This is a genomic window from Mycobacterium sp. 1165196.3, from assembly GCF_001673415.1.
Taxonomy (GTDB): domain Bacteria; phylum Actinomycetota; class Actinomycetes; order Mycobacteriales; family Mycobacteriaceae; genus Mycobacterium; species Mycobacterium europaeum_A.
In genome coordinates this window covers 1-57,671 of sequence record NZ_LZLU01000137.1, presented here as the reverse complement: position 1 = coordinate 57,671, position 57,671 = coordinate 1, and the positions used below count along the sequence as shown (strand labels likewise).

Sequence of the window (57,671 nt, the reverse complement as noted above, 5' to 3'; positions counted from 1 at the left end):
CGCTCAAGGCCGCCGAGATCGCCATCAACTCGCCGCTGCTGGAAGCCTCGATGGAGGGCGCGCACGGCGTGCTGATGTCGATTGCCGGCGGCAGCGACCTGGGCCTGTTCGAGATCAACGAGGCGGCCTCGCTGGTGCAGGACGCCGCCCACCAGGACGCCAACATCATCTTCGGCACCGTGATCGACGACTCGCTGGGCGACGAGGTGCGCGTCACCGTCATCGCCGCGGGCTTCGATGCCGCCGGCGCCGGCCGCAAACCCGTCATCGGCGGCAGCGCCGACAAGGAGGAAAAGGGCGGTGCGCACCGGATCGAGTCGGCAAAGGCGGGCAAGCTCACCTCGACGTTGTTCGAACCGGTCGACGCGGTCAGCGTGCCGGTTCACACCAACGGCTCGACCTTGAATATCGGCGGCGATGACGACGACGTCGACGTGCCGCCCTTCATGCGTCGCTGAGATATGCCGGTGACCCTGGATCCCCGGCCGCGACGGTCGGGGCCGCCTGTTAGACAGGGCATCTCCGATACTGGTCACGTGAGCGTTCGCATTCGACGGGTGACCACCACCCGCGCCGGTGGTGTCTCGAAGCCGCCCTTCGACAGCTTCAACCTCGGCGACCACGTCGGGGACGACCCCGCGGCGGTGGCCGACAACCGCGCCCGGCTGGCCGCGGCCATCGGGCTGCGCGGCGCTCGGGTGGTGTGGATGAACCAGGTCCACGGCGATCGGGTCGAGGTGGTCGACGGGGCGCGCGACACCGCGGTCGACGACACGGACGCGTTGGTGACCCGCACCGCGCGTCTCGCGCTGGCGGTGGTGACCGCCGATTGCGTTCCGGTGTTGCTGGCCGACGCGCGTGCCGGTGTGGCCGCGGCGGTGCACGCCGGTCGGGTCGGCGCACAGCGCGGGGTGGTGGCCCGCACGCTGGAGACGATGGTGGAGCTCGGCGCGCGGCCCGAAGACATTTCGGCGCTCCTGGGTCCGGCGGTCAGCGGCCGCAATTACGAAGTGCCCGCGGCGATGGCCGACGAGGTCGAGGCGGCGTTGCCGGGCAGCCGGACCACCACCGGGGCGGGCACGCCCGGGCTGGATCTGCGTGCCGGAATCGCTTGGCAGCTAAGGAATTTAGGCGTGACGGCCATCGACATCGATCCGCGCTGCACGGTGGACGACCCGGCCTTGTTCAGTCACCGCCGGGACGCGCCGACCGGGCGGCTGGCCTCACTGGTCTGGATGGAGTGATTGCGATGGCGGCCCCGAACAGTCGAAGCGACCGCGAATCGGAATTGACCCACGCGTTGGCGTCGGTGCGCTCGCGCCTGGCCGCCGCAGCGGAAGCGGCGGGCCGCAACGTCGGCGAAATCGAAGTTCTGCCGATTACCAAATACTTTCCAGCAACCGACGTTGTGACTTTGTCCCGATTGGGTTGTCGCGCCGTCGGCGAATCGCGGGACCAGGAGGCGACGGCGAAAGTGGCCGAAGTCACCCGGCTGCTGGCGGCGTCCGCGCGGGCGGGCGTGGGAAATCCAAGCTGGCACATGGTCGGTCACATCCAGCGGAACAAGGCACGGTCGGTGGCGCGCTGGGCGCACACCGCTCACTCCGTCGACAGCGCTCATCTGGTGACCGCGCTGGACAAGGGGGTGGCCGCGGCGCTTTCCGACGGCCGTCGCACCTTCCCGATGCGGATCTATGTCCAAGTCAGCCTCGACGGCGACGAGTCTCGCGGTGGCGTCGACATATCCCGGCCGGGAGCCGTCGATCAGGTGTGCGACCAGGTCGAGGAGTCCAAGAACCTGGACCTGGTGGGGCTGATGGGGATTCCGCCGCTGGACTCGGACCCCGAAGAGGCCTTTGACCGGCTCCGATCCGAGCATCGACGGGTTCTCGAATCCCACCGCAACGCCGTCGGGCTGTCCGCCGGCATGTCGAACGACTTCGAAATCGCCGTCAAACACGGTTCGACGTGTGTGCGTGTCGGTACCGCGCTAATGGGCCCGCGGCGGTTACCGTCACCGTAAGTAGTCACTGCAGTAACAGCTTTATCACTAACACCAGTACTCCCAGGGGCTAGAAGGGTCAACGCAATGAGCACACTGCACAAAGTCAAGGCCTATTTCGGTATGGCCCCAATGGACGACTACGAGGACGAGTATTACGACGACCACGCGCCGTCCCGTGGTTTCCCGCGCCCGCGATTTGACGACGGATACGGTCGCTACGAGCAAGACGACTACGACGATCCGCGCCGCGAACCCGCCGACTACCCGCCGCCCGCCGGCTACCGCGGCGGCTACGGGGACGAGCCGCGCTACGGCGCCGTCCACCCCCGCGAGTTCGACCGCGCCGAGCGCGGCGGCGGCCCGCGCTTCGGGTCGTGGTTGCGCAACTCCACCCGCGGCGCGCTGGCGATGGACCCGCGCCGGATGGCGATGATGTTCGAAGAGGGCCACCCGCTATCGAAGATCACCACGCTGCGGCCCAAGGACTACAGCGAGGCCCGCACCATCGGCGAGCGTTTCCGCGACGGCACCCCGGTGATCATGGACCTGGTGTCGATGGACAACGCCGACGCCAAGCGGCTCGTCGACTTCGCGGCCGGCTTGGCCTTCGCCTTGCGCGGCTCGTTCGACAAAGTCGCCACCAAGGTGTTCCTGCTGTCGCCCGCCGACGTCGACGTGTCCCCGGAGGAGCGCCGCCGGATCGCCGAAACCGGTTTCTACGCTTACCAATAGGCGCATCCGCCGCCCCGATCCGCAGCGGCGGCTCGGTCACCCGAGCCACCGCAAGGGTGACGTGAGATAGGGGCTCTTACTCGGAGTCGGTAGGCTGGCAGGCGCCGCGCTGGTCCGCGGCGCTTGGCCATCGCTGAGCATCGCTTGTCATCTCATGGGTAAGGTCGGGGCACTTCAGTTGGTGTTGTTCTTTCAGATCCTCGGGTTTGCGCTGTTCATCTTCTGGCTGCTGCTCATCGCTCGGGTCGTCGTCGAGTTCATCCGCTCGTTCAGCCGGGATTGGCATCCCACCGGCATCACCGTCGTGGTGCTCGAGATCATCCTGTCGATCACCGATCCGCCGGTGAAATTGCTGCGCCGGCTCATCCCGCAACTCACCATCGGAGCGGTCCGCTTCGACCTGTCGATCATGGTGCTGTTGCTCGTCGCGTTCATCGGCATGCAACTGGCCTTCGGCGCCGCCGCATAGGGCGCCCGGAGGCCCGCCGGGCGGACCGTCGGAGCTAACGCATTCCGCCCCGGAGACGGTTCGGACACGTTTTAGCGTCGGTTTGGTTCCCCCGATTTAAAATTTCTAAGGTTTCGGATTTTATTGCCCTCAATGTTTGAAATTGGTCCTTATTTATTGGGCTAATCAGCAACGGTCGCGCCTGGTGTGACAGGATGGACGGCAGTTGCACTACGGCTACCACTGCGTTCTACACTTTCCAGAACGTTCGAGAAGGAACTTGAGGGGACGAAACAATGCCGCTTACACCAGCCGACGTCCACAATGTGGCGTTCAGTAAGCCACCGATCGGCAAGCGGGGCTACAACGAAGACGAGGTGGATGCCTTCCTCGATCTGGTGGAAGCCGAGCTGACGCGGCTCATCGAAGAGAACAGCGATCTGCGCCAACGAATCGAGGAGCTGGACCACGAGCTGGCCTCCGGCGGTGGCTCGGCCACTCCGGCCGCGGCCGCCGCCCCCACCCAGGCCATTCCTGTGCGCGAGCCGGTCCCCGAACCGGAACCGGTCAAGCCGGCGCCGGCCGCAGCCCCGACCGCCGCGGCCAACAACGAGGAACAGGCCATGAAGGCCGCTCGGGTGCTGACGCTGGCGCAAGACACCGCCGACCGCCTGACCACGACCGCCAAGGCCGAGTCTGAGAAGATGCTGGCCGACGCCCGCGCCAATGCCGACCAGATTCTCAGCGAGGCGCGCAGCACCGCCGAGACCACCGTCACCGAGGCCCGGCAGCGCGCCGACGCGATGCTCGCCGACGCGCAGACCCGTTCGGAGACCCAGTTGCGGCAGGCCCAGGAGAAGGCCGACGCCCTGCAGGCCGACGCCGAGCGCAAGCATTCCGAGATCATGGGCACCATCAACCAGCAGCGCACCGTCCTGGAAGGCCGCCTCGAGCAGCTGCGCACGTTCGAACGCGAGTACCGGACCCGGCTCAAGACCTACCTGGAGTCCCAACTGGAAGAACTCGGCCAGCGCGGATCCGCGGCACCCGTGGACTCCAGCGCCGACGCGGGCAGCTTCGACCAGTTCAACCGGGGCAACAACTAGCCGTTCGGGCGTGCCGGTCGCTCGCCGAGCTTCGGGGTTGGCACACTAGGTCATGAACCCGCGGTCCCGCTCGTCGCTTGGAGGATGACTGATGCTCATCATTGCGCTGGTATTGGCCCTGATCGGGCTCGTCGCGTTGGTGTTCGCGGTCGTCACCAGCAACGAGCTGGTGGCCTGGGTCTGCATCGCCGCCAGCGTGGTGGGCGTGGTGTTGTTGATCCTCGACGCGCTGCGGGAACGCCAGCGGCGCGACCTGGGCGGCGACGAAGCCCAGGACGCCGACGAGGCGCAGGTCGACGAGGAGGGCTACGTCGACTACCCCGAGGAGGTCCCGGGCGAGGGCGAACCGGCGACGGGGGAGACCGCGCCGACCGAGGAGTCCAGGGTCCCGGCCGAGGGCCACGGCGACGAGCCCGCCAAGTAATTCTTTGCCTCGACGGCTCGGCGCTCAGCCGGTAGCCGTGCCCAGCAGCTCGCGCACCTCGTCGTCGCTGATCTGGTGGAAGTCGTCGTAGACCTGTCCGACCGCTTCGAATCCGGGCGGCATCGTCAGGCACACCACGTCATCGGCCTCCCGCGCGAGGTCGCGGCAGGTCGACTCCGGACCCACCGGCACGGCGATCACGATCGATTTCGGCCCGGCGGCCCGGATGGCGCGCACGGCGGCGAGCATGCTTGCGCCCGTTGCGATTCCGTCGTCGACCAGGACGACGATCCTGTCGCGCAGGTCGGCCATCGGGCGACCGCCCCGGTAGGCGTGTTCGCGCCGCAGCAGCTCGGCGGCCTCGCTGTCGATCACCTCGCGGACCTGCTCGTCGGTGATGTGCAGGCTGGCCACCACATCGTCGTTCATCACCACACCGCCACCGCTGGCCAAGGCGCCCATCGCCAGCTCCGACCACTGCGGCACCCCGAGCTTGCGGACCAGAAAGACGTCGAGCGGAGCACCGAGGGCCGCGGCGATCTCCCAGGCCACCGGCACGCCGCCACGCGCCAGACCGAATACCAGCACGTCACCGCGGCCGCGATAGGCCGCCAGCTGCAGTCCCAGCGCGCGTCCGGCCTCGCGTCGGTCGACGAACGTCTTCGGCGATGTCCGCCGGACAAAGCCACTCGATCGGTTCATGCGTTCACACTCCCGGCTACTGGGCCTGCTTCCAGGCTACGTGCGGTCGCAATGGGGAGGATGCGCGAGATGAGACCGCGCCACCCAGGCGGCGTGACCAGGTACGGGCGTGATCGCCGCTTCGCGGCTCAACACACTCCATCGCCTCAGGAATGAATGCGAGCATCCATTTCACTCGGCTCAGTCGCGTGTGCGCGCCGCTGCGCGGCTCAACACACTCCATCGGCTCGGAACTGAACGCAAGCGTCCATTTCGCTCGCCTCAGTCGCGTGTCCGAGGGGGGACTTGAACCCCCACGCCCATTAGTAGGGCACTAGCACCTCAAGCTAGCGCGTCTGCCATTCCGCCACTCGGACAAGGCCAAACCAGCATGGGTTGGCAGCTAAGGCTATCGGATCGCGGGCCGCGAACCCAATCCAGCTCCTCGAGACGTGTCGACGATCGGCATCGAGCCGTCCGGCCTCGGCAATGGTAGGAAAGGTGGTTGTGACCATTCAGAGCGGGGCGACCGAGGGGCCAACCAACCCGAGCGACGACGTGGTCGAGGTTGTCAGCAAGTTGATCCGGTTCGACACCACCAACACCGGCGAACCGGAGACGACCAAGGGAGAGGCCGACTGCGCGCAGTGGGTGGCCGAGCAGCTCGCCGAGGTCGGCTACGCGCCGCACTACGTCGAATCCGGCGCCCCGGGCCGCGGCAACGTGTTCGCCCGGCTGCCGGGAGCGGACTCCTCGCGTGGCGCCCTGCTGATTCACGGGCATCTGGACGTGGTGCCGGCCGAGCCGACCGAATGGAGCGTGCACCCGTTCTCCGGCGCGGTCAAAGACGGCTTCGTCTGGGGTCGCGGCGCGGTCGACATGAAGGACATGGTCGGCATGATGATCGTGGTGGCCCGCCACTTGAAGCGGGCGGGCATCGTGCCGCCGCGCGACCTGGTCTTCGCGTTCATCGCCGACGAAGAACACGGCGGGACCTTCGGCGCGCAGTGGCTGGTCGACAATCGCCCCGAGCTCTTCACCGGCATCACCGAGGCGATCGGTGAGGTGGGCGGCTTCTCGCTGACGGTGCCGCGCAAGGACGGGGGCGAACGTCGGCTCTATCTGATCGAGACGGCCGAAAAGGGGCTGTCCTGGATGAAGCTGACCGCCCGGGGGCCGGCCGGACACGGGTCGATGGTGCACGACCAGAACGCCGTCACCGCCGTCGCCGAGGCCGTTGCCCGCCTGGGCCGCCACCAGTTTCCGCTCGTGCTGAACGACGCCGTCGCGCAGTTCCTCGCCGCGGTCAGCGAGGAGACCGGCCTCACCTTCGACACCGAATCGGGGGACCTGCGCGGGGCGATCGACAAGCTGGGCCCGATGGCCCGCATGCTCAAGGCCGTGCTGCACGACACCGTGAACCCCACCATGCTCAAGGCGGGGTACAAGGCCAACGTCGTACCGGCCGTCGCGGAGGCGGTGGTGGACTGCCGGATATTGCCGGGCCGCAGGGAGGCGTTCTTGGCCGAGGTCGACGAGCTGCTGGGACCGGACGTGACGCGCGAGTGGATCCAGGATCTGTCGTCCTATGAGACCAGCTTCGACGGCGACCTCGTCGATGCCATGAACGCCGCCGTGCTGGCGTTCGACCCGGGCGCCCGTACCGTGCCGTATATGCTTTCCGGCGGCACCGATGCAAAGTCGTTTGCGCGCTTGGGTATTCGTTGTTTCGGCTTCAGCCCGCTGCGGTTGCCGCCGGACTTGGATTTCACGGCATTGTTCCACGGCGTGGATGAGCGGGTACCCATCGATGCGCTGCGGTTCGGCACCGACGTGCTGGCCCACTTCCTGACCCACTGCTAGATCAGACGCAAGCCGATCACACGAGAGGACCGCCATGAGCACTGCTCCCGACCCGTACGCATCGTTGCCCAAGCTGCCGACCTTCACGCTGACCTCCCAGTCGGTCACCGACGGCCAACCGCTGGCCAAGCCGCAAGTCAGCGGAATCATGGGCGCGGGAGGCGAAGACGTCAGCCCCCAGCTGAGCTGGTCGGGCTTCCCGGACGAGACCCGCAGCTTCGCTGTCACGGTCTACGACCCCGACGCCCCGACGGCCTCCGGGTTCTGGCACTGGGCGGTGGCCAACCTGCCGGCCGACGTCACCGAGCTGCCCGCGGGCGCCGGCGACGGCAGCAACCTGCCCGGCGACGCGCTGACGCTGGTGAACGACGCCGGGCAGCGCCGCTACATCGGGGCCGCGCCGCCGGCGGGCCATGGCCCGCACCGGTACTACATCGCCGTGCACGCCGTGGACACCGACAAGCTGGATCTGCCCGAGGACGCCAGCCCCGCCTTCCTCGGGTTCAATCTGTTCCAGCACGCCATCGCGCGAGCGGTCATCCACGCCACCTACGAACAGAAGTAGGGGCGGGCCTTACGGCCAACGGCGTTCCGCGCGGGAAGGTTCCCGGCGCTGGTAGGGCTCCGGCGCGAGGCACGCTCCGGCCGCCCGGCATCCCAAATCACGTCGCCAGTTTCGTCCCGGTGGTTTCGGCGGCGCGTTTTGTCGGTGGGCTGTCGTAGCATTCGAACATGTGTTCGAGTGCATGGGAAAAGATTCAGGCTGACGTTGACGCGCTGAGCGCGGCTGTCTCGCGCTTCCAGGCGCTTTCCTGGGAGGCTCTGACGCCTGCCGAGCTGGTTGACGCGCTGGAGAGATACGCGTTTTTCATCGGCCGGCTGGATGCCCTCATATATGAGCTGCGAAGCCCTTTCGCACGGCTGGGTGGGACGCGCCCATGACTTTGACCAACCGCGAGCAGATTCAGGACGACGTTGAGGCATTGTGCGCTGCGGCCGCTCGCTTTCAGGAGCATTCCTACGAGGCTTTGACCAACCCGGAACGCCTCGGAATCTTGGACACACTCGAACGCGTAGCACGCAAGCTTCAAACGCCAAGTCATCAGCTCATCAATCAGCTTGGTGAGCAAGGGGATTCAACGGAGTTTGGCGGCAAGCTGTCCTGGGTGTTGGCCGATCGGCTGCACATCACCCGCGCCGAGGCCGGCCACCGGATCGCTGAGGCCGCCGATCTGGGCCCCCGCCGGGCGCTGACGGGTGAGCCGTTGGCTCCGTTGTTGCCGGCCACTGCGGCGGCCCAGCGCGACGGGGCGATCGGGCAAGACCACGTGGCGATGATCCGTCGGCTTTTCCACCAGCTGCCCGAGTCCGTCGACATCGAAACGCGTGAGCACGCCGAGCGGCAGCTGGCAGCCAAGGCGCGCGAATTCCGGCCCGATCAGCTCGCCAAGCTCGCCCGCCGCCTGATGGACTGCCTCAATCCCGACGGCAACTACACCGACGAGGATCGAGCGCGGATGCGCGGGCTGGTGCTCGGCAATCAGCAAGCCGACGGCATGTCGCGCCTGAGTGGATGGCTGACGCCCGAAGCGCGAGCCAGCTGGGAGGCGGTGCTGGCCAAGCTGGCCGCGCCCGGCATGTGCAATCCCGACGACGACACGCCGATTGTGGACGGCGCCCCGCCGGAAGAGGCTGTGCAACATGACACCCGCACCCCCGGTCAACGCAACCACGACGGGCTCAACGCGGCGTTGCGAGCTGCGCTGGCCAGCGGAGAGTTGGGTCAGCACAACGGATTACCCGCCAGCATCGTCGTGACCACCACGCTCAGGGAACTCGAAGCCGCCGCCGGAACGGGCTTGACGGGCGGCGGCACCCTGCTGCCGATGTCGGATGTCATCCGCCTGGCCCGCCACGCCCACCATTACCTGGCGATCTTCGACAAGGGCAAGGCGCTGGCGCTGTATCACACCAAGCGTCTGGCATCACCGGGTCAGCGGATTGTGCTGTACGCCAAGGATCGTGGGTGTTCCCATCCCGGCTGCGACGTGCCCGGTTATTACTGCGAAGTGCACCACGTCGAAGATTGGGCCACGACTTACCGCACCGACATCGACCAACTCACCTTGGCCTGCGGACCGCACCACCGGCTTCTCGAGAAGGGCTGGACCACCCGAAAACGGGCGAACGGCTACACCGAATGGATACCGCCGCCGCATCTCGATCGCGGGCAACCGCGGACCAACACATTCCATCACCCAGAGGAATTGCTGTGCGAGGGAGAAGACGGCGAGAACGACAACTCAGTGGGGGCGGCTTAACGCGGCGACTTACATGCGTCCGTACGCGACGGCCATGATTAGACCCAAACCTGCCAGCAACAGAAACATGATTGCGACCGGGTCGATCACTTCGAAGATCATGTGATCATCCCTGGATGGGCGAGATGACAGGAATTGGTGTAACCGGCCGTAGTTCAACACATCCGGGCATCATGCGATCGCGACGCCTAGCGGGATACGTTGCGTGCTAATCATATTCGTCGTTCTCCTTATGCCGTAGTGCGAGTCTGGGCCGCTGCCCTTTGTGATGCGAACGTCGTTGATGCGGTTGGTTTTCCGCGGCTACCTTCCGCCAGATACATGTCATAGGGCACGGCCTTGAGTAGCGTCACCAGTCGTCCCGTCTCATCGGGGATTGAGTAGATGCGCTGGTCGCCGGGACGCGCGCCGGCTATCGCGCGGCCCAAGGGCGACGCCATCGAGTAGACCTTGATATTGGCGCCCTCGCTGCCGCGTCTGCCGAGCAGAAAAGTCTCGGTCTCGCCGGTGACGTCGTAACGGATGGTCAGAACCATGCCCGGTTCGGCCATGGAGTCACTGGCGGGACTCTCGTCAACGACCGCCTTAGACAACAGCTTTTGAATCTCGCGGATGCGTCGTTGTCGCGCTACGCGATTCGCGTCGAAGTCCATTATGTCGTCGGGAGTTTCAACGATGAGCCCCGAGCGCAACGCGTTGAGTCTGTTCCGCAGACGGGTGTATTGCTGTCGTGTCATCCAGATGGGTTCGGAGCTGGTCATTTCAGCGGTGTCCCTTCGTTTGTAGGGGAGCGTCGTCGGGGGGGGCAGAAGTGGGCAGCCGCCACTGACGACTCGGAGGCCCGTGGTGGGCGAGATTTTGATGCGGTTCAAAGTTTTTCGTGTAGCGCTCTAATTCCATGGTGCCTGCATCGGTACGAGGGTGCTTGCCGGACAACGACAACCGCGGTGCGCGGCATTGTCACGCCCCGACAACGCTGTGGCTGGTAGCGTCCCAACCCACCACAGGGGAGCGCGCTGCTAAATACCAAAACTCAACCCCCGCGGGGCTGGGTCGGAATAGAGTGGGGCGCGCTGCTTATCGTCGTTCGACCAGGCGGTCGAAGCTCTGCTGCCATCGGGCGTAGCGGAGTCGGTCAAGAGTGATGCGCGCGCGGGCGAACAGGGCGACTGCCAAGAGGCTCACCCCCCACCAGGTCGCTACTGCAAAGACCAGCGCGTCGTTGCGGGCGGTGTTTACCGGTCTTGCCACCGGAAGGCCCCGGTCGTCGACCCAGATCTCGATCTCGTCCCCGATTTTGGCTTTTAGCGGCGCGGTAACGTCGCCGGTGCGTTCGGTCCCGGCGGCGAACCATCGAGCGGGAACCGTCACGGTCGGGCTGTCAAGGTTGCGACGCTGACTCTCACCGGTGACAGTCGCGGTCACCGGGCGGCGAGTTTGGACCTGCTCGGCATAGAGACGGCTTCGAGAATCATGGACCACCGTGCCCACGGCGGCACCGATGGGTACGGCGACCAACGACACCGCAACGGCTAGTACCAGAATCAGTGCCTCCACTCGGTCTGTCTTGCGTATCAGCGGGTTACGACCAAACAGTCGCGCCAACAGCCTTCGGGGCACAGGCAGGGTGAATGTTTCCATCGCGGCGTCATCGTCTGGTCGGCGGTTGGCCATCCGTTGATGATCGGGCTCTGGGGTGGACATCGCATTTCCTATCGGAGGGTTCGACCCAGGCTTGAGGTCGCGCAATGCGGGCGGAAACCAATCGTGAGTCAAGCCTGGCCACTGACTGGGCAACCTTCATGATGGTGCGGATGTTCGCCGCAAGCTTTGCCGCAGCCGGACAATGTCGCCGACCCGCTTTGTCGGGTTCCGACAGCGCGTGGTCAATCGGTGTCGATAGCCGCGAGTTCGATCATCATCGCCAGCCGCTTTCTGGCATCGTCTAACGGCAAAGTGGTGATCTCGGCCATCTTGCGCAGCCGGTAACGCACGGTGTTTTCGTGCACTCCGAGCCGTTCTCCGGCCTCGGCCGGGTCGCCCTGGGCCTCCAGCCATGCTCGCAGCGTGGCGACGTAGTCGGTCCCGTGGGCACGGTCATGACGGCCCAGCTCGGCCACCGGCCCACGGGATGGGGAACGGCCTTTGCGCGCCGCGGCGCGCAACCGCTGCAGCAGGATGTCAGCCCATGACTCGTCATAGACCGGAGGCGCGGCCCCGGGTGATATCTCATGCAGCGCAAGACATTCCTCGGCTTCCTGGCGTGCAGCGGCAAGGTCTGTCACCTCAGCCGCGCCACTTACACCGGCCAACACCGTCACCTGTTCGGGCAGGGCCGCCCGCAGACCGGTTACCCAGCGCCGCGCCGTCGCCGCTTGCTCGGCGGGCAGCAGCGTGTACACGATTTTGCCCGCCAAAGCGCTGCGCCCCGGCCGTGACCAGCCGAATCCGGTGGTAGCACGCTCGAACGACAACAACAAAGCGGCATCGCGTTCATCGCCGATGAACGCCTGCAGCGCAATGACTCTCAGGCCATCGTGCGGCAGACCCAGCCTGCTCGCCACCATGGCTGCATCAGCAGTGCCCTCCAGCAGCCGAAGCACGAGTTCGGATTCGACTTGACGTTCCAAATCCGCGCTCGCGCGGGACCGGAGAAGATGCAGGGCTACGGTGTGCGCACCCGCGGCCAAGGCGGTGCGCGCCGCTTCGTCGAGAGGCGCCAAACACGCCACCCATACCGACCCGATCAGCTCTCCCGCGGAGCGCACCGCCACCACTTCACGCCCGATCAAACCGTGTTCGGGATCCTCGGGGACGAACAGCGGTTCGTCGGAGACCCCCAGGTGTGCGAATACGCCCCGCGCATCGAACAATTCGCGCAGCTGCTCGGGCGTCTGTCGTTCCAGGATGGTCTGCACCCGCGCCGGGTCAGCATGCTGCTGTTGTTTCGAATACGCCAACACCCGCAACAGCGCGTCGTGAATGACGACTGAACTGCCGACAGCATCCGCCAGGCTATCGGCCAGCGCGAACAAATCCGTTGGGCCACGACCGGATTCGGTCTCGCGGCCCTCCAACACGAGACCGTAGACGACCGCACTCACCTCGCTCCAGGTGACCGCCTCGTCAACCACCAGGACGGCGCCGACCTCGGCCTCGCTGTCGAACGCCTCTCTGTCGAGCGCGATCGGCTCACCGTCGCGTACCAACACCACGACGGCGCGCGCCGAAGCCGCCCACCGCACCGCTTCGCGAACGGAGCCGGCGCCGATGGCCAGCAATACATCGCCTACCACCACACGATCCGGCGCGGCTTCGTGGATCACCACGCTGCGCAGTTCGGTCGACCTGGGCACCGACGACCACCGCAAGCGGACCCTATAACCACCCAGCACGTTCACCAAGCGGTCCAACGTGATCACCAGCCGCTCCTTATGCCGAACTGGTAGTCAGCCTAGCCAGGCGTCAAGCGGGTCCGATTGAAAATGCAATTGCTAGGCCGATGAGCTTCTGCTCGACCGCGCGGCCCGACTCAATCCGGCGGGTGGGCCGCCGAGCCGACGGCATCGCTGAGCGACGCGAAGCCACCGTCGCGCAGCCGCTGCGCGATGCCATCGTGAATCTGCTTGGCCCACAAGCCTCCTCCGTAGATGAAGCCGGTGTAACCCTGCAGCAGCGATGCGCCCGCGGTGATCCGCTCCCAGGCGTCGTCCGCGGTCTCGATGCCCCCCACACTGATCAGCACCAGGCGGTCACCGACCCGGCCGTAAAGCCGGCGCAGCACCTCGACCGCGCGGCGTGCCACCGGCGGCCCGGAGATGCCACCCGGACCCAGCTCGTCGACCCCGGGCGTCCGCAGACCCTGCCGTGACACCGTGGTGTTGGTGGCCACGATGCCGGCCAGGCCCAGTTCCACTGCCAGGTCCGCGATTTCGTCCACGTCGGCATCGGAAAGGTCCGGCGCGATCTTCACCAGCACCGGTTTGGACGTCTCGGCGAGCACCGCCGAAAGGATGGGCCGCAGCGTGTCGACGGCCTGTAGATCACGCAGCCCGGGGGTGTTCGGCGAGCTGACGTTGACCACCAGGTAGGACGCCAGGGGGCCGACCAGCCGGGCGCTCGCCCGGTAATCGTCGACGGCCGCGGCGGCCGGCGTCAGCTTCGTCTTGCCGATGTTGACCCCGATCGGCACCTCGGGCCGCTGCCGCGCGAGGCGCATCGCCAGCGCGCCGGCACCGAGGTTGTTGAAGCCCATCCGATTGAGCAGAGCCCGGTCGGCCGGCAGCCGAAACATCCGGGGGGCCGGGTTGCCCGGCTGTGGGCGGGCCGTGACCGTCCCGACCTCCGCGTGCCCGAATCCGAGCGCCCCCCACGTGAGCAGCCCCAGGCCGTCCTTGTCGAAGCCGGCGGCCAGTCCCAGTGGCCCGGCGAAGCGCACCCCGAACACCGTGCTCGCCAGTGCCGGATCCGTCGGGGCCAGCAGCCGGTGCAGCAACCGCCGTGTCCAGCCGACCGAGGTGACACCACGCAGCAAGGCGAACACCAGCGTGTGAATCCGCTCGGGCGGGATCACGAAAAGCAGCCGTCGCGCCACGCCGTACATCCGGTGTCCGCCCTCGCGTGACCGGGCGGCCGTCACAGTTCCGGCTGGTCGGGCCGTCGCCCCTCGGAAGCCGCGCCCTCGATGCGAGACTTCTTGCGGCGCAACAACACTCGTCTGCTACCGTCGGTGTAAAGCCGCACCCTGGTCAACTCCCAGCCGCGGTATTCGGCCTCGATGGACAATCGGGTGGACGCACTGACCCGGGTCACGTCCGGCGGCAAACGCAGCGGCGCCCATTCGTATTCGTCGGACATCTCGGTGTCCCATCCCGCGGGCAGGCGGCTGCGCCGCGCCGCGGTCAACGCGTACCCGCCGCGTGCTCGATGACCTGAACTCCCGCACCGGAACCCGACACCACGTACAGGGTGCCTGACGCTTCGTCGATGGCCAGCGAGTTCGGTTGCTGCACGGTCGGGTAACGCACCTTTTCGACGGGAATTCCGGTGGACAGATCGTAACCAATGACGATATTGGAAACGGTCTGCGAAACCCAGGCTAACGCGCGGGAGCCGGCCAGGCCGTACGGCGCCTGCGCAACCGGGTAGGCCTGCCGCAGAATCAACGGGTCCACGCCGTACACCAGCAGCTGGCCACCGCGGGTGTCGGCGACCAGCACCCGGCCCGCCGGATCGGCGGCCATGGTGGTGGCGCCCCGGCCCGCGCGCAGCGCCTGCTCGGCATGACCGTCGGCGCCCATCGTCGTCACCGACGTCTGGCCGCGGTCCAGCACCACCGTCGTATTGCCTTGTGTGGCAAGGGCATCGACGCGCGCAAAGATCTTGTTGCGGTTAACGACGGTCGCGCTGGTGACCGCGCCCGGCGTCGGGGAGGCAAGGGTGTAGACGGCGCCGTCGGCGCTGCCCAGCACCAGCTTGCCGTCGGCGCGCTGGGCCACCGCGGTGAAATCGGTCTGGGAAGCGTCGGCGACGGCCACCTGAGTCGCCCGGACGGTGGACAGCTCGACCGTGAAGTAGCCGCCGCGGGCGGCGAGGTAGGCGGTTCCGTGGCCGTCGTCGGCCAAGGCGGTGGCCGGTCCCGGCAACTCGACGACACGGGGCGTGACCTGCGCATCACCGAAGACGGTGACGCTGGCGGGGGAGGCCGCGTCGGCCCCCGGGGTCAGGACCACCAGCTGATGCGTGCCGTCGTCGAAGACCGCCGCCGCGGCGTGACCGGGCAGCGGCCGCACGGCGCCGGCGGGCTGCTGTGACGCGGGCGGCGACACGGCGGCGCGTGCCGGTTCGATGGTGCGCGGAGCGCCACCGAGCGAATTGGACGAACATCCGGCTATCGCCAGCAGCAAAACCGCGAGACTCGTCAAACCGCCCCGAACTGCCCGTTTCCGGCGCGACGGTAGTGGCAGCAATTCATTTCCCTCGTGGTCTGGCGGCGAGAAGCACGCGGAACACAGATTCTATGAAACGCTTTCGCCTCCACCGGGCCATGCCGCCTGCATTCGACCCTATCGGCGAGGTATGGTCAGCTCATGGCCGTCACCGCTGACCGTCATTTGACGCAGAAAGAGTTTGCTGTCGAGGACATGTCGACGGGCATTGCCGCTAGCGGATACGGACAAGTCGGTGATGGACGGAGCTTTTCGTTCCACATCGAGAACCGATCCCTGGTCGTCGAGGTTTACCGGCCGCGGCTGGCGGGGCCCGTGCCGCAGGCCGATGAGGTGGTCGCCACGGCGGTCCGCGACGTGGTCGATATCGACCTGACCGACGAGCGCAGCCTGAGCGCTGCGGTGCGCGACTCCATCGCGCATGCGGTGCCCGTTTCGCGCTAGCGGTGACCCGGCCAGCGGGTACCGTCGTGGTCGATATGACCGTCATCCTCTTACGGCACGGCCGCTCGAGTTCGAACACGGCGGGCGTTCTCGCCGGTCGCTCCGAGGGCGTCGACCTCGATGACAAGGGCCGTGAACAGGCCGAGGGGCTCATCGACCGGATCGGCGAGCTGCCGATCCGGGCGCTGGTCAGCTCGCCGCTGCTGCGCTGCCGGCGCACCCTCGAACCGTTGGCCGACGCGCTGTGCCTGACGCCGCTCGTCGACGACCGGCTTGCCGAGGTGGACTACGGCGAATGGACGGGCCGCAAGATCGGCGACCTGGTCAGCGAGCCGCTGTGGAAGGTCGTGCAGGCTCACCCCAGCGCGGCGGTGTTCCCCGGCGGCGAGGGCCTGGCGCAGGTGCAGGCCCGGGCGGTGGCCGCCGTGCGTGAGCACGACCGCCGCCTGGCCGCCGAAGCCGGTGCAGACAGCGGCGGCGACGTGCTGTGGGTCGCTTGCACTCACGGTGATGTCATCAAGGCCGTCATCGCCGACGCGTACGGCATCCACCTGGACGGCTTCCAACGCGTCACCGCCGACCCGGCGTCGGTGAGTGTGATCCGGTACACCGAGCTGCGTCCGTTTGTGTTGCATGTCAACCACACCGGTGCGCGGCTGGCGGCATCCTTGCGCGCCGGCCCTCCGGCGAAGGAAGAGGCTAAGGAAGGCTCGAAGCACGACACGACGCCCGACACCGACCCCAAATCCAACGGAGAAGCACAGCGGCCGGGTGCGGGAGTGCCGTCCAGCGACGCGGTGGTCGGCGGTTCCGCGGATTAATTCGGCGGGTGGGTCCATCGGATCGCACGGCGACGGCAACTGCCGGTATTTTGGGAAGTGCCATGGCCCGCGCAATTCATGTTTTCCGCACACCCGACCGCTTCGTGGCCGGGACCGTTGGCCAGCCCGGAAATCGCACGTTTTACATCCAGGCTGTGCACGACGCCCGAGTGGTGTCGGTGATATTGGAGAAACAGCAGGTGGCGGTGCTCTCCGAACGCATCGGTGCGCTGCTGCTGGAGGTGAACCGCAGGTTCGGCACGCCGGTTCCCCCCGAGCCCGCCGAGATCGAGGACCTCGATCCGTTGGTCACCCCCGTCGACGCCGAGTTCCGGGTCGGAACCATGGGCCTGGGCTGGGATTCGGAGGCCCAGACGGTGGTGGTCGAGCTGCTGGCGGTCACCGACGCCGAGTTCGACGCGTCGGTGGTGCTCGACGACACCGAGGAGGGTCCCGACGCGGTCCGGGTGTTCTTGACGCCGGAGTCGGCGCGCCAGTTCGCCACCCGCTCCAATCGCGTCATCTCCGCGGGACGGCCGCCGTGTCCGCTGTGCGACGAACCACTGGACCCGGAGGGCCATATCTGCGCGCGCGCCAACGGATATCGGCGCAGTGCGCTGCTCGGGCCTGACGATGACCCCGAGGTCTGACGACCGTGAGGTGTTGCGCGACGGCGAGCTGACGGTCATCGGACGGATCCGCTCGGCCAGCAACGGCACCTTTCTCTGCGAATCGACGCTTGGCGAGTCCAGCGTGCACTGCGTCTACAAACCCGTCGCGGGGGAGGCGCCGCTGTGGGATTTTCCCGACGGGACGCTGGCCGGCCGCGAACGGGCGGCGTATCTGGTGTCGGCGAAGCTCGGCTGGAATATCGTGCCCTACACCATCATTCGGCACGGACCGGCGGGCCCGGGCATGCTGCAGCAATGGGTGCAGCAACCCGGCGACGCGGTGGACACCGAGCCGCGGCCGGGGCCGGACCTGGTCGACCTGTTTCCCGCCGGCAGCAAGCAGCCCGGTTACCTGCCGGTGCTGCGCGCCCTCGATTATGCGGGCGACGAGGTCGTCCTGATGCACGCTGACGACATTCGCCTGTGGCGGATGGCGGTGTTCGACGTGCTGGTCAACAACGCCGACCGCAAGGGCGGCCATGTGCTGCGCGACCTCGACGGCCACATCTTCGGGGTCGACCACGGCGTGTGCCTGCACGTCGAGGACAAGCTGCGCACGGTGCTGTGGGGATGGGCCGGCAAGCCGATCGACGATCACACCTTGGAAGCCGTGGCCGGCCTGGCGGACGCGCTCGAGGATCAGTTCGGTGACGAACTGGCCGAGCACATCACCCGGGCCGAAGTCGCAGCGCTGGGCAGGCGCGCCCACGCGCTGCTGGACCGTCCGGTGATGCCCGGGCCGAACCGGCATCGCCCCATTCCCTGGCCGGCTTTCTAGTGGTGATCGCAAGCGCGGCGCCGCCATCGGTGAAGGCCGCGGTACGCCGTCGGTGATACTGAAGCGGTGAGCCCCGCCGACGAGATAACCGCCGACGAGATAACCGATGCCGCGCTGGCCGCCGATCTCGCCGCCGAAGCCGGGGAGTTGTTGCTGAAGGTCCGCGACGAAGTCGGCTTCGGGTATCCCTGGGCGCTGGGTGATGCCGGTGACAGCCTGGCGAACGCCTTGATCCTGCGGCGGCTGCACGCGGAGCGGCCCGACGACGCGGTGCTCAGCGAGGAGGCCTACGACGACCTGTCCCGCCTCAACCATGACCGCGTGTGGATCATCGACCCACTGGACGGCACCCGGGAGTTCTCCACGCCGGGCCGCGACGACTGGGCGGTACACATCGCGCTGTGGCAGCGCCCCAGTAACGGCCAGCGCGAAATCGCCGACGCGGCGGTGTCGTTGCCGGCCCGCGGCAACATCGTCTACCGCAGCGACACCGTGACCGCCGACGCCGCGCGCGTCGGCGTCAGCGACACCATCCGCATCGCCGTCAGCGCCACCCGGCCCCCCGCGGTCCTGCACCGGATGCGCCAGACGTTGCCCATTCAGCCCGTCGCGATCGGTTCGGCCGGTGCCAAGGCGATGGCCATCATCGACGGGCACGTCGACGCCTACGTGCACGCGGGCGGCCAGTGGGAGTGGGATTCGGCGGCCCCGGCCGGGGTGGTGATGGCCGCCGGCATGCACGCGTCGCGGCTCGACGGATCGCCGATGCGCTACAACCAGCTCGACCCGTACCTGCCCGACTTCGTGATGTGTCGCGCCGAGCTGGCGCCCATCCTGTTGAGCGCCATCCGCGGCACGTAGGCCGTTAGGCCGTTAGGCCGTCAGCGGCCGAGCCGGCGCCGCAAGTCTTTCGCCGAGAGCATCCGCACCATGTTTTCGATGAAGCTGCCCTTCCTGGTGCCGCAGGGATGCCAGAGCGGCTTCTTTCATCGCGTGTTTTTCGTCGCGCGCCGCCTTCCCGGCCCGCCGCGCGGGCCGCATCGTCGGCGCGCTTAGGCTGATTGCCATGCAGTCGTGGTCTTCCCCAGAGGTCCCCGTGTTGGCGGGGCGCGGCCCGGAGCTTCGGCTGTATGACACGTCCGACCGGCAAGTGCGTCCCGTGGCGGCCGGCTCGACCGCCACGATGTATGTCTGCGGCATCACCCCGTACGACGCGACCCATCTGGGCCACGCGGCAACCTATCTGGCGTTCGATCTGATCCATCGGCAGTGGCTCGATCTCGGGCACGACGTCCACTACGTGCAGAACGTCACCGACGTCGACGATCCGCTGCTGGAGCGCGCCGAGCGCGACGGCATCGACTGGCGCGAGCTGGCCGCGCGTGAGGTGTCGCTGTTCCGCGAAGACATGGCGGCGCTGCGCATCCTGGCCCCCCGCGAATACGTCGGGGCGACCGAGGCCATCGCCGAGGTCGTCGAACTCGTCGAGAAGATGCTGGCGTCCGGAGCGGCCTACGTCGTGGACGGCGAATACCCGGACATCTACTACCGCGCCGACGCCACGATGCAGTTCGGCTACGAATCCGGCTATGACCGCGACACCATGCTGCGGCTGTTCGCCGAGCGCGGCGGCGACCCGCAACGGCCCGGCAAAACAGACCAGCTCGACGCGCTGCTGTGGCGGGCCGAGCGGCCGGGGGAGCCCAGCTGGCACTCGCCGTTCGGTCCGGGCCGTCCCGGCTGGCACGTCGAGTGCGCGGCGATCGCGCTCAGCCGCATCGGCAGCGGCCTGGACATTCAGGGCGGGGGCAGCGACCTGATCTTCCCGCATCACGAATTCACCGCCGCGCACGCCGAATGTGTGCGCGGCGAGCGGAGATTCGCCCGCCACTACGTCCACGCCGGGATGATCGGCTGGGACGGGCACAAGATGTCCAAGAGCCGGGGCAACCTGGTCCTGGTGTCTGCGCTGCGCGCGCAGGGTGTCGAGCCTGCGGCCATCCGCTTGGGGCTGCTCGCCGGGCACTACCGCGGGGACCGGTATTGGAGCGACCAGGTGCTCGATGACGCCGTCGCCCGGCTGCACCGCTGGCGTAGCGCTACGGGGCTGGCCGTCGGGCCGGACGCCAGCGACGTGATCGCGCGGGTGCGCCAATATCTAGCCGACGACCTCAACACACCCAAAGCCCTTGCCGCCCTTGATGGTTGGGTCACCGACGCGCTGGAATACGGTGGCCACGACGCCGAGGCGGCCAGGCGGGTGGCGACGGCGATGGATGCGCTATTGGGCGTGGCGGTCTAGCGAGAGCATGCGCTCGGTCACGCCGGCAGGCCGCTTCCCGTCTTGGGTCCCTCGGGAATGACCTGTTCGGTCGCCGCCAAGGCGGCCGGCCACCATTTCGCTAGTGCCGACAGATCGGCCGCTTCCTCGTAGAGGCTCGTCGACCGGGAATTGACCACCACGGCTTGGTCGGGTGTCTCGGGTCGGTCTCCCGCGGCCTTGGCCTTGGCGGCGTGCGCCAGCTCGAAAGCGTTTGTCGCCGAATCGCGTTCGTCGGCCGGCACGGAGTATGTCTGGAAGAATCGGGCCAGCTCGTCTGGAGCGGTGGCACGGACATAGTGGCGCAGCTGCAGGATCGCATCGCGGATTTCGATGACCGTCTGGTGCAGCTGCAGCGTCGACTTTCGAAACCGCCGGTCGTCGTGTTCGAGGTCGTCGTGTTCGAGGTTGAAACTGCTTTCCGGGACCACGGCTGTCATGCTGAGCCGCAGCGGCTGCAGACCTCTCCAGGTGCGGCTGATGCGGTCGAGTCCGAGGTAGGAATGCAATCGCACGGCGAGGGGGACCGCGCCGAAGAGATAAACGATCACCGCCATCCAAAGGAACTCGAATCCGTGCACCCGCATCCGGAATGCCACGGTGTTGCTCCAGCCGAGCTGGTCGCTCACCGCCAGCACCAGCGCCTCCAGGCAGGCCGCGGCCGTCAGGACAACGGCGAGTACCCCGGCGGCCGCGAGCAGCAATTCGCGAGTGTCGGTGGCCCTTAGCAACTCCGAGCCGAACATCCACAGCAACCGCGCCACCAAGGTGACGATGATGGTCAGGTACAGGCTCAGCGCCAGCACCGCATCCCAGCCGCCGGATACCTCGAACGGCTGGCCCGCGACGCGAGCACGGGTGCCTGCGACCAGGAAGGCCGCGGACAGCGCGATCGCGGCCAGGCGGTAATAGCGGTGACTGCGACGCGTTGCCTCCGGTGAGATCCGATTCCACAGCATGGTGAAACCGATGAATTCACCGGACGCCAAAATCATTGCAACGCAGGACAATTGCTGGGCGGTCGTCACGTTCATGAGGGCGCTCTTCGACAACACCGCTTGCACTTGGCGCTCGCGCAACAGCTGCGCCAGCAGCAGCCAGGCCATCACATTGTTGAAGTAGGTCTGGTACAGGTTCGCCCTGCACCATCGGAACCGCGCCGCAAGAAGCATCGCCATGATCGCGATCACGGGCCACGCGACGATACCCGGGATGGTGGACGTCATTGGCGACGAAAGAATGCGCTGCGCATCATCGAGCGACGCTCGGCGGCCTCCACGGCGGCGATCAGCAACAGGGAAGCGAACATCTCGGCGTCGCGCTCCTCATCACTGGCGTAATCGCCGCGTCCCAATATCGCGCGCACCGTTTCCGGATCGATGTCGGGCAAGACTTGGCGGCACACTTTGTATTCCGGCGCCTCTTCGAAACTGTGACCGCCGGTTCGACCGTGGCCCAGCAAGATGTGCCCGATCTCGTGTCCCACGATTTGGTCGATGTGGTAGTCGGTGGTGCCGGCCTCATGCAAGATCAGGTCTTCGTCGTCGCAGGCCAGCCAGATCCCGCAGGGGCTGTCCGCCAGCGCCGCGGTGTCCGTCGGGACCAGCCTGATGGCCCGACCGCGCAGCTGGCCCAAGTTCTCGATGAAAACGTTCCGGTCCCAGGGCACGGGAATCGGCAGCTCGCGCGTCAGCGCGAGTATCTCAGCGTTCGAGGCCGCCATCGGGTTGGTCACCTCTCTGGGAGGAAATCGGGGGCAGCCGTTCAAGCTCGCGGAGGTGGTCGACGATTGCGGCCAGGCTGTTGAGGGCCTGGGGGGTGAGCCCCGAGGCGCGAGCCGCAAGATCGCGCACGCCGTTATCACGTAACGCCTGCAGAAGATTCAGTTGCGCGTCGATCGCCGGGTCGGTGCCGCGATCGATCAGGTATGACGGCGGCACCCCAAAAAAATCGGCGATCGCCCTCAGGTGCGCGACAGTGGGGTTCGTCTTTATGCCGCTTCTGAGTTGCCAGAGGTAAGCCGGGCTGATCGGGACGCCGGTTTTATCGGTGATCGCCGCGGCGGCCGCGGCGTTGGACAGCGGAGGCGTGCCCGCCTTGCGCATGAGTTCGAACAGCTTGTTCAGGCGGGCTGCCAACACGCCGTCGTCGGACCCTTTGGCTGGGGCGCCATCGGCTGCCAATGCACTCTCGTTTCATCAGATCTCTCGCGGTGTGTACTCATGTTACAGGTAGGCCCTTCTCGACGGCCTCGAAACACTACTCGCGAAGACGCTCCGGTGCGCGGCTGTGACCTCGGTGTCTGTGGATGGTGAAGCGCTTCACCTCGTTATGCACAGGGGGCGGCGCGCGGGTTTACATTTTCTTCAGCGTACGGTTGAATTTCCGGCGTGTACTGTGGTGTACGGTGCGGCGCGGCGCCTTTTCCTTCCGATAGGGCGATCGACATGCCGCGCGCTGCGCGTCCGGGCGCGGCTTTGCTGGTGAACGACGAGGGGCGGACGCCAGAGCGCCGGGTCCGGCTTCGCGCGGGGCGGCCCGGGATGTCTCGCCGTGGCCATCCTGCCTTAACAGGCCTTTTTTGTCGGCGAAACAATGCGCCGCGCAATTCACCACGAGGGCGGGAGATCGCCGCCCAGCACAGCAAACTCGAATTCCGGTTTGATGGCCATTGTCGCCATCGGGTAACACGGCCCTATCCAGATGCAGAAGCGCCACTTGTAGGTGAATCCTCACCTGCGACGACGCCCGCTGTTGGTGTTAGCCAACGCCACGATTTGAAGCCAAAGATTTGTTCTGCGCACCGGCGCCATTGCCGGCCGGCGGCGAGCCGTGCAGTGTAGTGATGTTTGCTATGAACTTACCTGGGATCCGACGTGCGTACCTATGAAACACCTGTATAACCTGGGTATTAATTTACACATGCGTCGAATCGCAGCGGGTCGGAATAATTTGCTGTTAGGTGCAAATCGGGGTAGCATTTCGAATACTTACTGGACTGCAGAAGGGATGAGTCCGGTGCACATGACGAGCGAGCCCGCGCGACTGTCGATAGACGGTCACCCCCGTCGGCCGCTGCGTCGTGATCATCGTCGGCCACAGGAGCGTCATGTGGCCGTTACCGATTGGGCCGGTCGCCGGCCCATCTGGAATTTGGAACGCTGCCCACTGGCTACCTTCCTGGCTTTGCCAAACGCCAAGGTGTCTGTGCTCGCTCGCTAAAAATTAGGGTTTACAAGTGTCGGGGGAAGTCGGGTCGACGTGGCCCATTGTGGGGCGAGATGTGGAGTTGCGGCGATCGCTGGCGGCCCTGAGTAGCGGGGATGTCCACGGGGTGGCGTTGGTCGGTGACAGCGGGGTGGGCAAGTCGACGCTGGCGCGCATGCTGGCCAAGACGGTCGAATCGGCAGGCCGGACAGTGCGGTTCGCGCTCGGGACCCAAACGGGCTACGCGGTGCCGCTGGGCGCGTTTTCGCGCTCGGTCAGCCTCGGGGTTACCCACGAACCGGCCGTCATGCTGGCCGCAGCGCACAAGACGCTGGCTCAAGAGAAGAACTTGGTGGTGGTGGTCGACGACGCGCAGCTGCTCGATCCGTTGTCGGCCACCTTGGTCAATCAGCTGGCGGCCGGTCGCAGCGCACGGTTGATCGTGACGATCCGGTCCGGCGAACCGGTCTCGGATGCGGTGACCGCGCTGCTCAAGGAACGCATCTTGCTGACCGTTCACGTCGATCCGTTCACCCGCGAGCAGACGGCCCTATTGGCCCGCGCGGTTCTGGGCGGTCCGGTCGATTTCCAGTTGGTCGACGAGTTGTTCGAGCGCAGCGCGGGAAATCCGTTGCTACTGCGCGGTTTTCTCGCGGCGGGGCAAGAGACTGGGGCGCTGGTTCGCACGGAAGAGGGCTGGCGACTTCGGGGACCGCTGCGCGCCGATCGCGAACTGCACGATGTGTTGGAGTTCCGGCTGCAATCACTGAGTCCGGACGAGTTGGAGGTGGTCGAGATCCTGGCCACCGCCGAACGGCTAAAATGGGAGGTGCTGCGGGATATCTGCGATCCGGAGGCGGTGGCGAGCCTGGAGCGCCGTGGTCTGATCCAGTTGGTCGCCGACGGGTCGCACGCGGTGGCGCAGTTGAACCAACCCATGCTCGGTGAAGCGGCTACCCGGCACGCCGGAATGGTGCGCTCGCGGCAGGTCAACGGCAAATTGGTGCGGGCCCTGCAAAAGCATGAGCGGGCCGGGGACGGCGTGCTGAAGTTGCCCGGGTTACAGGGCCGAATCCGACTGGCGCAGTTCATGATGCGCAGCGACATGGAGCCCGACCTCGAGGTCGTCACCGCGGCCGCGGTGGACGCGTTGTCGATGTCGAATGTGGTGCTGGGCGAGGAGCTGGCGAGATTCGCCCTCGATCGGGGCGGCGGTCTGCCCGCCGCGTTGGTGCTTGCCGAGGCGGTGAGTTGGCAGGGCCGCGGCGAGGAGGCCGATACCGTGCTCGTCGATGCCGAACCCGACGGCGGCGACGAATGGCTGATAGCGCGGTGGGGCTGTCTGCGCGCTGCCAACTTGTACTGGGGCTGCGCCGACGTCGAAGCCGCCACCCGGGCGCTCGATGACGTGAAGAAGCGGGTGGCGGCCGAGGCGGGTGTGCAGCTGATCGACGCGCTGGAGTTGTCGATGGGCTACTTCCGCGGCGACGTCGAGACGACCATCGCACTTGGGCCGGCGCTCTGCGAATCCGATCTATTACCGATCGCGACGGTGTGGGCTGCTTTCCCCACCTGCGGTGCCCTGGCCGTGGCCGGTCGACCGTCGGAGGTAAGCCGCGTCGCCGACGTCGGGCTGCGCGCGGCCGCACTGTGCGGACTGGGGCCGCATCAGTTCAACATCGGGATGACGGAGGTCATCGCCGCGACCGCCACCGGCAACGATCGCATGGCCGAACGCAGCTACAAGCGTTACGCCGCGATGGCCACCGGCCTTCCGGAAGCCGAGGCCATGGTGGACGCGATGCTGGGACTCGTGCATCTCGCGCGCGGCGAGCTCGCGTCGGCGTGCGCCGCGTTCGTCAAATCGGGGGCGGTGTTCACCGAGGGTTTTCCGTCGCCGTGGTTGGCACTGGTCGCCGCCCGCCATGCCCAGGCCGGGGGTGCGCGGGGCGACAGTGCCGCGGCAGCGGCGGCGCTGCGCCGCGCGGAGAAAGCCTACGGACCGCATATCGCGGTGTTCTTGCCCGAACTCGAGCTTGCCCGGGCCTGGGAGCGGGTGTCCGCCGGTGACACCACGGCCGCCCAGACGCATGCGTTGCGCGCGGCGCAAAACGCGCGAGTGGCCGGGATGCACGCGGTCGAAATGCAGGCGCGCCATGCCGCCGTGCGGTTCGGCGATCGCTCGCAGGTGGCGCGGCTGGAGCAGCTGGCGCGGATACTGGACACGCCGTTGGCCGGGGCGGTCGCCGATCATGCCCGGGGGCTGGCACGGCACGACGGCAATTTGCTCGATGCCGCGGCACACCGGTTCGCCGACCTCGGCGCGTTGGCTCTCGCCGCCGACGCATCGGCCCAGGCCGCCGCCGAACACACCCGCCGGGGCGACCGCGCGAAGGGATTCGATTCGTCCACCCGCGCACACGCGCTGGCCAGCCAATGCGGTTTGCGCACCCCGTCGGTCGACGCGTCGGCTCGCCCGCTGCCGTTCAGCGGCCGTGAACGCCAGATCGTCATGCTGGTCGCCGCCGGGCTGTCCAACCGGCAGATCGCCGACCGGCTGGTCATCTCGGTACGCACGGTGGAAGGACACCTGTACCGGATCTTCACCAAGCTCGGCATCAACAATCGCGACCAACTCATTTGCCTTACCCGGCAGGAGCCGCCCAAACGAGGGGAGTTGTCACTTCGTGACGACGAGTCCCTGGGGTACGGGAGCCACGACCACCCCCGGACGGGCTGACTCTTCATAGGTACCCTATGAAGTTCGGCGTCCCGCCACTCTATCTCTGCGCGCTCACCACTCGACTTAGCTGTGGATTCCAATGATGCCTGCTTGAGGGGCCATACGCTCCCGCCCATGAGAGGCATTCGGAAGCGCAAAGTCGCGATCGTTGACCACGATGTTGACCCGTCCGGACCGGCGGTGACGGTTTTGCCACGGGAGCCGCTCACAGTCGAGGGCCGACTCGCATCGGGCCGCGTGGGCGGGACCTCGGCGCCGCTTGACGCTTTCAGGCTTTATCTGGCGGCAGCGAGTTCGGCCTTCATGTAGCGAACGGCGAGCTCGGGCCGTCTTGTCGGGCAGACGAGAACGGCGCTGGCTCGCGGTAGTCGACGAGCGCTTGTCGCCGGCGTCGGCGGGAGTGGGGAAATTTTGACGCACCGGGCGAATGAATCGACGTGGCCCATCGTGGGCCGCGACGCCGAGTTTCGGCGGTCACTGGCGGCGCTCAGCAACGGGGACTTCAACGGAGTGGCCTTGGTCGGCGACAGCGGAGTGGGCAAGTCGACGCTGGCTCGCATGCTGGCGAAGACGCTCGAGTCGGCCGGCCGCACGGTGCGATTCGCGCTGGGCACGCAAACGGGGTGCGCTCTGCCGCTGGGCGCCTTTTCTCGCGTGGTGAGTCTCGGAGTGGGACATGAACCGGCGATCATGCTGGCCGCTGCGCACAACACCTTGGGCCAGGACAAGAACTTGGTGGTGGTGGTCGACGACGCGCAGCTGCTCGATCCGTTGTCGGCCACCTTGGTCAATCAGCTGGCGGCCGGCCGCAGTGCGCGGTTGATCGTGACGATCCGGTCCGGCGAACCGGTCTCGGATGCGGTGACCGCGTTGCTGAAAGAACGCATATTGCTGACGGTGCACGTCGATCCGTTCACCCGCGAGCAGACCGCCCTATTGGCGGGCGCGGTGTTGGGGGGTCCGGTCGAGCCCGGACTGGTCGACGAGTTGTTCGAACGCAGCTCGGGAAATCTACTGCTGCTGCGTGGTTTTCTGGCCGCCGGGCGGGAGAGCGGTGCGCTGGTTCACACCGAGGAGGGTTGGCAACTCCGGGGCCCGTTGCGCGCCGACCGGGAGCTGCACGACGCGTTGGAGTTTCGACTGCAATCGCTGAGTCCGGCGGAGCTGGAGGTGGTGGAGATTCTGGCCACCGCCGAGTTGCTGGAGTTGGAGATCCTGCGCGAAATCTGCGATGCCGACGCGATGGCGAACCTGGAGCGCCGTGGTCTGATCCAGTTGGTCGCCGACGGATCCCACACCCTGGCGCAACTGAATCACCCCATGCTCGGTGAAGCTGCGATCCGGCGCGCCGGGATGGTGCGCTCGCGGCAAATCAACGGTCTACTGGCCAAAACTCTTCGAAGGCACCTGCGGACAACGGGGCGGCGCTCGCAATTGCCCGACCTACGGGGCCGGATCCAGTTGGCCAGGTTCATGATGCGCAGCGACCTCGAGCCCGACCTGGATGTGGCCGTCAAGGCGGCCGCCGACGCGCTGGCGATGTCGAACGTGGCGCTGGGCGAGGAGCTGGCGAGGTTCGCGGTCGATCGTGGTGGTGGCCTGCCGGCCGCGTTGGTGCTTGCCGAGGCGGTGAGTTGGCAAGGGCGCGGCGAGGAAGCCGAAGCCATCCTGCTCGACGTCGACATCGATGGTGACGAGTGGATGATCGCGCGGTGGGCGTGTCTGCGGGCCGCCAACTTGGCATGGGGGTGCGGTGACGCGGAAACAGCGCGGCGCGTACTGAGCGATGTGAAACAGCGCGTTGCGTCCGAGGGGGGCATCCATCTGATCAACGCCTTGGAGGTTTCCATCGGGTTCTTCTGCGGTGACGTTGCGACGACGCTCGAACTGGGGCCGGGACTGTGCGAGTCCGATGTCATACCGATGGCGACCGTGTGGGCGGCCATCGCGACATGTGGCGCCTTGATGGCCGTCGGACGATTCTCTGAAGTCGGCCGAATAGCCGAGGCGGGCTTACGGGCGGCGGCGCTCTGTAAGGCGGGATCACAACGGTTCGCCATCGGGGTGGCCGAGGTCATGGTCGCGACCGCCTCCGGCGACTATCCCGCGGCCGAGCGGATCTACAAGCGCTATGCCGCGATGGCGATCGGCATCCCGGCGGCCGAGGCCATGGTCGACGCCATGTTGGGGCTCCTACAGGTCACCCGCGGTGAGCTACCGACAGCCTGCGCCACCCTCGACCGCTCGATCTCCGAACTGTCCCAAGGTTTTCCGTCGCCCTGGTTGCTGGTGGTGGCCGCCCTGCACGCGCAGGCGGAAGGGGCGCGCGGCGAGAGCGCGGCGGCCGCAGCGGCGTTACGGCGTGCGGAGAAGGCCTACGGCCCGCATGTCGCGGTGTTCTTGCCCGAGCTCGAGCTCGCCCGGGCCTGGGAACGGGCGGCCGCCGGCGACCCAGCGGCCGCCCAGACGCACGCGCTGCAAGCAGCCGAAATCGCACGAGAGGCCGGGATGCACGTGGCGGAGATTCGGGCACGCCATGCCGCGGTGCGCTTCGGCGACCGTTCGCAGGCCGCGCGCGTGGCGGAGCTCGTCGAGACGCTGAACACGCCCTCGGCGCGGGCGGTCGCCGACCATGCCCGCGGACTGGCGCAACACGACGGCGATATGCTCGATGCCGCGGCACATCGGTTCGCTGACCTCGGCGGTTTGGCGTTTGCCGCCGACGCATCGGCTCAGGCCGCCGGCGAGTACGCCCGCGCGGGTGACCGTCGCAGGGAGGTCGAGTCGTCGACGTGGGCGCATGCTTTGGCCAGCCAATGCGGGCTGCGTACCCCCGCCCTCGAGGCCGCGGCGCGTCCCCTGCCCTTCAGCGGCCGTGAGCGTCAGATCGTGCTGCTGGTCGCGGCCGGGCTGTCCAACCGGCAGATCGCCGACCGGCTGGTGATCTCGGTACGAACGGTCGAGGGACACTTGTACCGTCTATTCACCAAACTGGGCATCAACAATCGCGACGAGCTCATCCGCCTCATGAGCCGAGACGCGTCTTGACCGACATGCCATTCGGACGTTCGGATCGGGCCACCGGTAGCCAGCCCCGCGGCTGCTGTGTAGTTCGCGCAGGCCTCCGGCACCGGCCCGCATCGTTCACAATCCGAAAGAGTCTCCCGCGCAAGCCGATAGCGCGGGCGCTGCACGCGGTGGGTTCGGCGCAGGCAATCCATCTTTCCGCTGGCGGGCGACGGTCCGAGCACTCTGTGACCACCGGTCAAGCCGGCCGCGACCGAGCCGTCGCGCACTACCTGCCGGGGTACCACTCGATCTGTGCGCGCGTACCACTTGAGTCGATTGAATCGGTTCGTGTGGGTTGTTCGAGCAAACATAAGCTCGCGCACATGACATCATGCGTGGCGGGCATGGCCGGTTGGACTCCTGTGGTTGTCAATTGTTACAGGATGTCACAAAACCCGCGAAAGTCGTTACACCGGACGGATGTTGGGGTCCGCGGCGGGGTTGCCGCAACCGTACCGATGCTGCTCACTGCCGCATGGTGCACGCGCCCGGCTCTCATCTCCGCGAGCGCGGACCTGCAGCCCGGACGCACACCCACTTGTAACTTCCTCCATCGGGCTGGGGCGAGCACGCAACACACCTACGCCGTTTCTAAGAGGTTGAAATCATGTCTCACAGCCACCGGGTGGTCGACCACATCGTCGGGTATCTCGCGTCAATCGGAGTCGACTACATATTCGGCGTCGACAGCGGCAACATCGAAGACCTGTACGACGCCGCATTCTCACACTCGGACGTCGGCGCGGTGTTGGCCAAACACGAATTCTCGGCCGCGGCGATGGCCGACGGATATAGGCGCAGCGGCGGTGGCTTGGGCGTGGTGGCGGCCTCCGGCGTGGGCGCGCTGAACCTTGTCGCCTGCCTCGAGGAATCGTCGACCAACCGCGTGCCGCTGTTGGCGTTGGTGGGTCAGCCGGCCACCGCGATGGATGGTTGCGGCAGCTTTCAGGACACGAGCGGCCGCAACGGTTCACTGAATGCCGAGGCGCTGTTCTCCGAGGTGTCGGTGTTCTGCCGACGGGTGCGGGCCCCCGCGGACATCGCCTCGGCGCTGCCCGCCGCCGTGGCGGCGGCGCGAGCGGGCGGCCCTGCGGTGTTGTTGCTGCCCAAAGATATTCAGCAAGCTGACGTGTGCATCCACGGCTTCATGCCCGGCCGCGGAATTGATAGTCCACGGGACATCGGTGATCCGCGTCTGATCGTGGAAATGCTGCGCCGGGTGAGGGGGCCGGTGACAATCATCGCCGGTGAACAGGTGGTCCGTGACGATGCGCGAGCCGAACTGGCGTCGTTGCGGGCGGTGCTCCGCGCCCGGGTGGCGTGCGTGCCTCACGCCAAGGATGCCGCCGGCACACCGGGTTTTGGGTTGTCTTCGGCGCTTGGCGTCACCGGTGTCATGGGCCACCCGGGTGTGGCGAAAGCGGTGGCCGGCAGCGCGTTGTGCCTGGTGGTGGGCACGCGGTTGCCTGTGACAGCGCGCGCAGGTTTGGACGATGCGCTGGCCGCGGTGCCCACCCTCTCAATCGGATCGGTACCGCCATACGTCGCATGCACCCACGTCCACACCGACGATCTGCAGGCATCGCTGCATATGCTGACGAGCGCGCTGACCGGGCGCGAGCGGCCGACCGGAATTCGAGTTCCCGACGCGGTGTCGAGCAGCGAGTTGAATCCGCCGAACTTCGACGGTCCCGGGGTGCGCTATCGCGACGCGATGAGCATGCTCGACCGCGTGTTGCCCGACGGGGTCGATGTTGTCGTCGACGTCGGCAATAGCGGCGCGGCGGCCGTCCATTATCTGCCGGTTCGCCGCGGGGGCCGGTTCGCCGTCGCCCCCGGCATGGGCTACAGCTTTGGCGCCGGGATCGGAATGGCCTTCGGCCGTAGAAGATTCGGGCCGCGGCACGAGCGCGTCGTGGTGATAGCCGGGGACGGTGCCTTCTTCACACACGGCATGGAGGTGCATACCGCTGTGCAGTACGGGCTACCGGTGACGTTCGTCTTGTTCAACAACAACGCCCACGCCATGTGCGCGATGAGCGAAAAGTTGTTCTACGGGAATCGGCATAGTTACAACACCTTCACAACGAGTCGGCTGGGGGCCGGTCTCGCCGCGATGTTTCCGGACCTTCCATCGGTCGATGTCGATGACGTCGACAGCTTGAGCGCCGCCATGCATTCAGCGCTAGAGGTCGACGGGCCGTCGGTGATCAGCGTCGAATGCGCCGCCGACGAAATTCCGCCTCTCTCGACTTTTCTCGGGTCTTTGACACCGAAATCTGTTGATTGCCAGAGTGTCCCGACGGAGAACAGAACCGATATCGTCTTCAGCGCGTGACGGCATCACCCGCCGGTATCGGCGCGATGGCAGTTTCAATGCGTACATCAGCCTAGATAGGGAGCGCTCGACACAGGTCTCGACCCGGCCCCCGGGTGGGGGTGGCTGTATCCGCGCATGTCGGACCCGGCGCACGGCTGTCTAGTCGGCGTCGGGTAGTCCTCTGTGGCCATCTAATCGGTACCGGGTGTTTGCTGACAGCCCAGACCCGCGGCCGCGACGGAAAACGCTGTTGCAGAATAAATTCCACGCTGACACGTGCATCTTTGGTGAACATTTGTCTGCCACTACGCAAGCTGCTGCGTTGGCGTGCGCTGACCACTCTATGTGTGTGCAGTTACTACGCTACCCGGCTTGATAAGCCTTACAACATGATTCAAACCCATACGCTCCCGATCATGTGTAGACCGTTGCTCGGTTAAGCCCCCGAGCTCCCGGTCGGGACCAGCAAGTGCGCAATTCGAGAACTTGGAGGACTAGTGAGTATCAATCCGTTCGATGACGACAATGGCAGCTTTCTCGTGCTGATCAATGACGAAGAGCAACACAGCCTGTGGCCGGCATTCGCCGACATTCCGGCCGGCTGGCAGATGGTTTACGGCGAAGCGGATCGCACTGCGTGCCTGGATTACATCGAACAGAACTGGCCCGATATCCGGCCGAAGACTCTACGAACCAGGCTGGCGACAGAGCGCCGGGGTTCTGGCGAGTAAACCGCGAAGGAAATCCGATGACGATTGATGACCGGGCGCTGCAGGTTGGGCGCGAACAACTGACGGAACCTGACGGTGGCCCATTCCCGCTGACGCGCGGACAGCTAGACATTTGGCTTGCGCAGCAAACGGACCACCAAGGTGCGAGGTGGCAGCTGGGCTATCTTCTGCGAATTGAAGGCACGGTCGACCCGTGGCTGCTTGAGCACACGATCCGGCAAGTGGTGCGCGAGGCCGAACCGATCAGAGCTGCCTTCTTCCAGGTGGATGGCCAGGTCTTCCAACAGGCGGTCGATTACCCGGATGTCGAACTCGCCTGCTATGAGCACATGGGCTCGCAGGACCCGGTCCAGGAAGCCTATCGGCTGGCAGCCTCGATTCAGAGCACGGTGATGCCGCTTGATGGCCCGCTGTTCAAATTTGCATTATTGCAAACGCGGCCGGATGAGTTTTATCTTTTCGTCTGCTGCCACCACATAGTGGCGGATGGAATCGGCCTTGCCCTGATTTGTCATCGGATCGGAGAGGTCTACAACGCCCTGGCTTCGGGGGCACCGATTCCCCCCGTCTTCTTTGGATCGCTGAGTGATCTGATTGCTTGCGAGGTGGAATACGAAGCGTCCACCGATTACCTCGATGATCAGGCCTATTGGGCCAAGAACCTGCCGGCGGAAAGCGAACCGCGTTATCGGTCGGCGCCCGCAACGGGTGCGCGCGAGCCATCTGAATCGTCTCCACCCGTTGAATTAGACCCGGCCGTAGTCGCCGGGATCCAGGAATTGGCGCAGGCGTTGGGCGTGCGCCGCTCTTCGGTGATCGCCGCGGCGTGCGCGCTGCTGGTGGGTGGTTGCGACGTCGAGAGTTCCGAGGTGGTGTTCGAATTCCCGGTAAGCAGGCGGGTGCGTCCGGAGACGCAGGCGGTGCCCGGCATGATTACCGGGTTCGTCCCACTGGTGTTAAAAGCTTCGCCGGGGTCCTCGGTTGCCAGTTTTTGTGAACATGTCGACACGCGACTGCGAGAAGCGCTGCACCATCAGCGATTCCCGGTGCACCTCATCGAGAACAGGCGTCTCCGCGGCTCTGCGCAGCGGTCAAATCGCATAATCCTTAACTTCATTCCGACTACAAACCTGGCGAACATTGCTGGTGCCACGGTTTCGGGAACACTGACCCACACCAATCTCGTCGATCAGCTTGGGCTGGATTTTTTCAGCGACCACGATCGGCTTTTTCTCGGCATGCAGCCCGGCGCCACGACGGGTGGGTTCGGGGGCGCTGGACAATGGCTTTCTGATTGTGACGTCCGCGATTTGATCGATCGGTTGGAGCGGGTGTTGGTGGCGATGACCGCCGACCCGGCACGGCCGCTGTCATCGGTGGATGTGCTCGGCGCGGGTGAGCATGCCCGGCTGGGGGAGATCGGCAATCGGGCCGTGTTGAGCGAGTCGGCAAGTATGCCAGTGTCGATCCCGGCGCTGTTCGCGACTCATGTGGCCAGGATTCCGGATGCGGTGGCGGTGGTGGGTGAGGGCAAGTCGGTCACTTACCGCGAGCTCGATGAGGCTTCGAATCGGCTGGCGCACGTGTTGGCTGGCCGAGGTGCCGGCCCTGGAAAGATTGTGGCACTGCTATTTTCGCGTTCGGCCGAGGCGGTGGCCGCGATCTTGGCGGTGCTCAAGACGGGGGCGGCCTATCTGCCGATCGACCCGGCAGTGCCCGATGAGCGGATCGGATTCGTGCTGGCCGATGCCGCACCGATCGCCGCGGTGACTTCCGGTGGGCTGGCCGAGCGGCTCGACAACCATGACGTGGTCGTCATCGATGTCAACGATCCCGCTGTGGATGCCCAGCCCGGTACAGGCTTGACGGGCCCCGAGCCCGACGATATCGCGTACTTGATCTACACCTCGGGCACCACCGGGGTGCCCAAGGGGGTGGCGATCACCCATTGCAATGTGACCGAGCTGTTGGGGTCGTTGGGCGCCGGCCTGCCGGGGACGGGTACGTGGGCGTTGTGTCACTCGTTGGCTTTCGACGTGTCGGTGTGGGAGATCTTTGGTGCCCTGTTGCGAGGTGGGCGCCTGGTGGTGGTCTCTGAGCCGGTGACCAGTTCCCCGCACGAGTTACATCGGGTTTTGGTGGCCGAGCGGGTCAGCATGTTGACCCAGACGCCGTCCGCGCTCGCGACGCTGCCGGTCGAGGAATTGGAGTCGGTGGCCGTGGCCGTGGTCGGTGAGGCGTGCCCCGTCGAGGTGGTGGATCGGTGGGCGCCTGGTCGGGTGATGGTCAATGCCTATGGCCCGACCGAGACCACGATGTGTGTGGCGATCAGCGCCCCGCTGTCCGCGGGCGCGGGTGTGGTGCCGATCGGCTCGCCGGTCAGCGGAGCCGCACTGTTTGTCCTCGACAGTTGGTTGCGCCCGGTGCCCGCCGGGGTAGTGGGGGAGTTGTATGTGGCCGGCACCGGGGTCGGGGTCGGGTATGTGGGTCGGGCCTCGTTGACCGCCTCGCGGTTTGTGGCCTGCCCGTTCACCGCTGCGTGGGGGCAGCGGATGTATCGGACCGGCGATCTGGTGCGCTGGCGTGCCGATGGGCAGCTGGAGTATCTGGGGCGTGCTGATGAGCAGGTCAAGATCCGCGGCTACCGCATCGAACTGGGCGAGATCCAGAGCGCACTGACCGCCCTTGACGGCGTCGAGCAAGCGGTCGTGATCGCCCGCGAAGACCGCCCCGGCGACAAACGCCTCATCGGCTATGTCACCGAATCGAGCAGCGGGGCAGTAGATCCGGGCGCGCTGCGTACCGCGCTGGCCGAGCGATTGCCCGAGTACATGGTGCCCGCCGCGGTGGTCGTGCTGGACGCGCTGCCGCTCACTGTCAACGGCAAACTCGATACCCGCGCTTTGCCCGCACCCGAATACCAGAACGCCGGATATCGCGCACCGGCCAGTGCGGTCGAGGAGATCCTGGCCGGTATTTACGCGGACGTGCTCGGCGTCGAGCGTGTCGGGGTGGACCAGTCGTTTTTCGACCTGGGCGGGGATTCACTGCTGGCGACGCGCCTGATCGCGGTGATCGAGACCAGTCTGCACGCCGAGCTTTCGGTGCGCACGGTGTTCGAGTCGCCCACGGTGGCCCAGTTGGCGCTCCGCGTCTGCGCGGGCGCAAGTCGGCTTGAGCCGTTGGTGGCGGTGGAGCGGCCTGCGGCGGTTCCGCTGTCGTTCGCCCAGCAGCGGTTGTGGTTTATCGACCAATTGCAGGGACCGTCACCGATCTACAACATACCGGCCGCATTGCGGCTGTGTGGACGGCTGGATGCCGAGGCGTTGGGTGCGGCGCTGGCCGATGTGGTAGCCCGCCATGAGACCCTCCGCACGCTGTTTACGGCGCCCACCGGAACACCGCAACAAGTGGTTATCCCGTCAGAAGAAGTCGATTTCGGTTGGCAGATCATTGATGCCACCGGCTGGTCGTCAGGCCGCCTCAGTGAGGCCGTGAACGCCGCGGCGTGCCACACGTTCGATCTGGCCACCGAGATCCCCTTGCGGGCAAAGCTTTTCCGCGTCGCCGACGACGAACACGTGCTGGTGGCCGTGGTGCACCACATCGCCGCCGACGGCTGGTCGATCACCGCACTGGTGCGTGATATGGGACTGGCTTACGCCAGCCGGTGTGCGGGTCAAGCCCCGGGGTGGGCGCCGTTGCCGGTGCAGTACGTCGATTACACGCTGTGGCAGCGTGCGCAGTTGGGCGATGTCGCCGATCGCGAGAGTCCGATCGCTGCGCAGTTGGCCTACTGGGAACAGGAGCTGGCTGGGCTGCCCGAGCGCCTGGCGTTGCCCACCGATAGGCCCTACCCGCCGGTGGCCGATTACCGCGGCGCCAGCGTAATCGTGGACTGGCCGGCCGAGCTCCAGGAGCGGGTGCGCGCGGTGGCACGCGAGCACAACGCGACCAGCTTCATGGTGATCCAGGCCGCCCTGGCCGTACTGCTGGGCAAGCTCAGCGCCAGCAGCGACGTGGCAGTCGGATTCGCGACCGCCGGGCGGAGCGACCCAGCGCTCGATGAGCTGGTGGGGTTCTTCATCAACACCTTGGTGCTGCGGGCCGATTTGGCCGGGGACCCCACCGTGGCCGAGTTGCTGGCCCAGGTGCGGTCGCACAGCGTCGCCGCCTACGAACACCAAGACGTGCCCTTCGAGGTGCTCGTTGATCGACTGAACCCGACCCGAAGCCTGGCCCACCACCCGCTGATACAGGTCGTGTTGGCCTGGCAGAACTTCCCGGGGCACACCAGCGACCCCGCCGCCGGGCTGGACCTGGGCGACCTGAAGGTCACGCGTTTGCCAGTGGACACCCAATCGGCGCGCATGGATCTGACGTTCACCCTCGCGGAACGTTTCACCCAGACCGGTGAGCCCGCCGGAATCGCCGGGGATGTGGAGTTTCGCACTGATGTCTTCGACGCGGCCAGCATCGAGGCGCTGATCGAGCGGTTGCGGCGAGCATTGACGGCCATGACCGCCGACCCCAGCCGACGGTTGTCGTCGGTGGACCTGATGGATGCCGACGAGCACACCCAACTGGACAAGATCGGTAACCGGGAGGCGCTGGCCCGGACGGTGCCAAGCGTGGCGTCGATCCCGGCGGTGTTCGCCGCTCAGGTGGCGCGCACGCCAGAGGCGGCGGCGATCACCTTTGCAGGCCAGTCGACGACCTACCGCGAGCTCGACGAGGCGTCCAACCGGTTTGCGCACCTGCTGGCCGCCCTGGGCGCCGGCCCGGGACAGTGTGTGGCGCTGCTGTTGCCACGATCGGCCGAGGCGGTCCTGGCAGTAATGGCGGTGCTCAAGACCGGGGCGGCCTATCTGGCGATCGACCCGGCGCATCCCACCGCGCGCATGGAGTTCATGGTTGCTGATGCCGCACCGATCGCCGCGATCACCACCGCAGGACTGGCCGAGCGGTTCGACGGTTGTGGCCTGCCGGTCATCGACGTCGCGGACCCGCGCATCCTCGGCTGCCCGTGCACGGGCTTGCCGGCGCCGGGCCCCGAAGCGATCGCCTACCTGATCTACACCTCGGGCACCACCGGGGTTCCCAAGGGGGTGGCCGTCGCTCACCAGAATGTGATCCGGCTACTGGACTCTTTGAACGCGGACCAAGAGCTGGTGGGGCAGGTGTGGACGCAGTGCCACTCGCTGGCCTTCGACTACTCGGTGTGGGAAATCTTCGGTGCGCTGTTGCACGGCGGACGGCTCGTGGTGGTGCCGGAGTCCGTGACCCGCTCGCCTGAAGAGCTGCACGCCTTGCTGATTGCCGAACAGGTCAGCGTATTGAGCCAGACGCCGTCTGCGTTTTATGCGCTGCAAACCGCCGACGCGCGGGCAGCCGAGTCCGAGGAACGGCTGAACCTGCAGATGGTGGTGTTTGGTGGCGAGGCGCTAGAACCCCAGCGCCTCGGAACGTGGTTGGACCGCCACCCGCGATCACCGCGGCTCATCAACATGTACGGCATCACCGAGACAACGGTGCACGCCTCGTTCCGGGAGATCACGGTCGCCGACGTCGACCGCAGTGTCAGCCCGATCGGGTTGCCCCTGAACCATCTCGGCTTTTTCGTGCTGGACACCGACTTGCACCCGGTGCCCGTCGGGGTGACAGGGGAGTTGTACGTGGCCGGCGGCGGACTGGCGTACGGATACCTGGGCCGCGCGGGGCTGACGGCGTCGCGGTTTGTGGCGTGCCCGTTCGCCGCGTCCGGGGCGCGGATGTATCGGACCGGGGATCTGGTGAGTTGGGGTCCCGATGGGCAGCTGCGGTATCTGGGGCGCGCCGACGAGCAGGTCAAGATCCGGGGATACCGCATCGAGCTCGGCGAAATCCAAGCGACGCTGGCCGCATTCGACGGGGTGGAGCAGGCGGCGGTCATCGCCCGCGAGGACCGCCCCGGCGACAAGCGGCTGGTGGGTTATGTCACCGGAACCGCTGACCCGGCCGAGGTTCGGGCATGGCTGGGTCAGCGGCTTCCGGCCTACATGGTGCCGGCGGTGGTGGTGATCGATGCGCTGCCGCTCACGGTCAACGGCAAGCTGGATACCCGGGCTTTGCCGGCGCCCGAATACGGCGAGGGTGATCGGTACCGCGCCCCGGCTACGCCCACCGAGGAGATCCTGGCCGGCATCTACGCTCAAGTGCTCGGGCTCGACCGGGTCGGGGTCGATGACTCCTTCTTCGACCTGGGCGGGGATTCGCTGTCTGCCATGCGGGTCATCGCCGCCATCAACAAATCCCTGGACGCCGGCCTTGCGGTACGCACCGTATTCGAGTCACCCACGATCGCCCAGTTGGCGCCCCGTATCGGCGGGGCCGGGAATGGGCGTAAGCCGCTGGTGGCCGGCGAGCGGCCCACGGTGGTGCCGTTGTCGTATGCGCAGAGCCGGCTGTGGTTCCTCGACCGATTCGAGGGCGGGGTGGCGACCTACAACATGCCGACCGCGTTTCGGATCAGCGGGGCGCTGGACGTCGAGGCGCTGACGGCGGCAATCGATGACGTGATCGCCCGCCACGAGACGCTGCGCACCATATTTCCGGATATCGACGGCGTGCCGTTCCAGAAGGTACTGCCGGCCGAGGCGGGGATGTGGCGTCGCGGGGGCCCCGCAGTCGTGTCGTTGGCGGAGCAGGATCTGGTCGGCGAACTGGTGGGGCTGGCGGGCCATCGGTTTGACTTGGCAACCGAAATCCCGCTTCGGGCGCAGATCTATGAGGTGAGCCCCGAGCAGCATGTCGTGGGAATTGTGGTGCACCACATCGCTTGTGACGGGTGGTCCCTGGCGCCGATGGCCAGAGATATCGGCGAGGCATATCGGGCGCGGCGGCAGGGCCAGACCCTGCAGTTGGCGCCGTTGCCGGTGCAGTACGCCGATTTCACCCTCTGGCAACGGGAATGGTTGGGCGTCGAGTCCGATCCCGACAGTGTGATCGCCGGGCAGTTGGCGTACTGGCGAAACGAGTTGGCCGATCTGCCTGAGGTGGTGTCGCTGCCGGCGGACCGGGCGCGCCCGCCGGTGCCGAGCTACCGCGGCGATGCGGTGGACGTGCACCTCGATCCACGGCTGTGGGCCGGAATCAAGGCGCTGGCGGCTGCGCATAATGCGACCGCCTCGATGGTGTTGCAGGCGGCCATGGCGGTGGTGTTGCACCGGGCCGGGGCCGGCGAGGACATCGCGATCGGCACCCCGATCGCCGGCCGGATGGATGCGGCGCTCGATGAGCTGGTCGGGTTCTTCGTCAACACGTGGGTGTTGCGGGTGGGGGTGACGCCCGCGAACCGGTTCAGCGAGGTGCTTGAGGGCGTGCGTCAGAAAGCGCTGGACGCCTACAGCAACCAGGATCTGCCCTTCGAGCGGCTGGTCGAGCAGCTCAACCCGGTGCGCTCCACGGCGCATCATCCGGTGTTCCAAGTGGCCTTGGCCTTCCAGAACAATGTGCGGCCCGACGTGGCTCTCGACGGGCTCAGCGTCGAGCCACTCGCGGTGGACAGCCGCACCGCCAAGTTCGACCTGGACGTCGATCTGCGAGAGGTGCCCTCCGAGGACCCGACCGCACCGATGGCCGCCGGCGTCGTGACCTATGCCACCGATCTGTACGACCGGGTCACCATCGAGCGCTTCGTCAGCTGGTTTGAGCGGGTGATCGAAGCGATCGTAGGGGACGCGTCCGTGGTGGTGGGCGACCTGGCGTTGCTGGATCCCGACGAGCGGGATTTGGTGCTCTTGCGGTGGTCTGGCGCCGGCGTCGAGGCGCCGACGGGAGTGGCGCCGGAGTTGTTGGGAGCAGCGGTGGCCGCCGACCCGGACGCGGTGGCGGTCGTCGATCATGCCCGGACCTTGTCCTATCGCGAACTCGACCAGTGGTCGACGCGGCTGGCGCGGGTGCTGATCGAGGCAGGGGTGGGTCCGGAACGCGCCGTCGGCGTGGCGATCGGCCGGTCCACGGAGCTGGTGGTGGCGTGGTGGGCGGTGCAGAAAGCCGGCGGCGTGTATGTGCCGGTCGATCCCACTCACCCCGTCGAGCGGATCGCCACGGTGCTGGACTCGGTGGACGCGGTGTGCGTCCTGACCCGCGATGCCGACGTGGTGGCCGGGGCCGGGACGCGCGCGGTGCTGCGCATGGACGGCCTGGACCTTTCTGGGCGGTGCGCAGAGGCGATCACCGACGCCGACCGGCTGGCGTCGCTGGGGCCGGATAACACCGCCTATGTGATCTTCACGTCGGGGTCCACCGGCACCCCCAAGGGTGTGGCGGTCAGCCACGGCGGTCTGCCCGGGGTAGCCGCGGCGCACCGCGAGGTATTCGGCATGGGCGAGGACACCCGCATGCTGGCGGTGCTCTCCCCGACGTTTGACGCCGCGCTCGGCGAGCTATTGGTCGCGGTGGGAGCGCGGGGCGCGTTGGTGGTTGCGCCGCCGGAGGTCTTTGCCGGCGAGGCGTTGACCGCCTTGCTGGAGGAGCATCGGGTCAACGCGGCGGTGATGACCCCGACGTTGCTCTCGACGCTGGATCGAACCCGGCTGGATGGGTTGTCCACGCTGATCGTCGGCGGTGAGGCCTGCCCGGACGAGTTGGTGACCGCGTGGGCGCCGGGGCGGTGCATGTTCAACGGCTACGGTCCCACCGAGGCCACGATCTGGGCCACCACTGCGCCGCTGCTGGCGGGGCAGCCGGTCCGCATCGGCACCCCGCTCCCGGGGATGCGCGCACTGGTGCTCGACGCGCGGCTGAACCCCGCGCCGATCGGGGTGGTCGGTGACCTGTATCTGGGCGGACCGGCGGTGGCGTGCGGCTACCTGGGCCGGGCGGAATTGACCGCGGAACGATTCGTGGCGGATCCCTACGGGCCTGCGGGCGCGCGGCTGTATCGCACCGGCGACCTGGTGCGCTGGGCACCCGATGGAACCCTGGAATATCTCGGCCGTGCCGACGCACAGATCAAGCTGCGTGGACACCGCATCGAACTGGGCGAAATCGAAAACACCTTGCTGGGCTGCCCCCAGGTCACCCGCGCGGCCGCGACCGTGCATGAGAGCAAAACCGGCTCGCATCTGGTCGCCTATGTGACCCTCGAGCAGACCACCACCGCCGAGCACGACGCCGAAACCGTCGACGCGTGGCAACAGCTATATGACGAGGCGTATGGCGCTGACGTGGAGGCGCCGGAGTTCGGCATGGACTTCCGCGGCTGGAACAGCAGCTACACCGACGATCCGATTCCGCTCGAAGAGATGGAGGAGTGGCGTTCGGCCACCGTGGATCGGATCCTTCAACTGCATCCCGCGCGGGTACTGGAGATCGGCGTGGGCTCGGGGCTATTGCTTTCCCAGGTGGCCCCGGTGTGTTCCGAGTATTGGGCGACGGACTTCTCCGCGCCGACGATCCAGCGGCTGCAGGCCGCCGTGGCCGGACGGTCGTGGGGCGATCGGGTGCGGTTGCAGGTGCAGCCCGCCGATGTCGCCGCCGGGTTGCCGGAAGGCCACTTCGATCTCGTGGTGCTCAATTCGGTGGTCCAGTACTTCCCGAGCGCGCGGTATCTGACCGACGTGCTGGCGGTCGCGATGCGATTGCTGGCACCGGGCGGGGCACTGTTTATCGGCGATGTGCGCAACCACAGTCTGCAGGGCGCGTTCCAGACCGGGATCGCGCTCGCCCGCAGCGCCACCGACATCGCCGACGCCGACGAGATTCGCCAACGAGTTCAGCGCGCCGTGCTCAGCGAAGCCGAATTGTTGTTGGCCCCAGAGTTTTTCACCACCTGGGCTGCCGGCCATCCGTCGGCCGCCGGGCTGGATATCGAAGTCAAGCGCGGGATGGCCGACAACGAACTCAACCGCTATCGTTACGACCTCGTCATCCGTAAATCCCCCGCGCCGGTGCGCTCCCTGGCCGGCGCAGACAGCTGGGCGTGGACCCAGTGCGCGGGGCTGAGCGGACTGCACGACCGGTTGGTGGCTCAGCGTCCCAGCACCGTTCGCATCACTGAGATCCCCCGCGCCGGACTGATCAGCGACGTCCGCATCGAGCAAGCCCTGCTGGGCGGGCTGTCCCTGGCGGACGCAGTGGCCCTCGCCGACGGCGCCGATGCAGTTGTCCCCGAACAACTGCACCGCCTCGGGGAGAGCGCCGGATATCACGTCGCGGTCACCTGGGGTGCCCAACCGGGCACCGTGGATGCGGTGTTCATCGCTGCAGCGGACGCTGAGCGGACGTCGGCGCTGACCGATCTGTATCTGCCGGCTGACGGGCCCCACCGGGTGACCGGTTACGCCAATGACCCGCAGACCAACACCAAGATCACCGCGGTGCGTCAGCAATTGAGCGCGTGGTTGCCCGAATATATGGTGCCGACCCATATCGTGGTGCTCGACGAGTTCCCGATGACGACCTCGGGCAAGATCGACCGTAAAGCCTTGCCGGCGCCGGTGTTTGCCACCACAGCCTTCCGGGCGCCGCAGACCCAGACGGAAAGAATCCTCGCCGGCATCTATGCCGAGGTGCTCGGGATCGACAAGATCGGGATCGACGACTCGTTCTTCGACCTGGGCGGGGATTCCCTGTCGGCGATGCGTTTGATCGCCGCGGTCAACACCCGTCTGGATGCCGATATTTCGGTGCGTGCGGTGTTCGAGGCGCCCACGGTCGCCCAGTTGGCGTCCCGTGTCGGTAAGGGCGGGGGCCTGGAGCCGCTGAAGCCGGTTGAGCGGCCGGCGGTGGTTCCGTTGTCGTTTGCCCAGAGCCGGTTATGGTTCATCGACCAGTTGCAGGGGCCCTCACCGCTTTACAACGTGGTGCTGCCGTTGCGGCTGGCCGGGCCGCTTGATGTGGACGCGCTGGGTGCGGCACTGGTGGATGTGGTGGGCCGCCACGAGAGCCTGCGCACGCTGTTCCCGGCGGTCGAGGGGGTACCGCGGCAGCTGGTAGTGCCCGCCGAGCAGGCCGATTTCGGTTGGGACGTCATCGATGCCACCGGCTGGCCGGCGGGCCGGCTGCAGGAGGCTATCCGCGCTACCGTGAGTTACGGATTTGACCTGGCTGCCGAGATCCCGTTGCGGGCAAGGCTTTTCCGCGTCGCCGAGGACGAACACGTGATAGTGGCGGTGGTGCACGAAATCGCCGCTGATGGTTGGTCGACGACCCGGCTGGTGCGTGACCTGGGGGTGGCCTATGCCAGCCGGTGCGAGGGGCAACCCCCCGGCTGGACGCCATTGCCGGTGCAGTATGTCGATTACACGCTGTGGCAGCGCGCGCAGTTCGGCGATCTCGATGACACTGAAAGCCGCATCGCCGCGCAGGTGGCCTACTGGGAGCAGGCATTGGCCGGGATGCCCGAGCGGCTGCAGCTGCCCACCGATCGGCCCTACCCGCCGGTGGCCGATCAGCGCGGCGCCAGGGTGGCGGTGCAGTGGCCGGCGCTATTGCAGCAGCAGGTTGCCCGTGTTGGCCGCGAGCACAACGCGACCGGTTTCATGGTGACGCAGGCCGCCCTGGCGGTGGTGCTGTCCAAGCTCAGCGCCAGCAGCGATGTGGCAGTGGGCTTCCCGATTGCCGGGCGCCGCGACCCGGCACTGGATGAGCTGGTGGGCTTTTTCGTCAACACCTTGGTGCTGCGCGTCGATCTAGCCGGCGATCCCACCGTGGCCGAGCTGCTGGCTCAGGTGCGAGCACGCAGCCTGGCCGCCTACGAGCACCAAGACGTGCCCTTCGAGGTGCTCGTCGAGCGGCTCAACCCCGCGCGGTCGCTGGCCCATCACCCGCTGGTTCAGGTGGTGTTCGCCTGGAACAACTTCCCTGGGCAAATCGAAGTCCCCGCGACGGGGCTGAGTTTGGGCGATCTTCAGGTCACGCCGCTGGTCGGCGACACCCAAACCGCGAAGATGGATGTGGTCTTCTTCCTCAAGGAATCCTGGACCGAGGCCGGTGAGCCCGCCGGGATTTCCGGGACGGTGGAATATCGCACCGACGTGTTCGACCCGGCCAGCATCGAGGCGTTGATCGAGCGGTTGGAGCGCGTGTTGGCGGCGATGACCGCCGATCCCACCCGGCGGCTGTCGTCGGTGGATTTGCTTGGCGAGGGTGAGCATGCCCGCTTGGATCGGATCGGTAACCGGGCGGCGTTGACCCGACCCGCACCGCCGCCGGTGTCGATTCCGGTGTTGTTCGCCGCGCAGGTGGCTCGCGCACCGGAGGCGGTCGCGCTGACGTGCGGAGGCCGCTCGATGACCTACCGCGAGCTTGATGAGTCGTCGAACCGGTTGGCGCACTTGCTCGTCGACCAGGGAGTGGGCGCGGGGGCGCCGGTGGCACTGCTGTTTTCCCGGTCGATGGAGGCGGTCGTGGCGATTCTGGCGGTGCTCAAGGCCGGGGCGGCGTATCTGCCGATTGACCCGGGCGCGCCGGCGGAACGGATCGGATTCCTGCTCGACGACGCTCAGCCGACCGCGGCGATCACCACGGCGGACCTGCGCGTGCGTCTCGACGGGCGTCGGCTGCTGGTCATCGATGTCAACGATCCCCGCGTGGACACCTACCCGTGCACGGGTGTGCCGGGGCCGGCCCCGGATGCCATCGCTTATTTGATCTACACCTCGGGCACCACCGGCGTGCCCAAGGGAGTGGCGATCACCCATCATAACCTCACCCAGCACCTGGAGTCGTTGAACGCCGGCCTGCCGCCCGGACGAGTGTGGACGCAATGCCATCCCTACGTCTTTGACTTCTCGGTGTGGGAGATCTGGGGCGCGTTACTGCATGGCGGGCGCCTAGTGGTGGTGCCCGAGTCGGTGACGAGTTCCCCGGAAGAGTTTCATGCCTTGATGGTGGCGGAGCAGGTCAGCGTGTTGACCCAGACACCGTCGGCGGTGGCGGCGTTGCCGGTTGAGGGATTGGAGTCGGTGGCGCTGCTGGTGGGTGGCGAGGCCTGCTCGGCCGAGGTGGTGGATCGCTGGGCGCCGGGGCGGGTGATGGTCAATGCCTATGGCCCGACCGAGGTCACGATATACGCGGCGATGAGCGCGCCGCTGGCGGCGGGTTCGGGTGTGGTGCCGATCGGCGCGCCGGTGTCAGGGGCGGCATTGTTCGTGCTGGATAGCTGGCTGCGGCCCGTTCCCGCGGGAGTCGTCGGGGAGTTGTACGTGGCCGGTGGGGGGCTGGCGAACGGATATGTGGGCCGGGCTTCGTTGACCGGGTCGCGGTTTGTGGCGTGCCCGTTCGGGGCGCCGGGGACGCGGATGTATCGCACCGGAGACTTGGTGTGGTGGGGTGCTGACGGGCAGCTGCGGTATCTGGGACGTGCCGATGAACAGGTCAAGATCCGCGGGTATCGCATCGAGCTGGGGGAGATTCGGGCCGCTCTGGCAGCGCTGGACGGGGTGCAGCAGGCGGTAGTGGTAGCCCGCGAGGACCGCCCGGGCGACAAACGCCTGGTCGGCTACGTGACCGGGACAGCTAGCCCGGCCGAGCTACGCAGCGCGCTGGGCGAGCGATTGCCGGAGTACATGGTGCCGGCCGCGGTGGTGGTGTTGGCGGCGCTGCCGCTCACGCCCAATGGCAAACTCGATGCCCGCGCCCTGCCGGCGCCCGCGTATCAGAACGCCGGTTATCGCGCTCCGGCCAGCCCGGTTGAGGAGATCTTGGCCGGCGTGTTCGCCGAGGTGTTGGGGACCGACGAGGTCGGTGTCGATGACTCGTTCTTCGATGCGGGCGGGGATTCGTTGTTGGCGATGCGTCTCGTCGCCGCGATAGAGATGGGTTTGGGCGCCGAGTTGTCGGTGCGCACGGTGTTCGAGGCGCCCACGGTGGCCCAGTTGGCGTTGCGTGTGGGTGGCGACGGGGGTCGGCGCGAGCCGTTGGTGGCCCTCGAGCGGCCCGCGGTGGTGCCGTTGTCGTTTGCCCAGCAGCGGTTGTGGTTCGTCGACCAGTTGCTGGGGCCGTCACCGGTCTACAACATGGCGGCGGCGTTGCGGCTCAGTGGGCACCTGGACGCCGAGGCGTTGGGGGCGGCGCTGGCCGATGTGGTGGCTCGCCAGGAAAGCCTGCGCACCTTGTTCCCCGCGGTCGAGGGGATACCACGGCAGGTGGTGATCCCGGCCGACCGGGCCGACTTCGGCTGGCAGGTCGTCGATGCCACCGGCTGGCCGGTGGACCGGCTGCAGGATGCCATCGATCCCACGGTGCGGCACTCGTTTGATTTGGCGACCGAGATCCCGTTGCGGGCAAGGCTTTTCCGTGTCGCTGAGGATGAGCATGTGTTGGTGGCCGTGATGCACCATATCGCCGGCGACGGCTTGTCGATGGCCCCGCTGGTGGCTGATCTGGGGGTGGCCTATGCCGCCCGGTGTGCCGGGCGGGCGCCGGGGTGGGCGCCGTTGGCGGTGCAGTACGTCGATTACACGTTGTGGCAGCGCGCCCAGCTCGGGGATGTGGCCGATGCCGACAGCCCGATCGCCGCGCAGCTGGCTTATTGGGAGCAGGAGCTGGCCGGGCTGCCCGAGCGGCTGGCGTTGCCCACCGATCGGCCCTACCCGCCGGTGGCCGATTACCGCGGCGCCAGTGTGATCGTGGACTGGCCCGCCGAGCTGCAGCAACGGGTGCGCGCGCTGGCTCGCGAGCACAACGCGACCAGCTTCATGGTGATCCAGGCCGCCCTGGCGGTGCTGCTGGGCAAGCTCAGCGCCAGCAGTGATGTGGCAGTTGGGTTCTCGATCGCCGGGCGTGACGATCCCGCACTCGATGAGCTGGTGGGATTCTTCGTCAACACCTTGGTGCTGCGGGTCGATTTGTCGGGTGACCCCAGCTTCACCGAAGCCCTCGACCAGGTGCGTGCCCGCAGCCTGGCCGCCTACGAGCACCAGGATGTGCCCTTCGAGTTACTCGTCGAGCGGCTCAACCCCACCCGCAGCCTGGCCCATCATCCGCTGGTGCAGGTCGCGCTGGCTTGGCAAAACTTCGCCGGGCCCGACAATGACCTGGCCGCCGGGGGGCTGGCTTTGGGTGATTTGCAGGTCACACCGCTATCGGCGGACACGCGGGTCGCCCGCATGGATCTGACCTTCACGCTGGCCGAACGTTTCGGCGAGGGCGGCCAGCCCGCCGGGATCGCCGGGTCGGTGGAGTATCGCACCGACGTGTTCGACGCGGCCAGCATCGAGGCGTTGATCGAGCGGTTGGGCCGCGTCTTGGCGGCCGTGAGTGCCGACCCCAGCCAGCACTTGTCAGCGGTCGATCTACTCGACGAGCGTGAGCACGCCCACCTCGACGGGATCGGCAACCGGGCCGCGTTGACCGCGCCGCAGTCCACCGCGGTGTCGATTCCGACGCTGTTCGCTGCGCAGGTGGCGCGCACGCCCGAGGCGGTGGCGATCACCTGCGACGGCCACTCGATGACCTACCGGGGCCTCGACGAGGCATCTGACCGGTTGGCGCATCTGCTGGCCGGCCATGGGGCGTGCCCGGGACAGACTGTGGCACTGCTGCTTTCCCGTTCCGCCGAGGCGATCGTGGCGATCTTGGCGGTGCTCAAAACCGGGGCAGCCTACCTGCCGCTCGACCCCGCGCATCCCGACGCGCGAATCGAATTCATCCTGGCCGACGTCGCGCCGATCGCCGCGCTCACCACCGCCGAGCTCGCCGACCGGTTCGACAAGTACTCGTGTGACCTGGTGGTCATCGACGTCAAGGACGCCCAGATCAAGGACGCCCGAATCAACGGCTACCCGTGCACCGACCTGTCGGCGCCGGCCCCCGACGACATCGCCTACCTCATCTACACGTCTGGCACCACCGGTGTGCCCAAAGGCGTTGCCATCACCCACCACAACGTCACCCAGATGTTCGGGCCGCCGGATATCCACCTGCCGGCGGGACCGTCGACGCTGGGGCATTCCTTGGCCTTCGACGCCTCGGTGGAAGAGATCTGGCGTGCGTTGTTCCACGGCGGGCGGCTGGTAGTGGTGCCCGAGTCGGTGACACGCTCGGCCGAAGACTTGCATGCCTTGCTCGTCGCTGAGCAGGTCAAGACATCGAGTCAGTCGCCGTCTCCGCTGGCGATGCTGTCCCCTGAGGGATTGGAGTCGATGGCGCTGCTGGTGGCCGGTGAAGCGTGCCCGGCCGAGCTGGTGGATCGGTGGGCGCCCGGGCGGGTGATGGTCAATGAATACGGCCCGACCGAAACCACGGTGTGTGCATCCAGGAGTGCGCCGTTGGTCGCCGGTTCGGGCGCGCCGCCGATCGGCTCGCCGCTCCCAGGCGCCGCGTTGTTCGTGCTGGATCAGTGGGCGCGTCCAGTGCCGGTCGGGGTCGTCGGGGAGTTGTATGTGGCCGGTGTCGGAGTCGGGGTCGGCTATATGTTCCGCGCGGGATTGACCGCATCGCGGTTTGTTGCCTGCCCGTTCGGGGCGCCGGGGACACGGATGTATCGCACCGGAGACCTGGTGAAGTGGGGCCCCGATGGGCAACTGCAGTACCTGGGCCGCGCCGACGAGCAAGTCAAAATCCGTGGTTACCGCATCGAACTCGGAGAAGTTCGCGCCGCCCTGGCCGCACTCGACGGCGTAGATCAGGTGGCGGTGATCGCGCGCGAGGACCGCCCCGGTGACAAGCGCCTGATCGGCTACATCACCGGCACTGCAGATCCGGCCGAAAGCCGCACAAAGCTCATGCAGCGACTCCCGGCCTACATGGTGCCCGCCGCGGTCGTGGTGATCGACGCACTGCCGCTGACGGTCAACGGCAAACTCGACACCCGCGCCCTGCCGGCGCCGGAATACCAACGGGGCGATCGCTATTGCGCCCCGACCACTCCCACCGAGGAGATCATGGCCGGCATTTACGCCCAGATACTCGGCCTCGAACGGGTCGGGGTCGACGACTCCTTCTTCGATTTGGGCGGGGATTCGCTGTCGGCGATGCGCCTGATCGCCGCGATCAACACCAGCCTCGACGCCAACCTAGCGGTGCGCACACTATTCCAGGCGCCGTCCGTGCGGAGCTTGAGTCAGCAGCTGGACCAAGATGCCGGCGAGGTGGAACTAGTCCCCGTTGAGTTCCTCAAAGAGGGCGCGGGTCGCCCGATGTTCTGCATCCATCCCGCGGGTGGGCTGGTCTGGCCGTATTACGCTCTCGGCGATTACTTGGACTGCCCGATCATTGGCATTCAACAAACCCCGCAAAATGGCGAGGCTGAACCCGAGTCAATCCGCGAGATGGCGGTAACCTACGCCGACCGGATCCAAGGGGTTGATCCAACCGGGCCCTACAACCTTCTCGGTTGGTCGTTTGGCGGCATTGTCGCGCATGAAATTGCCATCGAGCTGCAGCGGCGCGGATGCGTAATCGCAAACCTTGTCCTTCTCGACGCTTTGCTAATCACCGACAGCAGCGTCGATCTACCAAACCTGGCCGAGCAGGACGTGCTGGAAGAGGTCTTGCGGTTGTGTCACATAGAGATGCCCGATCAGGATGAGCCGCTTACTTTTGAGCGGGCGGAAGGACTGCTTCGCGAACGAGGAATTGTCGAATTTGCTCGGTACAAACAACTTGTCGATTTCGGCGTTCAGAACATCAACCGTAACCAGGCATTGGCTCAAGTCCACGAACCCGGTGTCTTCGATGGGGATATAACCCTATTCTCCGCCATGGAGGATAAGGGGGATCAGGGCTCGTGTCCTACGCAAAGTTGGCGACCTTACGTTACTGGCGACATCAGCAGCTACCCGGTCGAGTGTGCGCACCTGGATATGTTGACTGCCGAATCGCTCGTCCAGTACGGACAACACATCAAAGCCCTGATAGAAACCGAGCCTGCGTGCATAGATTAAAAGCACCAAAAGCGCCTTGAACGCACCCGGACAATACCGCCATCACACTCACGAAAGAGCTGGGCTCCATGCGAAAATTCGAGAAGGGTCGGTGTGGTCGCGTCGTGGTGAGTGATACCCAGACGCAGGGATTCGCTCTTCGAACGCGCATTTGGCGCTATGGCGACGCGGCGAAATAGCGGTTCCTAATGTCCGTCGAACCGACCACATTGCACCATACGAAGCGGCGCATTCCGGCTTTGTTGCGGTCCCGCCGATTCGTCGCCGTCGTTGTCGCGATCGGCGGCATACAGCTGATGGTGTCGATGGACGGCCCCGTCGCGATCTTTGCGCTTCCCAGGATCCAGAACGAGCTCGGCTTATCGGATGCCGCGCGGAGTTGGGTGATCACCGCCTACATGCTGACCTTTGGCGGTTTGATGCTGCTGGGCGGCCGCCTGGGTGACGCTATCGGCCGCAAACGTGCTTTCATCGTCGGAGTCGCGCTGTTCACTTTCGCCTCGATGCTGTGCGGCGTCGCCTGGGACGGGGGCGTGCTGATATCGGCACGGCTGCTGCACGGCGGGGCCGCCGCAATCACCACACCGACGATTCTGGCGCTAATAGCGACCACGTTCCCGACGGGACCGGAACGTAACTTTGCGACGGCGGTGTTCGGCGCAACGTCTGGTCTCGGTGGGGTGCTGGGCCTGGTGGTGGGCGGGGCACTCACCGACATGTCCTGGCGCCTGGCGTTTTTGGTGAACGTGCCGATCGGTCTGGCCGTGATTTACCTCGCCGTCAACACGTTGCAGGAGACCCAGAAGGAGCGGATGAAGCTCGACAGCGCGGGGGCTGTGCTGGCCACCTTCACCTGTACCGCCGCAGTGTTTGGCCTCTCGATCGGCCCGGAGAAGGGGTGGCTATCGGCCGTCACGCTCGGTTCGGGCGTGGTGGCTCTGGCCGCTTTCGTGGCGTTCCTCGTCGTCGAGCGCAGGGCCGAGAACCCCCTCGTGCCGTTCAGCCTGTTCCTCGACCGCAACCGGCTGGCCACATTCGCATCCATGTTCCTTGCCGGTGGGATATTTTTCACCCTGACTGTGGTGGTCGGCCTGTATGTGCAGACCATCATGGGCTACAGCCCGCTGCGCGCCGGCATCGCCTTCGTCCCGTTCGGCATCGCGATGGCCATCGGGGTGGCCGTGGCGTCGAAGCTGGTGATGTGGTTCCCGCCCCGGGTGGTGGTAATCGCCAGCGGCGGCCTGATTCTGGGCGCGGCGCTGTACGGCTCGACCTTCAACCGGGGCACGCCGTACTTCCCGAATCTTGTGTTGCCGCTCATCGTTGGCGCTATCGGTATCGGGGCGGTCTTCGTCTCGCTCACGCTATCGGTGATCGCCTCCGTCGATTCGGACCGGATCGGGCCCACGTCGGCGATTTCGATGATGCTGCAGACCTTGGGTGGACCGCTGGTGCTGGTCGTCATCCAGGTCGCCATCACGTCGCGCACGCTGCACCTCGGCGGCACCCTCCGGCCGGTGAAGTTCATGAACGCCGCCCAGTTGCATGCGCTGGACCGCGGCTACACCTACGGCCTGTTGTGGTTGGCCGGAGTGGTCGTGCTACTGGGTGGGGTGGCGCTGCTAATCGGGTACACCGCCGCGCAGGTAGCCCGCGCGCAGGAAGTCAAGGAAGCCATCGACGCCGGGGAGCTTTAGCTGGTCGTCGTCGGCTACGTCTACTGGACGCCGAGCGGCACGGTCGCGGTACAGTTCTCTCCGGCGGCCCGCCGCGTAATACCCAACTCCCGTAGGTCGACGAAAAGTGCTGTCGCGGAATCTAATCCGTGCCAAAAGACTCATTTTCGGTAGCGTTATTTATTGCCGGTACCGGAGCCACCACTCTGTCGCCTTGCGTTCACCACTCTATGTGCGGGTCCTGACTACGCTACCGACTTGATAAGCCTGACAACAGGATTGAAAGCCACGACGCTCGGGGCATGCACTTCGTCGAGGCCCTTTCCGGGCCCAGCCCTAGCGCGCACGGTCGGTTGCAGCGAGTGCACCGACCCATTCGGCTCATGCCAAAGCGAATCATGGAGGACCGGTGAGTATCACCCCGTTCTACTACACAACCGACGGCACCCCCGCGACTGACAAGCCACTCGGTCGCTGCCGCAAGGAGGCGAAATGACTGCCCAACTGATCGACGACGCCATGCAGCGCTCGCCTTCGACCGATTACTCCGCCCCGATGGCCACCACGCCTGTCACTCCTGTTGCGGTGATCGGCATGGCGTGTCGGCTTCCCGGCGGCATCGACTCGCCGGATCAGTTGTGGGAAGCGTTGTTACGCGGCGATGACCTGGTCACCGAAATACCGCCCGACCGCTGGGACGCCGACGAGTACTACGACCCGGAACCCGGTGTGCCGGGCCGGTCGGTATCGCGGTGGGGCGCCTTCATCGACGACGTCGCCGGTTTCGATTCCGAGTTCTTCGGGATCAACGAGCGAGAAGCGACCGCGATGGATCCGCAACACCGGTTGCTGCTGGAGACCTCGTGGGAGGCCATGGAACACGCCGGTCTCACGAGGGAGCGCATCGCTGACTCACTGACCGGTGTGTTCCTGGGGTTGACGCATGGCGACTACCAATTGCTGGCCGCCGACGCGCACTCCGTGGAGGGGGCATATGGCTTCTCCGGCAACAGCTTCAGCCTGGCGTCCGGGCGCATCGCCTACGCCTTGGGGGTCCACGGTCCCGCATTGACGGTGGACACGGCGTGTTCTTCCGGCCTGACGGCGATACACCTGGCCTGCCGCAGCCTGCACGAGCGTGAAACCGACCTCGCGCTGGCCGGCGGGGCCACGCTGGCGTTGGATCCGCGGAAATTCTCCGCCGGGTCGGCCGAGGGCATGCTGTCGCCGACCGGATGCTGCCACGCCTTCGACGTCGCGGCGGACGGGTTCGTGGGCGGGGAGGGCAGCGTCATGGTGCTGCTCAAGCGGTTGGCGGACGCGCAACGCGACGGGGACCGAATCCTGGCGGTGCTGCGCGGGACCGCTGCTAACCAGGACGGGCACACCGTGAACATCGCGACACCATCGGAGACCGCCCAGACAGCCGTGTATCAGGCGGCGTTAGCCGCCGCGGGTGTGGACGCCCGCACGGTCGGCATGGTCGAGGCGCACGGCCCCGGCACCCCGGTGGGTGACCCGATCGAATACGCCAGTTTGGCCAACGTCTATGGCGTCGACGGCCCCTGCGCGCTGGCGTCGGTGAAGACCAATTTCGGGCATACCCAAGCGGCCTCCGGAGCGCTCGGGCTGCTAAAGGCCATCCTCGCCCTGCAACACGGTGTGGTTCCCCGGAATCTGCACTTCACCCGGCTACCCGATGATCTTGCCCGAATAGATACGAAGCTGTTTGTGCCGCAGGAAAATACACGGTGGGTCACGAACGGCCATCACCCGCGGCGGGCGGCGGTCTCGTCGTATGGGCTGTCGGGAACCAACGTGCACGCCATCGTGGAACAAGCACCTGAGCAGGTTCTCGAAGCCGCTGTGTCCGAGGGTGTCTCACCCGAGGCTTCGACGACGGCGTCTCTGCTGTTTCCACTGTCGTCCACCTCGGCCGACGAACTGCGCCGCACCGCCGGCCGGCTGGCCGATTGGGTGCGAGCACATGACGACCTGGCGCTGCCCGACCTTGCCTATACCCTGGCACGTCGGCGCGCGCACCGCCCGGTACGCACCGCCGCCATCGCCAGCAACCGGCGCGAACTCGTAGAGGCCCTGCGCGAGATTGCCGACGGCGACACTCCGTATCCGGCCGCGGTCGGACAGGACGACCGCGGACCGGTATGGGTGTTTTCCGGGCAGGGTTCGCAATGGGCGGCGATGGGCGCCGACCTGTTGGCGAACGAACCGGTGTTCGCCGCCACCGTCGCGCAAGCCGAGCCGCTGATCGCCCGGGAGTCCGGATTCTCGGTGACCAACGCGATCTCGGCGCCGCAGACCGTGACCGGTCAAGACCGGGTCCAACCGACGCTGTTCACCATGCAGGTCGCCCTGGCCGCCACGATGAAGGCCTACGGGGTGCGCCCGGGGGCGGTCATCGGGCACTCTCTCGGTGAGGCCGCGGCAGCTGTCGCCGCGGGCGCGTTGTCGCTGGAAGACGGGGTGCGCGTGATCTGCCGGCGCTCGCGGCTGATGACTCGCGTGGCCGGTGCCGGTGCCACGGCTTCGGTGGAATTGCCTGCGCAGCAGGTGCTTTCGGAACTGACGGCACGCGGTATCAACGATGTCGTGGTGGCGGTCGTGGCCTCGCCGCAGTCCACGGTGATCGCCGGCGCCGCGCAAACGGTTCACGACCTGGTCGCGGCCTGGGAGCAGCGCGACGTGATGGCGCGCGAGGTTCCCACCGATGTCGCCTTCCATTCGCCTCAGGTCGATCCGATCATGGACGAATTGATCGACGTGCTCGCCGACATCAGCCCGATGACACCGCAAGTGCCCTTCTACTCGGCGACCCTGTTCGATCCGCGGGAGCAGCCGGTGTGCGATGCCCGCTATTGGGCGAACAACATGCGCCGTATGGTGCGGTTCGCCACGGCAGTGCAGGCAGCTCTCGAGGACGGCTACCGGGTCTTTGCCGAGCTGTCGCCACACCCGCTACTTGTCCGCGCCCTCGAGCAGACCGCCCGCAACCGCGAGATGCCCATGGCCGCTCTGGCCGGTATGCGCCGCGAACAGAAGCTTCCGCACGGCCTGCGTGGATTTGTGGCGGACCTGCACACCGCGGGCGCGGCGGTCGATTTCTCGGTGCTCTACCCGAGCGGGCGGCTGGTCGATGCACCGCTGCCGACGTGGACGCACCGGCGGCTGTGGTTGAGCGGCGGGGGCCAGGAATCCCCGACACATGGTGGTTGCACCGTCGCAGTGCACCCCCTGCTGGGCTCGCATGTGCGCTTGGACGAGGAACCGGAACGCCACGTCTGGCAGGCCGAGGTCGGCACCGCCGCCCACCCCTGGCTCGCGGACCACCGGCTTCGGGACGTGCCCATGCTGCCGGGAGCCGCTTACTGCGAGATGGCGCTGGCGGCGGCGCGTACCGTGCTGGGCGAGGCGGCTGAGGTTCGTGACATCCGCTTCGAGCAGGCGCTCCTGCTGGAGGAGCTGACCACGATCGGCGCCTCGGGGTCGTTGTCCTCGCCTGGCGTTGTCGACTTCACCGTGGAGTCACATCAGGGCGCCGAAAAGGCGCGGCATGCTTCCGCCGTCCTCCGCGTCGCGGAGGACGAGCAGCCACTTGCGCACGACATGTCCGCACTACTTGCGGCGCATCCGGGTTGTGACGACGGCGCAGAAGTGCGCAAGCGCATGGACGAGCGGGGCGTCCACTACGGTCCCGCGTTCGCCGGTCTCGGCGCCGTGCACACCGGCGGTGGGGCGACGGGCACCGTGCTGGCCGAGGTGGCGCTACCCCGCCAAATCCGCTCGCAGCAAGCGGCTTACGGCGTGCATCCCGCACTGCTGGATGCGTGTTTTCAGTCCGTGGAGGCTCATCCGGACGTTCAGGCCCTGGGCGAAGGCGCGCTCGGATTGGTATTGGGTATTCGCCTCCTGCGCGCCTACAGCGCTGCCCGCAACGTCCATTACTGCTACACACGGGTGACGAAAGCCGATACCTCCGGGGTCGAGGCCGACATCGACCTGCTCGACGAGCACGGGGCGGTCCTGGTCACCGTGCAGGGGCTGCGGGTGGGCACCAGCGCGTCGGGGAGCGGCAATGACGATCGGCTGCTGGCCGAGCGGTTGTTGACCATCGAATGGCGGCAACGAGAATTGCCCGAGCTGGACCACACCGACGCCGGAAGCTGGCTGCTGATCGGCACCAGCGCCACCGCCGACGTGGTGGCCAGCACATTGGCCGACGCGCTGAAGAACCATGGGGTGCAGTGCACCACCATGTCCTGGCCGCAGCAGGCCGACCACACCTCCAACTCCGACCAGCTTGCAAACCGTTTGCGTGCCGGTGAATTCACCGGTGTGGCGATCCTCACCGGACCGAAAAACGGCGACCCCGACGAGCGGAGTGCGCAGCTGGGCCGGGACTATGTGCAACATCTGGTGCGCATTGCCCGTGAGTTGGCGGATCTTCCGGGCGAACCGCCGCGCTTATATGTCGTGACCCGCAACGCCCAAACCGTGGTGTCCAACGACGTGCCCAACCTCGAGCAGGCCGGGCTGCGGGGCCTGGTGCGGGTGATCGGCATGGAGCACCCACACCTGGGCGCCAGCCAGATCGACGTCGACGAGACCACCGACGCCGACCAGCTGGCTCGCCAACTTCTCGGCGGGTTGGAGGAGGACGAGACCGCCTGGCGGAATGGCGCGTGGTACACCGCGCGATTGTGCCCCGCCCCACTGCTCCCCGAGGAGCGGCAAACGGCCGTCGCAGACCGCGAGCGGGACGGGATACGCCTGCAGATCCGTACGCCGGGTGATCTGGAGTCACTCGAACTCGTTGCCAGCGACCGTATTCCACCCGGACCAGGACAGATCGAGGTAGCGGTCAGCGCGTCCAGCATCAACTTTGCCGACGTGCTCGTTGCGTTCGGCCGTTACCCCGCCTTCGAGGGGCGGCTGCCGCAGCTGGGCACCGACTTCGCCGGCGTGGTGACCGCCGTCGGGCCGGACGTGACCGGCCACAAGGTAGGCGATCATGTTGGGGGACTGAGCGCCAATGGTTGTTGGGGTAACTTCCTCACCTGCGACGCGCGCCTGGCTGTCACGCTGCCGGTCGGCCTGACCGATCACCAGGCCGCGGCGGTGACCACCGCGCACGCCACCGCCTATTACGGCCTGCACGAGCTGGCCCGAATCAGTGCCGGTGATCGGGTGCTGATCCACTCCGCGACCGGTGGGGTCGGACAGGCGGCGATCGCCATCGCGCGGGCTGCGGACGCCGAGATCTTCGCCACAGCCGGCAGCGAGCAACGTCGACAATTATTGCGCGACATGGGAATTGAGCACGATATCCACGCCATAACCGTCGGTGTCCCGGCGTATCAGGTCGGCGAACTCTACGCTCCGCGAATCGTAAACATGCTCAATTCCCATGTCGCGCAATAATTGTCGACGTTGCTCGCTGCCGGCTGTGGCGAAGATCTCGGCGTCCGCAGC

At 66.7% G+C, this 57,671-nt stretch carries 33 protein-coding genes, 1 tRNA gene and 2 pseudogenes (1 of these 36 running past the window's edge); 23 read left to right on the top strand and 13 right to left on the bottom strand.

Features of this window, described 5'->3' with window-relative positions; all coding sequences use genetic code 11:
• The 7 genes from ftsZ to A5659_RS14580 form a co-directional block, all read left to right on the top strand.
• Positions 1–458: the end of a cell division protein FtsZ gene (gene ftsZ / locus A5659_RS14610; protein WP_007770764.1), read on the top strand. The gene continues 700 nt to the left of window position 1, outside the view; the window shows 458 of its 1,158 coding nt (coding positions 701–1,158); its start codon lies beyond the left edge, outside the window; the stop codon is at positions 456–458.
• Between the two features lie 78 nt (positions 459–536).
• Complete coding sequence (gene pgeF, locus A5659_RS14605; protein WP_066875975.1) at positions 537–1,244, top strand: peptidoglycan editing factor PgeF; 708 nt, start codon at positions 537–539, stop codon at positions 1,242–1,244.
• A 5-nt stretch (positions 1,245–1,249) separates the two neighbouring features.
• Entirely contained in the window at positions 1,250–2,023 is a 774-nt protein-coding gene (locus A5659_RS14600; protein WP_066876006.1) for a YggS family pyridoxal phosphate-dependent enzyme, read from the top strand.
• 66 nt (positions 2,024–2,089) lie between these two features.
• Positions 2,090–2,737, top strand: coding sequence for a cell division protein SepF (locus A5659_RS14595; RefSeq protein WP_066873504.1), 648 nt, complete (start codon positions 2,090–2,092; stop codon positions 2,735–2,737).
• 178 nt (positions 2,738–2,915) lie between these two features.
• Positions 2,916–3,206, top strand: a complete 291-nt coding sequence (locus A5659_RS14590; protein ID WP_007770770.1) for a YggT family protein — start codon at positions 2,916–2,918, stop codon at positions 3,204–3,206.
• Between the two features lie 275 nt (positions 3,207–3,481).
• The gene (locus tag A5659_RS14585; protein ID WP_066873501.1) at positions 3,482–4,291 is read left to right on the top strand and encodes a DivIVA domain-containing protein; all 810 of its coding nucleotides are present in this window, start codon (positions 3,482–3,484) and stop codon (positions 4,289–4,291) included.
• A 91-nt stretch (positions 4,292–4,382) separates the two neighbouring features.
• Complete coding sequence (locus A5659_RS14580; protein ID WP_066873498.1) at positions 4,383–4,715, top strand: phage holin family protein; 333 nt, start codon at positions 4,383–4,385, stop codon at positions 4,713–4,715.
• Between the two features lie 24 nt (positions 4,716–4,739).
• On the opposite strand, the pseudogene A5659_RS14575 reads toward A5659_RS14580, so the two are convergent.
• Positions 4,740–5,417 (bottom strand): annotated as a pseudogene (locus A5659_RS14575) (phosphoribosyltransferase); the annotation flags it as partial.
• 270 nt (positions 5,418–5,687) lie between these two features.
• A tRNA-Leu gene (locus A5659_RS14570) sits at positions 5,688–5,773 on the bottom strand.
• A 112-nt stretch (positions 5,774–5,885) separates the two neighbouring features.
• On the opposite strand from A5659_RS14570, the gene A5659_RS14565 reads away from it, so the two are divergent.
• The 3 genes from A5659_RS14565 (at position 5,886) to A5659_RS14550 (ending at position 9,580) form a co-directional block, all read left to right on the top strand.
• A complete protein-coding gene (locus tag A5659_RS14565; RefSeq protein ID WP_369806919.1) occupies positions 5,886–7,259 on the top strand; it encodes a M20/M25/M40 family metallo-hydrolase in 1,374 nt (457 codons plus the stop codon).
• Between the two features lie 34 nt (positions 7,260–7,293).
• Positions 7,294–7,824: a YbhB/YbcL family Raf kinase inhibitor-like protein gene (locus A5659_RS14560; protein ID WP_067182031.1), complete on the top strand. Its 531-nt coding sequence runs from the start codon at positions 7,294–7,296 to the stop codon at positions 7,822–7,824.
• Positions 7,825–8,197: 373 nt separating this feature from the next.
• The gene (locus A5659_RS14550) at positions 8,198–9,580 is read left to right on the top strand and encodes an HNH endonuclease signature motif containing protein (RefSeq protein WP_067182028.1); all 1,383 of its coding nucleotides are present in this window, start codon (positions 8,198–8,200) and stop codon (positions 9,578–9,580) included.
• Positions 9,581–9,810: 230 nt separating this feature from the next.
• On the opposite strand, the gene A5659_RS14545 is transcribed toward A5659_RS14550, so the two are convergent.
• From A5659_RS14545 to A5659_RS14520, 6 genes are all read right to left on the bottom strand, one after another.
• On the bottom strand, positions 9,811–10,341 hold the full coding sequence (locus A5659_RS14545; protein ID WP_067182024.1) for a GreA/GreB family elongation factor: 531 nt from the start codon (positions 10,339–10,341) through the stop codon (positions 9,811–9,813).
• Positions 10,342–10,657: 316 nt separating this feature from the next.
• Positions 10,658–11,284: a hypothetical protein gene (locus A5659_RS14540; RefSeq protein ID WP_067182018.1), complete on the bottom strand. Its 627-nt coding sequence runs from the start codon at positions 11,282–11,284 to the stop codon at positions 10,658–10,660.
• 182 nt (positions 11,285–11,466) lie between these two features.
• Positions 11,467–13,002 carry a CdaR family transcriptional regulator gene (locus A5659_RS14535; protein WP_067182014.1) on the bottom strand — a complete coding sequence of 512 codons (1,536 nt, stop codon included), beginning with the start codon at positions 13,000–13,002 and terminating at the stop codon, positions 11,467–11,469.
• Positions 13,003–13,112: 110 nt separating this feature from the next.
• Positions 13,113–14,183 carry a quinone-dependent dihydroorotate dehydrogenase gene (locus A5659_RS14530; protein ID WP_067182007.1) on the bottom strand — a complete coding sequence of 357 codons (1,071 nt, stop codon included), beginning with the start codon at positions 14,181–14,183 and terminating at the stop codon, positions 13,113–13,115.
• A 32-nt stretch (positions 14,184–14,215) separates the two neighbouring features.
• A complete protein-coding gene (locus A5659_RS14525) occupies positions 14,216–14,485 on the bottom strand; it encodes a DUF5703 family protein (RefSeq protein ID WP_066873471.1) in 270 nt (89 codons plus the stop codon).
• Positions 14,482–15,504 carry a YncE family protein gene (locus tag A5659_RS14520; protein WP_067182005.1) on the bottom strand — a complete coding sequence of 341 codons (1,023 nt, stop codon included), beginning with the start codon at positions 15,502–15,504 and terminating at the stop codon, positions 14,482–14,484. Before A5659_RS14520 ends, A5659_RS14525 begins: the two co-directional genes overlap by 4 nt.
• 165 nt (positions 15,505–15,669) lie before the next feature.
• Between A5659_RS14520 and A5659_RS14515 the strand changes: the two genes are divergently transcribed.
• From A5659_RS14515 to mshC, 6 genes are all read left to right on the top strand, one after another.
• Entirely contained in the window at positions 15,670–15,972 is a 303-nt protein-coding gene (locus tag A5659_RS14515; RefSeq protein WP_066873465.1) for a hypothetical protein, read from the top strand.
• Between the two features lie 35 nt (positions 15,973–16,007).
• Positions 16,008–16,793 carry a histidine phosphatase family protein gene (locus A5659_RS14510; protein ID WP_066875958.1) on the top strand — a complete coding sequence of 262 codons (786 nt, stop codon included), beginning with the start codon at positions 16,008–16,010 and terminating at the stop codon, positions 16,791–16,793.
• Positions 16,794–16,855: 62 nt separating this feature from the next.
• Positions 16,856–17,443 carry a DUF3090 domain-containing protein gene (locus A5659_RS14505; protein WP_007770786.1) on the top strand — a complete coding sequence of 196 codons (588 nt, stop codon included), beginning with the start codon at positions 16,856–16,858 and terminating at the stop codon, positions 17,441–17,443.
• On the top strand, positions 17,427–18,242 hold the full coding sequence (locus A5659_RS14500; protein ID WP_067182003.1) for an SCO1664 family protein: 816 nt from the start codon (positions 17,427–17,429) through the stop codon (positions 18,240–18,242). Before A5659_RS14505 ends, A5659_RS14500 begins: the two co-directional genes overlap by 17 nt.
• 66 nt (positions 18,243–18,308) lie before the next feature.
• The gene (locus tag A5659_RS14495) at positions 18,309–19,103 is read left to right on the top strand and encodes a 3'(2'),5'-bisphosphate nucleotidase CysQ (protein ID WP_067182001.1); all 795 of its coding nucleotides are present in this window, start codon (positions 18,309–18,311) and stop codon (positions 19,101–19,103) included.
• Positions 19,104–19,308: 205 nt separating this feature from the next.
• Positions 19,309–20,544, top strand: a complete 1,236-nt coding sequence (mshC, locus tag A5659_RS14490; protein ID WP_067181998.1) for a cysteine--1-D-myo-inosityl 2-amino-2-deoxy-alpha-D-glucopyranoside ligase — start codon at positions 19,309–19,311, stop codon at positions 20,542–20,544.
• 17 nt (positions 20,545–20,561) lie between these two features.
• Here mshC and A5659_RS14485 read toward each other — a convergent pair whose 3' ends face one another.
• Genes A5659_RS14485 through A5659_RS14475 form a run of 3 tightly spaced genes read right to left on the bottom strand, consistent with a single transcriptional unit; the run spans position 20,562 to position 22,667 of the window.
• On the bottom strand, positions 20,562–21,788 hold the full coding sequence (locus A5659_RS14485) for a DUF6545 domain-containing protein (protein ID WP_067181995.1): 1,227 nt from the start codon (positions 21,786–21,788) through the stop codon (positions 20,562–20,564).
• Positions 21,785–22,285 carry a hypothetical protein gene (locus A5659_RS14480; protein WP_067182048.1) on the bottom strand — a complete coding sequence of 167 codons (501 nt, stop codon included), beginning with the start codon at positions 22,283–22,285 and terminating at the stop codon, positions 21,785–21,787. The genes A5659_RS14485 and A5659_RS14480 overlap by 4 nt, the downstream gene beginning before the upstream one ends.
• Positions 22,266–22,667: a helix-turn-helix domain-containing protein gene (locus A5659_RS14475; RefSeq protein ID WP_231997837.1), complete on the bottom strand. Its 402-nt coding sequence runs from the start codon at positions 22,665–22,667 to the stop codon at positions 22,266–22,268. The genes A5659_RS14480 and A5659_RS14475 overlap by 20 nt, the downstream gene beginning before the upstream one ends.
• Before the next feature lie 1,166 nt (positions 22,668–23,833).
• On the opposite strand from A5659_RS14475, the gene A5659_RS14470 reads away from it, so the two are divergent.
• The 5 genes from A5659_RS14470 (at position 23,834) to A5659_RS14450 (ending at position 50,505) form a co-directional block, all read left to right on the top strand.
• Entirely contained in the window at positions 23,834–26,509 is a 2,676-nt protein-coding gene (locus A5659_RS14470) for a LuxR family transcriptional regulator (RefSeq protein ID WP_231997836.1), read from the top strand.
• Positions 26,510–26,959: 450 nt separating this feature from the next.
• Positions 26,960–29,560 (top strand): LuxR family transcriptional regulator, encoded by a 2,601-nt coding sequence (locus A5659_RS14465; RefSeq protein WP_067181989.1) that lies wholly within the window; start codon positions 26,960–26,962, stop codon positions 29,558–29,560.
• A gap of 628 nt (positions 29,561–30,188) precedes the next feature.
• A complete protein-coding gene (locus A5659_RS14460; protein ID WP_067181986.1) occupies positions 30,189–31,919 on the top strand; it encodes a thiamine pyrophosphate-binding protein in 1,731 nt (576 codons plus the stop codon).
• Between the two features lie 479 nt (positions 31,920–32,398).
• Positions 32,399–32,632, top strand: coding sequence for an MbtH family protein (locus A5659_RS14455; RefSeq protein ID WP_066867433.1), 234 nt, complete (start codon positions 32,399–32,401; stop codon positions 32,630–32,632).
• 17 nt (positions 32,633–32,649) lie between these two features.
• Positions 32,650–50,505, top strand: coding sequence for a non-ribosomal peptide synthetase (locus tag A5659_RS14450; protein ID WP_082976061.1), 17,856 nt, complete (start codon positions 32,650–32,652; stop codon positions 50,503–50,505).
• Positions 50,506–50,662: 157 nt separating this feature from the next.
• Here A5659_RS14450 and A5659_RS28545 read toward each other — a convergent pair whose 3' ends face one another.
• A complete protein-coding gene (locus A5659_RS28545) occupies positions 50,663–50,896 on the bottom strand; it encodes a hypothetical protein (RefSeq protein WP_231997838.1) in 234 nt (77 codons plus the stop codon).
• Between A5659_RS28545 and A5659_RS14445 the strand changes: the two genes are divergently transcribed.
• Both A5659_RS14445 and pks2 read left to right on the top strand, forming a co-directional pair.
• Entirely contained in the window at positions 50,802–52,202 is a 1,401-nt protein-coding gene (locus A5659_RS14445; protein WP_231997835.1) for an MFS transporter, read from the top strand. The genes A5659_RS28545 and A5659_RS14445 overlap by 95 nt on opposite strands.
• 471 nt (positions 52,203–52,673) lie before the next feature.
• Positions 52,674–57,521: pseudogene (gene pks2 / locus A5659_RS14440) on the top strand (sulfolipid-1 biosynthesis phthioceranic/hydroxyphthioceranic acid synthase); the annotation flags it as partial.
• On the opposite strand, the gene A5659_RS28970 reads toward pks2, so the two are convergent.
• Positions 57,495–57,617 (bottom strand): hypothetical protein, encoded by a 123-nt coding sequence (locus A5659_RS28970; RefSeq protein WP_369829380.1) that lies wholly within the window; start codon positions 57,615–57,617, stop codon positions 57,495–57,497. The pseudogene pks2 and the gene A5659_RS28970 overlap by 27 nt on opposite strands.
• Positions 57,618–57,671: the final 54 nt, after the last annotated feature.

Coding starts and splice junctions, on each gene's coding strand:
- A5659_RS14500 (WP_067182003.1), top strand. CDS start 17,427: ATGACCCCGAGGTCTGACGACCGTGAGGTGTTGCGCGACGGCGAGCTG.
- A5659_RS14540 (WP_067182018.1), bottom strand. CDS start 11,284: ATGTCCACCCCAGAGCCCGATCATCAACGGATGGCCAACCGCCGACCA.
- A5659_RS14550 (WP_067182028.1), top strand. CDS start 8,198: ATGACTTTGACCAACCGCGAGCAGATTCAGGACGACGTTGAGGCATTG.
- A5659_RS14545 (WP_067182024.1), bottom strand. CDS start 10,341: ATGACCAGCTCCGAACCCATCTGGATGACACGACAGCAATACACCCGT.
- A5659_RS14485 (WP_067181995.1), bottom strand. CDS start 21,788: ATGACGTCCACCATCCCGGGTATCGTCGCGTGGCCCGTGATCGCGATC.
- A5659_RS14580 (WP_066873498.1), top strand. CDS start 4,383: ATGCTCATCATTGCGCTGGTATTGGCCCTGATCGGGCTCGTCGCGTTG.
- A5659_RS14565 (WP_369806919.1), top strand. CDS start 5,886: ATGGTAGGAAAGGTGGTTGTGACCATTCAGAGCGGGGCGACCGAGGGG.
- A5659_RS14505 (WP_007770786.1), top strand. CDS start 16,856: ATGGCCCGCGCAATTCATGTTTTCCGCACACCCGACCGCTTCGTGGCC.
- A5659_RS14560 (WP_067182031.1), top strand. CDS start 7,294: ATGAGCACTGCTCCCGACCCGTACGCATCGTTGCCCAAGCTGCCGACC.
- A5659_RS14515 (WP_066873465.1), top strand. CDS start 15,670: ATGGCCGTCACCGCTGACCGTCATTTGACGCAGAAAGAGTTTGCTGTC.
- A5659_RS14445 (WP_231997835.1), top strand. CDS start 50,802: ATGGTGTCGATGGACGGCCCCGTCGCGATCTTTGCGCTTCCCAGGATC.
- A5659_RS14600 (WP_066876006.1), top strand. CDS start 1,250: ATGGCGGCCCCGAACAGTCGAAGCGACCGCGAATCGGAATTGACCCAC.
- A5659_RS14480 (WP_067182048.1), bottom strand. CDS start 22,285: ATGGCGGCCTCGAACGCTGAGATACTCGCGCTGACGCGCGAGCTGCCG.
- A5659_RS14530 (WP_067182007.1), bottom strand. CDS start 14,183: ATGTACGGCGTGGCGCGACGGCTGCTTTTCGTGATCCCGCCCGAGCGG.
- A5659_RS14595 (WP_066873504.1), top strand. CDS start 2,090: ATGAGCACACTGCACAAAGTCAAGGCCTATTTCGGTATGGCCCCAATG.
- A5659_RS14460 (WP_067181986.1), top strand. CDS start 30,189: ATGTCTCACAGCCACCGGGTGGTCGACCACATCGTCGGGTATCTCGCG.
- A5659_RS14475 (WP_231997837.1), bottom strand. CDS start 22,667: ATGCGCAAGGCGGGCACGCCTCCGCTGTCCAACGCCGCGGCCGCCGCG.
- A5659_RS14450 (WP_082976061.1), top strand. CDS start 32,650: ATGACGATTGATGACCGGGCGCTGCAGGTTGGGCGCGAACAACTGACG.
- A5659_RS14510 (WP_066875958.1), top strand. CDS start 16,008: ATGACCGTCATCCTCTTACGGCACGGCCGCTCGAGTTCGAACACGGCG.
- mshC (WP_067181998.1), top strand. CDS start 19,309: ATGCAGTCGTGGTCTTCCCCAGAGGTCCCCGTGTTGGCGGGGCGCGGC.
- A5659_RS14585 (WP_066873501.1), top strand. CDS start 3,482: ATGCCGCTTACACCAGCCGACGTCCACAATGTGGCGTTCAGTAAGCCA.